The following is a 57671-nucleotide window of genomic DNA, read 5'->3' on the forward strand; positions in this document are numbered from 1 at the left end:
AAAACTGCTTTATCAGTTGAATCTGCGAGAGAAAAAATAGAGAAACGCTAAAATTATTTGAAACACGAAGTCAACTTTGACAAAGTTTAGACAATCGCATCGAAAGAAGATTATCCGAAATTCTTAAAATATTCTCTCGCAGATTTTGCAGATTTCACAGATTATACAAATTAAAAAAATCTGCTTTATCAGCTGAATCTGCGAGAGAAAAAATAGAGAAACGCTAAAATTGTTTAAACACGAAGCCAACTTTGTCAAAGTTCGAAACTTTGACAAAGTTTAGACAATTTAGAAAATCGCAACGAAAGAAATCATTCAAAATTCTTAAATAAAGCTGTAATTTTATTTGGTCAAAAATCTGTTTTTTGAGTCGAAATATGTCCAAATAAACTTAAAAAGTGCTTAAAACTGCCTTTTTTTATCATTTTTAGTTATAAAAGTTCTATCTTACAAAAAAGGCAAACTCCTGTTCTTTTGTCCTATATTCTAAAAACTACAAAAAATGAAACAATTATTACAGTGGACCATCATAATTCCGATTCTCTCATGGGCGCTCTTATTTAGCGGACTTATAGAAAACAGCACTATTTTTCAAATCGTTGCAAGTATTCTGCTTATTCTAAGTGTGATGTCGGCTGTACATCATTCAGAAATTATTGCCGAACGTGTTGGAGAACCTTACGGTACGATTATTTTGGCTATTTCGATCACTGTAATTGAAGTTTCTATTATTGTTTCTTTAATGCTTTCTGAAGGTTCAGAAGCCGCTTCTTTGGCCAGAGATACGGTTTATGCTGCAACTATGCTTATCTTAAATGGAATTATAGGTTTGTGTCTTCTTATTGGAAGTATCAAACATTATGAACAGAATTTCTCTCCTTCTTCGGTAACCATTGGTTTGGTTTCGCTTATTTCGATTATTGTATTTACTCTAGTTTTCCCCACTTTTACAGAAAGTGTTCATGGTTCTTATTATTCAACACCTCAATTAATCTTTGCTTCTATTGCCTGTCTGATTATTTACGGTTCTTTTTTGTTTGCACAAACCAAAGGATATCGCCAATATTTTCTAACCAATACTACAAACGAAGACGAATCTAAAACACATCCAATTGAAATTAATAATAAAACATTTTATACTAGCCTATTTTTTTTATTGGTTAGCTTAGGAATTGTGGTTTTACTGGCCAAAACCCTCTCGCCTACTATTGAAACCATTATTATAAGTCATAATCTTCCAAAATCTTTGGTTGGGGTTATAATCGCCATCATCATTTTATTGCCAGAAGCGATCGCAGCGATAATTGCAGCCAAAAAGAACAGATTGCAAACGAGTCTAAACCTAGCTTTAGGTTCTGCACTTGCCAGTATTGGTTTAACTATTCCAACTGTTGCGCTCGTTTGTATCTTATTGGGAATTCCCATTGTTTTAGGTCTTGACATTAAATCTATTGTCCTTTTGGCGCTGTCTGTTTTTACCGTAATGCTTTCTCTTAGCAAAGGAAAATCGAATATCGTTTATGGTGTTGTGCTTTTAGTCAATTTGTTTGCTTATATGTTTTTGATGATTTATCCTTAAAAAAATAAGATTTAAACACATAACTTAAAAAAGCCTGTAAAATCAATATTTACAGGCTTTTTTATCATTTTTTAAAACAGTGTCAATCCAAAACTCCATCCTATCCATCCGAGAATGTCTTTGCTATTATTGTTGATTATAGTATAGCGTTTGGTACGATCTTGAACGAATGTAGAAGTATTTACGTTTCCGTTTTTATCTTGTTTCTCAGACCAATAAAAATTTAAAGAAGGTCCTGCAGATATCGCTACGCCTTTACACAATTGAAAAGAAAAGGAAGAATCAAATTTAGATAAGGAATTATAAATGTCCCAATTTCCTAAATAAAGATACTGCGTGCTAAATTCGGGATTAAAAGTGAAGCGTTTCCCTAACGGAATGTTCTTTCCTAGTCCAATTCCGAAAGAAAACAGTTTTTCTTCATCGGTTCTATCGCTTCTTCCCGCCATTAAAATGGTGTACATTTTATGATCTCCTGTTTTTACGGCAAGATTTATATCTGAAATTTCGTTGCTCGTTATGCTGATTTTTTTATAACCGCCTTTTTTAAAATTTAATAAACCAAAACTATAACCAGAAGGTGAATCTGTAATATTGACTAATCCAAATTGGACTCCGTTTAATTCTTTGGCATAATTAAAAAGACCTGTAATTTGAGCGCCTCGCACGGTATCTTTTCCAATATTGTAAATTCCTGAAAGCTGTAATCCGTTTTGCGAACCCTTTACTGTATTACCAATTCCTGCAATTTGAAGCCCTTTAGAATCTTTATATACATTGTTATAAATACCGCCCATTTGCAAACCGACTTGCGAACCTTTCACACTATTATGAATACCACTTACTTGCAATCCTCTTAAATTGCCAAAAACATTATTATAGATTCCGGCTAACTGAACTCCGTTAACAGATCCTCCAACGGTATTAAATATTCCTGCTATTTGAAGCGCATCAACATTCATACGATTTATGTTGTAAAGTCCGGCCATTTCTAGCCCGCGAACTCCAGCATTGTAACCTCCTAATATATTTAGCGAAAAATTATTGACAATCTGCGTATTCAGCATTCCTCGAGTGCTGATACTCGGAATTAAAGAAGCCTGCAAAGGAACCTTAGAAATAAATCCTCCTAGATTGAGCGCTTGTATTTTTTGTTTGGAAGAAATAAAGAAACGGCCAATTCCTGATCTTTCAATTGCAGAGAAATCTCCATCAATATAATCTGTTTTATTTTTTTTGTCTCCCATCTGAATTTTAATTTCAGACAGAAATACCATCGTCACCGTTTTATAATTCTCCTTAACTGCTGTAAGTTCTATAGCTTGAGGTGCATTTTTTAATCGAAGTTCAAAAAAACCATCTTTATTGGTTAAGGTAGATACTAGTGCATTCTTCTCTAATACACTCACATTTTGAATACGATTATTGGTTTGTGTATCTACAATATAACCAATTACAATTTGCTGTCCGTCACTCATAACAGTGTTTTTTTCTAACACAAGAGCAAGTTCTAAAGGCGCATAACGAACAATAACAAATCCTGGCGATTCTTTAAATTCATATTTAGCACCTAGTAACTGATCCAGAACTCCTTTTATAGTAGTATTATCAGCATCAATGCTAACGATACTATCTTTTACCGCCAGTTTACCATAATAAGCAAATCTAAAACTTCCTTTTTCTTCCATTAAGTCCAAAACATTGCTTAATGGCTTCTTGTCTGCATGAACAGATATTTCGTTTTCTAATATTGACTGAGCATTTACCTTAAAAAAGACACTCGAAATGATCAAGAAAATGACTCTAAAAACAAGCTTTGTGTTACTTGGCATATAAAACGGGAACTAATAATTTATTGGATTAATTTTGGATTCAATGATTGGGTTTTCAAAAATACCTCAATTCCTATATTTTCAATAAACATTTTTATAATTTTTTATTCCTTTTTTCTTACTAACATGAAGCTGCTTCTAATATAAAGTGTCTGCAAATGACATTACCAGTATTACAACGATTTAGTTGGAAAACAGGAATAATAAGCGTAATTTTTACACATAAAAAGTATCACAATAAAGACCAAAAGTGAACTATTTTACACCTCCTTTTTCAGCATTTTTGCCTAACTTAGCGGTCTGCATTTTGAATGTAAAAAAATTAAAACAACCATTGTTTTTCTGCAAAACATTGAACTAAAAAACATTACTGTGCTTTTTTGTGCTTTATTCTGCAAAAAACAGCTTTCTAATAATTTAGTTAATTGAAAACTATGAACAAATTTGATTTTGGAATTGTAGGACTTGGTGTAATGGGCCGTAACCTACTTTTAAATATCGCTAGCCACAACTTCGCGGCTGCAGGTTTAGACTTAGACACCGAAAAAGTCAACTCACTTCAACAAGAAGCTGCTCCTGATCATACTATCGAAGCGACTACAGATGTAAAGCATTTTGTAGAACTTATTCAACAGCCAAGAGCGATTATGCTATTGGTTCCTGCGGGAAAACCAGTTGACAGCGCAATTGCTAGTTTACTTCCTCATTTAGATAAAGGAGATATCATCATCGACGGTGGAAACACTTATTTTACTGATACTGACAGAAGATTCATCGAATTGTCTGAAAAAGGAATCCACTTCTTCGGGATGGGAATTTCTGGCGGTGAAAAAGGCGCTCGTTTTGGTCCAGCTATGATGCCTGGTGGAGATCAAAAAGCATACGAAAGGCTTCGTCCTATTTTTGAAGCAATTGCAGCAAAAGTAGATGGCGAACCTTGCGTAGAATATTTAGGAAATGGTTCTGCTGGAAACTACGTGAAAATGGTTCACAACGGAATTGAGTACGGAATTATGCAATTAATCTCTGAGATTTATGACTTAATGAAAAGAGGTTATAACTTGGACGACGAAACGATTCAGAAAACTTTTGCTGAATGGAATCAAACTGATGATTTAAGATCGTATTTGATTGAAATTACTGGAAATATCTTAAAACAAAAAGATGAAGACGGAACGCAATTAATCAACAAAATCTCGGATTGGGCAAGATCTAAAGGAACAGGGAAATGGACATCGCAAAATGCAATGGACTTACAAGTTCCAGTTCCGACAATCGACGCGGCAGTGAACATGCGCGATATGTCTAAAACAAAACCAGAAAGAATTGAAGCGGCTAAGAAATTAGTTTGGAACGCTGATGAAACAAATGTTCCTCAAAACGAAGCAAATGCTTCTTTAAAATCGGCTTTATTCTTTTCTATCGTTGTGACTTATGCTCAAGGTTTAGCTCAGCTTCACACAGCTTCTAAAGAATATAACTACGGATTAAATTTAGAAACAGTTGCTAAAATCTGGCGTGGCGGATGTATCATTCGTGCAACAATTTTAGAAGATTTCAGAAAAGCATATGTTGCCAAAACAGATTTGCCAAATTTACTTTTAGATAGCGGAATTGCTTCAAAATTAGTAGAAAACCAATCTGGAATGAGAGCGATTATTCAATTCGCAGTTCAAAAAGGATTACCAGTTTCAGGATTAATGAATTCATTGGCTTATTTTGATGCTTACCGTTCTGCTAATCTTCCGACCAATTTAATTCAGGCACAACGTGATTATTTTGGAGCGCATACTTACGAGCGTATCGATAAAGAAGGCGTTTTCCATACTCAATGGGCTGAGTAAATAATTAAAGCAACACAACTACACCACACAATGACTAAAAATAAACTAAAGAATCCGACAATTATAGTAATTTTTGGAGGAACTGGAGATCTAGCGAAGAGAAAGCTATTCCCCGCTTTTCAAAATCTGTACCTTGACGGACGCATGTCTGAAAAGTTTCAGATTATTGCTCTTGGAAGAGCTGAAAAAACCAATGAAGATTTTCGCGCTTATGTAGCAGAAAATCTAAATCTATTCTCAAGAAGAAAAGGAATTGATGACCCAGAAACAGAAAAATTTCTTTCTCACATCACTTACCACAGTCTTGATATTGACAAAGAAGAATCGTATATCGGATTGAACGAAAAAATAAACAATTTTGACTTGGCTTTTGGCGAACGAGCTAATCGTCTTTTCTATCTTTCGATTACGCCTTCTTTCATTTCGACAATTTCGAGCAATATCAAGAAAATTGGTCTGGCGGCAAATCCAAAACAAGATCGTATTATAATTGAAAAACCTTTTGGTTACGATAAAGCTTCTGCAATTGAGTTGAATGAAATGCTTTCACAGACTTTCAAAGAAGAGCAGATTTACAGAATCGATCACTATTTAGGAAAAGAAACAGTTCAAAACATCTTGGCTTTCCGTTTTGGAAATTCAATGTTTGAGCCTTTATGGAGCCGTAATTTTATTGATTTCGTGCAAATTACCGTTGCAGAAGAAGTGGGCGTTGAAGAACGAGGCGGATTCTACGAAGGAGTTGGCGCACTTAAAGATATGATTCAAAACCACTTGCTTCAGATTTTATGTATGACAGCTATGGAAGCTCCTGCTTCTTTAAATGCTGATGACATTCGTAATCGTAAAGCAGATGTCTTAAAATCGATTCGCCGAATCAAACCAGACGAAGTTGATCATTATATCGTAAGAGGCCAATACGATGCTGGAGAAATAAAAGGTATTCCAGTTCCAGGTTACCGTCAAGACAAAGGCATTGCGCCAGATTCTAATACAGAGACTTATGTAGCAATGAAAATTTATTTGGACAACTGGAGATGGCAAGGAATTCCGTTCTATTTACGTTCAGGAAAAAGAATGGAAGAAAAACAATCTTCGATCATCATTCAGTTTAAACCCGTTCCGCATTCTTCATTTTCTTATGGAAAAGAAGGCATGACACCAAATAGACTGATTATCAATATTCAACCTTCAATGGACATTAAACTGCAATTTATGACCAAAAAACCAGGTTTATCAATGTCTTTAAGACCTGCTGAAATGGTTTTTGATTATTTTGCTTGCTCAACAATGTCGCCAGAAGCATACGAAACGTTGATTGCAGATGCATTACTAGGAGATCCTACTCTATTTATGCGCTGGGATCAAGTGGAAGAAGCTTGGGACGCAATTGATACGATTCAGCAAGTTTGGAAAACAACTGCTCCAAAAAATTTCCCAAATTACAAAGCGGGAAGTTGGGGACCTGAAGAAGCTGATGAATTGTTAGCACGCCAAGGCCACAAATGGATTCCGAATACACAAACAAAAGAAGAAGTTTTAAATGATACAGATTTATAATAACACAGAAGAAATTAATACTACAGCTGCAGATCTTTTTGTAGAATCGGCTCAGAAAGCAATTGCGGCAAAAGGCAAGTTTACAGCTGTACTTACAGGAGGTTCTTCTCCAGCAGGAATCTATAAATTATTAGCTTCTGATGCTTACAAAAACAAAATAGACTGGAACAAAGTTTATATTTTTTGGGGTGACGAAAGATGGGTTCCGCTTAATGATGATTTGAGTAATGCTAAAATGTCTTACTCTACTTTATTGAGCCACGTTCCTATTCCGCAAGAAAACATTTTTGAAATGTACAAAGATGGCGTTACACCAGAAGAATATGCAGCTGAATACGAAAAATCTATCAGAACTATTTTGGGCGAAGAAGGTAAATTTGACCTGATTCTTTTAGGAATGGGAGACGACGGACACACAGCTTCTCTTTTTCCAGGTGAAGCGGTTCTAGAAGAGCAAACCAAATGGGTTGACGCTTATTATTTAGCTCCACAAAAAATGTATAGAATTACGCTTACGGCTCCAATAATCAATAAAGCAGAAAAAATTGTAGTGGTAGCTTTTGGAGAAAAGAAAGTTCATGCTTTGAAAGAAGTTACAACTGGCGAATACAATCCAACATTATATCCAATGCAATTGATTAAACCAGTTTCTGGTGAATTATTGTTTTTGGTGGATAAAGTTGCTGCTGGAACAAACTAATAAATTATTTATTCCCATATAATTTAAGGTCTATGCTGAAAAGTGTAGACCTTATTTTTTATAGATATTTTTTCACGCAGATTTTGCAGATTTAGGCAGATCTAAACAGATCAATTAAAAAAAATCTGCGCGAATCTGCTTAAATCTGCAAAATCTGCGTGAAACCTAAAGCCCAGCCACACAATCACAAAACACTGAAAAACAAATATTTACACAAACCTATTTCTTTTTTATTTAATTTTGCTTAATACTCTCCGTTTCAATCTATTAGATTATAAGCATCATTTTTATTCTTCTCGAGCTTTTACACTGATTATATAATTTCAAATCCATTTTGCAATGAAATATAATTACTTTCTAATTGCTGTTTTTTTTCTTTTTATTTCCTGTAAAGAAAAAAACACCGAACCCAAATCAGTTAAAGTCAGCGCTTCGCAAGGATGTTATATTCCGAAGACGAACGATAAAGATTGGTACACTCAAAACCAAAAAGCGCCTAAGTTTAGAGGTCTTGATGGTGTGAATTTTAAAATTACAACCAATAATCCCGAAGCCCAGGAATACTTTAATCAGGGAATGATGTTGGCGTACGGATTCAATCATGCCGAAGCAGCAAGATCATTTTATGAAGCTTCGCGTTTAGATCCGAATTGCGCCATGGCATATTGGGGATTTGCGTATGTTTTAGGTCCGAATTACAATGCGGGAATGGAAGAAGATAATTTTCAAAGGGCATATGATGCAGCTCAAAAGGCTAAACAACTCTCTTCCAACTGTACACCTCAAGAAATTGCCTTAATCGATGCACTAACTGTTAGATACGCCGCCAAACCTCCAACAGACAGAAAACCGCTTGATATTGTTTATGCTGAAGCTATGAAAAAAGTATATGCTAAATTCTCTTCTTATCCCGATATTGGCGCGCTTTATGCCGAATCTCAAATGAATCTCCATCCGTGGGATCTATATGAAAAAGGTACTGGAATACCTAAAAAATGGACTCCAGAAATACTCGCTGTTTTAAACGAATTGATCAAAAAAAATCCGAAGCATCCTGGCGCTCATCATTTTTTGGTTCATGCGGTTGAAGCTTCTGCACATCCAGAAAACGGACTTAAAAGTGCCAAATTACTAGAAACTCTAGTTCCGGGATCGGGGCATTTGGTACACATGCCTTCTCATATTTACATTCGAACAGGAGATTACCACCAAGGTACACTTTCCAACATTGAAGCGGTTAAAATTGATAGTTTGTATACAACTGCCTGCCATGCACAAGGCGCTTATCCTCTCGCCTATTATCCACACAATTATCATTTTTTGGTGGCTACAGCGGCTTTAGAAGGAAATTCAAAATTGGCTTGGGAATCGGCACAAATATTACAGCAGCATATGTCTCCCAAAATCATGCGCGAAGCTGGTTGGGGAACTTTACAGCATTATTATAGCATTCCGTATTATATTGCTGTAAAATTTTCGATGTGGGATAAAATTATGGAGATTCCGCAACCTGAAAAAGATCTCGCATATCCAAATGCTATTTGGCATTATGCTCAAGGAATGGCTTATCTCGGAAAAAATGATATCGCCAATGCCGAAAAACAGCTTGCTTCTCTGAACCAATTAGCAAAAGATAAAACTTTAAAAGAGGTTACCATTTGGAATATCAATACCACTTATGACCTTGTTCAAATTGCTGCCAATGTGCTTTCAGCAGGAGTTGAAGCCAAAAAGAATAATTTGGATAAAGCAATTGTTCTTTTAAACCAAGCAATAACAATTGAAGACCAATTAAATTACAACGAACCACCAGATTGGTTTTTCTCCGTTAGACATTATTTAGGAACAGTTTTACTGAAAGCTGGAAAATACGCCGAAGCTGAAAAAGTCTACAAACAAGATTTACAAACGCTTCCAAAAAACGGCTTCGCCTTAATCGGACTTTATAATGCTTTAACCGCACAGAAGAAAGAAAAAGAGGCTTTAAAAATCAAAACCTCTTTTGATGATGCTTGGCAATATGCTGATTTTGACATTAAGGATTCTTCTAGTATTTTGGAGTGATTTTTATTTTTAATGTTTTTATCATGAAAAATCAGGTCACTAGGTTTATCATTTATAAGGCAAAAAAATTGCATAAAGTCAGAGATATTTGCGTAGCTCTTTAATTCAAGTTTGGAAGTCTTTTCAGAGCGCGGAAATAATTAATTCTCAACTAACTCAATATCCATCGTTTTAATCAATCCGTCTTGAAAAGTATAAATATGCTTTACAAATCCGTCAAACATCAAATTACCTTGAAGATCCTTTACAGTTTGGCGAACTTTTACTTCTAAACTTCCATTTTCTCTTTCATCAAAACCAACTGGCAAAACTTTCGGATTAATTTCTGTCCATTGTCTTGTCCAATATTCTCGAATTTCATCATGACCACTAATATAACCACCTTCCCAAGCTTTTGACCATTGTACATCATCTTGCATTGTAGATAAACAATTAGCTATATTTCTTTCGTTAAAAGCATTGTAAGCCTTTTCTATTATTGGTTCAAATTGATTTGACATATTTAATTGTTTTTTAATTAGTTCTATAAAAGTAGCACAGAAACAATAACTTTTTAATACAAATCTCAATAAATATCAAAACTCTAAAAACCAACTTCAAATATTATCAAATTTTTAATTTTCTCAGTTTTTAGAAAAAAATTAAGAAACCTTACTTTTCAAATTACTATATTTGGCGCACTTTAAACAAATATATTCCCTCCTTTTAAGGAACAAAATTATATAATCTGCTGTACTGTAAATGAAACCTGCAAAGTTCATATATGTCGTTTTACTATCGTTGCTTTCTTTTTTTAGAGGCACCGAAACGTATCAGCCGATTTTAAGCACTAGCAGTTGCATTACCTTAGACAGTGTTGCGGCAGACGACACGCAGATTTTTTCTTCTGACTTTTCTTCTTCTAAAAATCTAGAAGTTCATTATAAGCTCAAAAAGAAAATGAAATGCAGAGCGACTACTTTAGAACAAAGTACGATCAAAGCTCCTTATTTCAGTAATTTAGTCAACTTCAAGCTTTATAAAGAAAGCTTAATCTATGGTATCGCTTCAATATACCATATTGAAAGACATCCCCACTTACATTTGTACCAGTTATTCTAGACTGATGTATTTCGTTGTTTTTATATTCTAGTATTCTAGAAAAATACCTCATTTACATATGTGATTGAGCAGCTATTGCTATAAAAACACCTCTAAAAGGTACTTTTCCAACAGAGAAGCATCCGAATCCATTTTTATTTTCTGTTTCGATTTTTATCGAATACAAAATCCAAATTCAGACTCCCGATATTTTAGTATCAAGGGAGCACATCTATTTATTCAAAAATTTAAACCTAATGATGAGCATTTATAAAAATCCATTTCTTTTATGCACCTTGGCTTTATTCGTTTTAGTCTCGTGCGGAGATAAATCTAAAAAAGATTCCAACAACATAAAAACGTTTCCTGTTTATAAGGTTACTCTAAAAGACACCATAGTTTCGAGCAAATTTGTTGCCGATGTACATGCTAAAAACAATGTAGAAATTCACGTTCGTATTCCAGGTCTACTAGACAAAGTATATGTTAGCGAAGGACAAAAAGTAAAAAAAGGGCAAATCCTTTTCAAAATAAGCGATGTTGAACTTCAGATTCAATTGCTAAAAGCCGAAGCCGTTTACAAAAGCGCAAAAGCCGATTTAAGAATTGCAACTGTAGAACTGGAACAGGCGCAAACCCTTTTCAATAAAAAAGTAATTGCAGATAAAGAATTAGAATTATCTAAAGCAAAAAATGATGCCGCTTCTGCAAAATTGGCTCATGCTGCTGCAGAAAGAAAAGCAATCAACCAACAGATTAGCTTTACCACAATCCGCGCACCATTTGACGGAACAGTTGACCGTATTCCGTTTAAGGAAGGAAGTTTAGTAGAAAATGGTTCATTATTGACTACTGTTTCTCAATTAGACGATGTTTACGCCTATTTCTCAATTCCTGAGAATACGTATTTCCAAATGATGGAAGACAAAGCTTTAAACACGCAAGGCGATATTAGATTGGTGTTGCCAAACGGACAAATTTACGATCAAAAAGGAGAATTAAGAACTGCTGATGGAGATATCGACAGACAAACAGGTTCTATTCAATACAAAGCAAAATTTCACAATCCGCAAGGATTTATCAAGCATGGAACTTCTGGCAAACTGATTATTTCGGAGCCAAAAACCAATGCAATTTTAATTCCGCAGAAAGCTGTTTTTTCTATCCAAGACAAACAATACGTTTTCCGTGTGAACAAAGATGGAGTAGTTAAAATGACGAATGTTACCATTGAAACGACTCTAGATGATGTGTATATCTTAAATGATGGTCTAAAAAGCGACGACCTGATTGTACAAGAAGGCACACAATCATTAAGAGACGGTGATAAAATCAACATGAAACAAATGTAGATTATCGATCTGTAAAACAGTTATTTAATTATTTATCTAAAACATTTAAAATGATAGAGTTATTTATCAGGAGGAAAATATTGTCATTAATCATCTCGGTTATGATAGTCCTTCTGGGATTGCTGGCGTTGTTTCAGCTTCCTATTACCCAATTTCCAGACATTGTACCACCGTCTGTAACCGTTACAGCAAAATATACAGGAGCAAACGCAGAGGTTTCGGCCAATGCAGTCGCCCTTCCGTTAGAAAGAGCCATCAATGGTGTGCCTGGAATGACGTATATGTCAACCGTAACTTCCAACGATGGTTTAACTTTAATTCAGGTTTTCTTCGAAGTAGGAACCGATCCCGATTTGGCTGCTGTAAACGTGCAGAATAGGGTTACCACGATTTTGGATGAACTTCCAGAAGAGGTAATTCGTGCCGGAGTTACAACTGAAAAAGAGGTAAACAGTATGTTGATGTACTTGAACATTACGAGTACCGACAAAACTCAGGACGAGCAATTTATCTTCAACTTTACCGATATTAATATTCTACAGGAATTAAAACGTATTGATGGTGTCGGACGTGCCGAAATCATGGGTCAGAAAGAATATTCGATGCGTGTCTGGTTAGATCCAGAAAAGATGCTTTCGTATAATATTTCGGCAAATGAAGTTATTGCTTCACTTCAAAAACAAAACATTTCTGCCGCACCTGGTAAAGTAGGTGAAGGTTCAGGACAAATGAACAATCAATTACAATACGTAATTAAGTATGGCGGAAAGTTCTTCGAGCCAAAACAATATGAAGAAATTCCGTTAAGAGCCAATTCAGACGGAACTATTTTAAGATTGAAAGACATTTCAAAAATTGAATTTGGTGCGATGAGTTACGGAATGGTTTCTAAAACCGATGGAAAACCTTCGGCATCAATCATGTTGAAACAGCGTCCAGGTTCGAATGCTTCTGAAGTTATTGCTAGCGTAAAAGAAAAAATGACCGAATTAAAAGGTTCTTCTTTTCCTCCTGGAATGGAATTTAATATTGCTTATGATGTTTCGCGTTTCCTTGACGCTTCGATTCATGAAGTATTGAGAACTTTGGTTGAAGCCTTTCTTTTAGTGGCATTCGTCGTTTTCCTTTTCCTTCAAGATTGGAGATCAACTTTAATTCCGGTATTGGCTGTTCCTGTCGCGCTTATTGGTTCGTTTACCTTTATGTCGATGATGGGATTCTCGATCAACTTATTAACGCTTTTTGCTTTAGTTCTTTCTATCGGAATTGTGGTCGATAACGCGATTGTCGTCGTCGAAGCCGTTCACGTAAAAATCTCCGAAGAACATATGTCGCCAATGGAAGCTACCATTAGCGCCATGAAAGAAATTACAGGTGCCGTTATTGCAATTACGATTGTAATGGCTGCCGTATTTATTCCCGTTGCATTCTTGAGTGGTCCTGTTGGAGTTTTCTACAGGCAGTTCTCATTGACAATGGCCATTAGTATTGTGATTTCAGGTATTAATGCCCTTACCCTTACTCCTGCCCTTTGTGCTATTATGCTAAAAGCGCACGATCCGAACAAAGAGAAAAAATCGCTTTTAGATCGTTTCTTCCACAGATTCAACCACTGGTTTGATAATATTACTTCAAAATACATCAAAGTATTAGTAAAATTTGCTGATCGCAGCACTGTAACTATTGGATTATTAGTATTGTTCTGCATATTAACATGGGGAACAACGAAGTTTTTAGCATCTGGATTTATCCCAACTGAAGATCAGGGAATGGTTTACGTAAGTGTTACAACGCCACAAGGAGCTACCGTAGAACGTACTGAAAAAGCTTTGGACGAAGTAACTAAAATTGCTCAAGGAATTAAAGGTGTAGACAACGTAACGACTCTTGCGGGATACAGCATTGTAACCGAAATCGCTGGAGCTTCGTACGGAATGGGAATGATTAACCTAAAAGACTGGAGCGAACGTGATATTTCGGTAACCGAATTCATGGCTGAACTTACAGAAAAAACCAAAAACATTACCGACGCACAAATCGAAATTTTTGCACCGCCAACCGTTCCTGGTTTTGGTAACACGAGTGGTTTTGAGCTTCGTTTGCTGGATAAATCTGGTGGAAGCATTACCAATACTGACAAAGTAACTAAAGAGTTTATCAAAGAACTAAATGCTTCGCCAGAAATTCAAAACTCTTTTTCGAGTTTTGATGCCACTTTCCCGCAGTATTTAATTCATATTGATTATGATCTTGCTGCCAAAAAAGGAATTTCGGTAGACAATGCCATGTCGACTTTGCAAACCATGTTAGGTTCATTTTATGCAACCAATTTTATCCGTTTCTCTCAAATGTATAAAGTAATGGTTCAGGCAAGTCCACAATTCCGTCAAAATCCAGAAAGTATTTTGGATATGTATCTGAAAAATGAGGCTGGCGAAATGGTTCCGTTTTCTACTTTCATCAAATTAGAAAGAGTTTATGGTCCTGAGGTTTTAACGCGTTATAATATGTACATGTCAGCCATGATTAACGGTGAACCAGCTGAAGGTTACAGCTCTGGAGATGCCATTGCAGCTGTTGAAAAAATTGCTGCCGAAAAATTGCCAAGCCGTTTCGAATTGGAATGGTCTGGTATGACACGTGAAGAGATTTTATCAGGAAATCAAACCATATACATTTTTGCGCTTTGTATACTTTTTGTATACTTATTATTGGCTGCACAGTACGAAAGTTTATTGCTTCCGTTCCCAGTATTATTAAGCTTACCAGTTGGAGTTTTCGGTTCTTATATCGCACTTGTAATGGTCGGACTTGACAATAACATCTATGCCCAAGTAGCACTCGTCATGCTGATTGGTCTGCTCGCCAAGAACGCCATTCTGATTGTTGAGTTTGCGATGGCACAAAATAAACTCGGACGCGATATTGTCGAAGCGGCAATTGAAGGAGCAAGACTTCGTTTTAGACCTATTTTGATGACCTCTTTTGCTTTTATTTCAGGATTGATTCCGCTGTGTATCGCTTCTGGTGCGGGTGCAATTGGTAACCGTTCCATCGGTACAGCAGCTGCGGGAGGAATGTTAATCGGAACTGTATTTGGTCTTTTAATTATTCCGGGACTTTACATACTGTTTGCGAAATTGGAAAAACGAATGAGTAAGTCAAACAATTAATTCGTTGAGCAAAATAGATTAAATAAATCTAATTTGATCTGCAACAATCTTTTAAAATCTGCGTGAAATATTTTTTACCCATAGTTTTTTTCACGCAGATTAATACAGATTAAAGCAGATTTACACAGATTAATCTAAGCTAATGAATACGATTAAAAAATGCTTGGCAGATTGAACAAATAAAATTAAACAATGAAAGAGATATTAAATCAATATAAAAATGCTGATGTGCAGTTTCTAAGGACAACCAAAAGTGCCGTTGTAATAACCGGAATTTTACTTTTGACAGCTTGTTCTGCACCAAAAGTTAGCACTAAACTAGACGCGGCAAAGCTTCCAGAAAATTTTGATGCACAAAGAAAAGAAGCATCAAACGAGACTTTTATTCCATTAAAAACAGAAACCTTTTTTAAAGACCCAAAATTAGAAGCTTTATTAAAGAAAGCCATTGCCAAGAATCCTGATTACTTAATTATGCAGGAAAGAATCCTGATTGCCAATTCGCATTTAAAAGTGGCAAAACTGGCGCTTCTTCCCTCTTTAGATTTTGTTGCCGATGCTTCTGGAACACATTACGGAAAATATACAATGGATGGAGTTGGTAACTTTGATACTAACTTTTCTCAGAATATTAGCGAAAAACAAAGAATCAACGAAGATGTAACTCCGAACCTATTTTTAGGTGCGAAAGTTTCCTGGGAAGCTGATATCTGGGGAAAACTAAGCAATCGTAAAAAAGCAGCACAACAGCGATTTTTTGCTTCACAGCAAGGAATGCGATTGTTGCAAACTCGCCTTTTAAGCGATGTTGCCGACTTATATTTTAAGTTGATTGCATTAGACAAACAAAAGTCGATTTACGATAACAACTTAAAAACGCAAGAAAGAGCATTAGATATTGTTTCGGCACAAAGATCTGTTGGAAAAGCTACAGAATTGGCTGTACAGCAATTTAATGCGCAAAACAATAACATTCATGCCGAAGCTTCAGAACTGCATTTAAGCATTGATCAGACAGAGAAAGCTTTATTGACTCTTTTGGGGGAATATGGCGGAAAAATTGACCGAAGCAACGATTTCTTAGCTGGACATTTAGAAGTTTTAAACCAAAAAATAAGCGTAGATTCTATCATTCATAAAAGACCCGATGTTTCTGAAGCTTACTTCGAATTATTAGCAAGTAACGCAGATGCTAAATCGGCTCGCGCTGCCTTTTTCCCAACGGTAAATCTGGGCGGTTATGCAGGTTTCAACTCATTTTCATTCAACACTCTTTTTGATGCGGGTTCCTTTGCTTGGCAATTATTAGGAGGTTTGACAGCTCCTGTTTTCAATAAAGGACAAATCAAACAGGAATTTTATGTTTCCAACAGAAGACAGGAAATCTCATTCCTTCACTATCAAAATGCAGTGACGACAGCGTTCAACGAATTAAGCGCTTTACTGCATCGAAATGAAGCTTATGAAGATGTTTTAAAATATAAATTGAACGAAATTGATCATCTCGAAATTGCCGTAAATGTCTCAAACGATTTGTATTTGAGCGGTTATGCTAATTATTTGGAAATCATCAATGCACAAAAAAATAAATTGCAAGCCGAATTGGATTTTGTTGATATCCAACTTCGAAATGCAAACTCTCAAGTATTGCTGTACAAAGCTTTAGGCGGAGGAATAAATTAGTTTATATGTTGGTCAAAAATGGCTTCTGTTTATAATAGCTCATCGCAGAGGTTGTTTTTAAGTCCCGTTTCTATTTTGAAACGGGATTTTTTTTATAAAACCAACACTCATTTTACCGTTTACTTTTTACCTTTATTCCAAAATACTAAAATTCCGTTGATGGATATTTCCAAAATTCTCGATTACATACACGAACTTCCTGAGCAATCTAAGCTCGCTTTGCAAAACAATGTCACCGAAATTGCTTTTGCTAAAGGGCATATTTTGCTAAAAGCCAATAAAGTAGAATCTAATATTTATTTTATAAAGAAAGGATTGGTGCGAGCTTATGTAGAAAGAGATAATGAAGTCACTTTTTGGTTTGGAAAAGAAGGTGAAACCATTATTTCGATGAAAAGTTATGTGGAAGATCAGCCTGGTTATGAAACCATCGAACTTTTGGAAGACTGCGAATTGTACGAACTCAAAACAGAAAATCTAAGAAAACTCTTTAATGAAGATGTTCACATCGCCAATTGGGGAAGAAAATTTGCTGAAAAAGAATTGATTAAAACTGAAGAACGTTTGATCTCTAAACAATTCAAAAATGCGTCTGAACGTTATTTGGAATTAATGAAAGATCATCCTGAGCTTCTCCAAAGAGTGCAATTAGGACATATTGCCTCTTATTTGGGAATTACACAAGTCAGTTTAAGTAGAATACGTGCAGATTTAAAATAACTTCATTTTTTATCATTTGTTAATTTTTTTCTGATTTCCATAAAAGAACTTTGCATCACAAAATTTTAACTATATGAACTGGATTATTTTAATCATCGCGGGTCTATTTGAAGTAGCCTTCGCATCATGTCTTGGAAAAGCAAAAGCAACTACTGGAACTGAAATGTACTATTGGTATATTGGTTTCTTTATTTCGTTAACTGTAAGTATGCTTTTATTAATGAAAGCAACAGAAACCCTTCCGCTGGGAACCGCTTATGCTGTATGGACAGGAATTGGAGCTGTGGGAACTGTACTGGTCGGAATTTTTGTTTTTAAAGAACCTGCGGCGTTCTGGAGATTGTTTTTCTTGGCTACTTTAGTTGGTTCTATTGTTGGTTTAAAGGCAGTTTCTCACTAAAAATATATTACACGAATTGGATACAACTTTGTCAAAGTTTTAAAGCTTTGACAAAGTTTTTTTGTTTTTAAACGCATGGAAACGTACATTTCCCTCTCTCAAAAAAAGGTAATTAAAAGAAACTATTTTCTAACACATAGGATTTTCACGCAATCTTGTCATTCCGACGAAGGAGGAATCCCCGCAAGTAGCTCCGTTCAGAATAGTTGCCAATCTTTGTAGAGTTTCATGCGGAGATTCCTCGTTCCTCGGAATGACAAACTGTTGACGTAAACTGTTGCCTTAACTTTGACAAAGTTTCCACTTTCGTTTTGTGTTTTCGGCTTGGAATTTGGAATTTAAGATTTGGAATTTAAAACAACTAATGCAATTCCAGCATCACATGATAAAAAAATAGCATTTTTAATCATTATTCTCTCCTTTATCTTTGCCAAAAATTAAAGCCTAAAATAAAAAATGACATTCAGCCATTCCATTAAATCTTTTGACGAGTTAACCAATCACGAAATGTACAACATGCTTCGGTTAAGAAGTGACGTTTTTGTAGTCGAACAAAACTGCCCTTATCTCGATTTAGATAATAAAGACCAGAAAGGTTTTCATTTATTGTATTATGTCGATAACGAATTGGCAGGTGTGACGCGCTTACTTCCAAAAGGAATATCGTATGATGAAGTTTCAATTGGAAGAGTTGTAATTGCCAAATCGCATCGCGGATTAGGTTTAGGAGTAAAACTAATGGAAGCTTCGATTGCGGGTTGCGAAGAGAAATTCGGAAAAGGTCCAATTAGAATTAGTGCGCAATACCATTTATCCAAATTTTATCAATCTTTAGGATTTGCAGAACAAGGAGAAGTGTATGATGAAGACGGAATTCCGCATATCGGAATGCTAAGAGCTTAACGATTTACGGAATAATCAATTTCAAAACATTGGCCAGTACCGGATTATGATCTTCGGTTCTCCAATTGACATACAAATCGGTTTCTAGAGGCAATTTTATAAATCGGATTCCAGGGATTTCATGAAAGACATACGAATCGGGTAAAATCGCGATTCCAAGGCCTTTTCGAACCAAAGCAATTATCGAAGAACCAAATTCAGACTGAAGATAAGCTTCTGGCGCGTTATCCAAAGAATTGAATAATCTCTGAATAAGGTCGCTGTAACTGCTGCCTTCGTCATTAGTTGGTAAAATAAACTTTTGAGACGCAAGGGTTTCTTTAGTAAAATCCTCAGGCGTTTGATATGGATGATCTTCTGGAACAACAACTGCTAAGTGATCGGTATAGATTTTTTGAGATTGAATATCTTTTGAATTATTGATATCTCTGGTAATCGCCAGATCTATTTTATAATTTCGCAGAAAATCCTGCTGATTCTCGTACAGCACCTGAACCAGTTTGATTTTTAGTTTTGGAAAAGCTTCTGAAATACGCGACAAAATTTCGGGCATAAGAGAAGCCGAAATAGAATCGGGATGAGAAATGGTAATCGTACCGCTCTCGCCTAGCTGAATCTGACGGGCAGATTGATGAATAAACTCTAGTTTACTCAATTCAACTTCCCATTTTTCTTTTAAGAACTGGCCAGCTGCAGTAAGTTTAACATTGCGTTTGTTACGCTCAAACAGCTGCACGCCAAGCTGATTCTCAAGAGACTGAATCTGACGGCTAAGTGCCGATTGTGTAATATTCATTTTACCGGCGGTGTTCCAGAAATGAAGTTCGCGGGCCAAAGCCAAAAAATATTTAATCTGCTGTAAATCCATTGATGCAATTTACGCATTTATCAGAAACAAAAAACAGCTTTAAACGCATTAAAGAAACAAACATGAATACGTTAAAAATAACCAAAGCCACAACTGAAGATGCTTTAAAATTGCAATCAATTGGCAGACAAACTTTTTCTGAAACCTTCGCCGATGTCAACAGCGAAGAAAACATGAAAAAATATTTGGACGAAAGCTTCGCTACAGCAAAACTGACAGCAGAATTAAACAATCTTTCATCGTATTTCTATTTAGCTGTTTTAGATGAAAAAATAGTCGGTTACTTAAAATTGAATACAACTGATGCACAAACCGAAAAAGAAGATTTAAACGCCTTAGAAATAGAACGTATTTATGTGGCAAAGGAATTTCATGGCAAAAAAGTCGCCCAAGCACTATACGCTCAAGCAGAAGAAATTGCCCAAGAAATAAAAGCTACTTACATGTGGTTGGGTGTTTGGGAAAAGAATTTTAGAGCAGTAAGTTTCTACACTAAAAACGGTTTCGTACAATTTGACACCCATATTTTTAGATTAGGCAACGACGAGCAAACCGATTTAATGATGAAAAAAGTATTGATTTAAAATGGAAAGAAGACAGCTTTTATTGTTTTTATTAATTCTTGGCACTGCATTTTGGGGAGTATCTTACTCTGTTACGAAAATGGCAATTGGCTACTATTCGCTAAACGTATTTTTATTTTATCGTTTCCTACTGGCTGTTGTGGTATTGAGTATTATTTTTTGGAAATATGTCAAAGACATTAATCGAGAAGCCATTAAAACAGGCTTTTTGCTTGCTGTGCCGATGTTTTTAGGCATTCAGCTTCAAACTGTTGGACTTAAATATACAGATGCTTCACAATGCTCTTTTATTGCTGGATTAACCGTAATTATTATTCCGTTATTAAAACTAGCCATTTATAAAACCAACGCTTCACTAAAAATCTGGATTGCCGCTTTGACGGCTTTAACTGGGTTATTTATTATTGCCATTCAAGATAAATTTACCATAAACTTCGGGGATTTATTTACCATTGCAGGAGCCTTTGCTTTTGCAGTTTATTTAATTGCTGTTGAAAAACATTCGGCCACCAAAAATCTTTTGTATTCTATTGTGCCAATGTTTGCGTTCTGTGCGCTTTTCACTTTTTTTATAGCGATAACAGACAGTTCATCTCAATGGTTTCCTCAAAATAATACGTTTTGGATGGGCGTAATTTACTGTGCTTTGTTTTCTACGGCTTTTATGTATACGGTTTCAAACATTTCACAACGTTATTTATCGGCAGAACGTGTAGCGGTTATTTATTTGTTTGAGCCTGTTTTTGGCGCAATTGGAGCTTTTTTTATTTTGGGAGAAAACCTTTCATGGCGACTGCTTTTGGGCGGAACTTTAATTTTTTCTGCTACAATTATTTCTGAAGTCAATTTTAAAAGCGAAAAATTAAAGCTGTTGATTAGAAAAAACTAATATTTTAAAATATTTCACGCAGATTTAAAAAGATTTAAGCAGATCAACGCAGATTTTTATTTTAATAAATCTTTTTAAATCTGCTGAATCTGCGTGAAAAAATTTAAATCTTTTTTTAGGCTAATCAATCCTCAATCAAAGAAATCTCGAAAATCGTTTTGCCATTTTCGTTTTTATGCGAAATATAACCACCATGCGCTTCTATAATGTTCTTCGATAAAGTCAATCCAATTCCCGCTCCTTCTGTTCGGGTGGTGAAAAACGGAAGAAATATTTTGTCCTCAATTTCTTTTTCAATTCCTTTTCCAGAGTCCGAAACTTTTATAAAAATGCGATTGTTTTTGGCTTCAGCAGAAATCGAAATTTGCTTCGTATTGCTATTTTCTAAAGCATTAATCGAATTTGTCAATAAATTAATCACTACTTGTTCTATCTGCTGCGAATCTATATTTATTAGATAATTTTGAGTAACGGAATTGGTAACTTCAATATTATTTTTCCTAAACAACGGATTCATAACCTGAATACAGTTTTCAGTTATGTGTTGCAGTGAAGTTTTTTCTTTTTTAGGCGAAGGAAGCATTGCCAGTTTTCGATACCCTTCAACAAATTTCTGCAAATGATCGCTTCGTCTCAGCATTGTATGAACGCTATGTTTGATATCTTCTAAGTCTTCTGTCGAAAGTGAATCTTGTTCTACTAAATCTTCCAGATTTTGGCAAATCGAACGAATTGGCGTTATAGAATTTAGCAATTCATGCGAAATCACTTTCATCAAATTAATCCACGCATCTTTTTCTTTCTTTTCTACTACATTCTGAATGGAATCTAATAGAACAATAAAATAATCCTGCCCAAAAATTTCGGTTCGTGAAGCCTGCAAAACAAACGTCTGTTTACTTTGTTCGTTTATACTAAGTTCGATTGAAGTTTTAATTTCATGAAAATCATCTTCTTCGATAATTTCGCACAAAGAGGGCAGCTGATTTTTAAGATATTTCCATTTTGAAACTTTCGGAACATTAAAGTGACTCGAAAAATAATCGTTCATCAAAAAAATACTCCAATCACTTTCTTGTTTCTGTAAAATAATAACACCCGATTCTATATTGTTTAAAATCGAACGGTAGATAATATCTCTCGTGACCTGCTCATTTTGTTTACCTTTTAAAGTTTCATACAAGGTAAAGAGCTCATTGTAAGTGCTATTGAATTTATGTTTTGAGAAATCGGAACTAAAATCATCCTGCAATATCGAAGAAATGGTTTTATTGTAAATCAGAACTAAATTTCTAACATAAAAATACATTTCCCTCCCAAGCAGAAAAACCATGCAGAGACCAAAAACTCCCGTAAAAAGCAAACCAATTCTAAAGAAATACAGCGACAATTCGATTCCGATCACGATCAAAATTAATCGCAGAAAAAGGAGTTTATAAGTTTGTAAAGTCCTTAGCATAATTAGTCGATATTGATATTAAATTTCTCCAAACGTCGGTACAGCGCGCCTCTTGACAAACCCAATTCTTCGGCAGTTTTACTAATATTGTTGTTGTTTTTAAGCAGTGCTTTTTCAACTGTTGCCTTTTCAACCGAAGAAAGCTGAATATCATCTGAGTTTTCCTCGTAAGGCGTTATCGTTTCTAAATCCAGATCAGAAACCGTTATGGTGTTATTTTCACAAAGAATAACGGCACGTTCAATCTTATTTTCCATTTCACGGATATTTCCGTTCCAAGCATGTTTTTCAATCTGTTCTAAGACTTTTTTATCAAAAGTGATTTCGTCACGACCATATTTCTCAATCATTTTATCCAAAAGATATTCGGCAAGCGGAATCTTATCTTCGTGACGTTCTCTAAGCGGAGGCAAAACAATTTCCATCGTATTGATGCGATAATACAAGTCTTCACGGAAATTTTTATCGGCAACTTCCAATTTCAAATTCAAATTGGTTGCTGTAATAATTCTAACGTTTAAAGGTCTTGCTTTAGTTTCTCCTAATCTTGTTACGGTTTTGGTCTGAATAACTTGCAAAAGTTTTGATTGTAAATGAAGCGGTACATTTCCTATTTCATCCAAAAAAATGGTTCCGTTCTGCGCCATTTCAAAACGTCCCGCTGTATCGGTTTTGGCATCGGTAAAAGCACCTTTGGCATAACCAAACAATTCGCTTTCGAAAATATTAGAATTTAAAGAACCCAAATCAACAGCAATAAATGGCTGGCTTTTTCTTTCTGATTGCGTGTGAATATGATGCGCTAGAACAAATTTTCCTGTTCCGTTTTCACCCAAAATCAAAACATTGGCATCAGTTTTTGCGACTTTATCTGCTAAAGAATATGCCTTTTTTATAATCTCAGAACTGCCAACAAAGAATTCTTCTTTTACTTCTACTTCTTTGTTTTTCTTCTGTTCTTTTCGAGCTTTATCTACAGCTTGTTTTACCGATTCTAAAAGCTTTTTATTTTCCCAAGGTTTCAGAATATAATCAAAAGCACCCGATTTTAATCCTTCAACAGCGGTTTCTACTTTTCCGAAAGCCGTCATTAGAATTACCACCGTTTTAGGCGAAAGCGTTTTTATTTCTTTCAATAAATACAAACCTTCTCTTCCATCTTCAAAACCTAATCTGTAATTCATGTCTAACAGTACAACATCAATGGCATTTTTTGCCAATAATTCGACAATGTTTTTCGGGTTATTGAGTGTATAAATGTTTTCAAAATACTTTTTCAGGTAGACTTTTGATGCAAAAAGAATGTCTTCCTGATCGTCGATGATTAAAATAGATGCGTTGGTCTTTTTCATTATTGTTCAGTTTTGGACGAAAGGTGTCCACTTATGGACAGTTTAAATTTATTCAGAAAAATAATCCCTTAAAAACAAGGTATTTACAAGGTTTAATTTACTGGCACGAAAATCACATTAGAACTTGTAAATCATTAATAATTAACCTCTTTCGGAAGTACAAATAACAAAATAAATAGCGATAAATTAAAAATAATTTATCTTAATTTTCAGACTTGTTTCTGTCATTTCCAAAGAGCATAAAAATTTTAAAAGAAAATCAATCAAAAATTAAAACAGTCAAATTATGATTACCATTACAAAACTTTCAAAAGTATTTAGAACTGAGGAATTAGAAACCAAAGCATTAAGTGAAATTTCGTTAACCATCAATCAAGGCGATTTTGTCTCTATTATGGGACCGTCTGGAAGCGGAAAATCGACTTTGTTGAATATCATTGGACTTTTGGATAGCGCTTCTAGCGGAAGTTACCAGCTTTTGGATCAGGAAATGGTTGGCTTAAAAGAAAAGTCTAGAGCGCAAGCCAGAAAAGAAAACATCGGATTCATCTTTCAGAACTTCAATTTAATTGATGAATTATCTGTTTTTGATAATATCGAATTGCCTTTAATTTACAATAACGTTCCTTCTGCCGAAAGAAAATCACGCGTAAACGAAATGGCAAAAATTTTGGGAATCGCTCATAGATTGAAGCATTTTCCGCAACAGCTTTCAGGCGGACAGCAGCAGCGTGTAGCCGTAGCAAGAGCTTTAATCAATAATCCGAAAATTATTTTGGCCGATGAGCCAACAGGAAACCTAGACAGCAGAAACGGAAATGAAGTAATGGAATTGTTGACCGATCTTCATGCCAGCGGATCGACAATTTTGATGGTAACACACTCAGATTACGATGCTTCTTTCTCGCAAAGAACAATTTTAATGAAAGATGGCGAAATCCTTTCTGAAAAAGTAAATCATAGAAATGTTGATGTTTTAGTTAATTCTAACTGCTAAAGTCATGTTGAAGAATTGGACAAACATATTTGTTTATCATATAAAGAACAACAAATTCTTTACAGCCCTTAATATATTGGGCTTGAGTATAGGAATTGCAGGTTTAATCTTTGCAATTCTATACTGGAACGACGAACATTCTTACGATCAATGGAATCCTGAGAAAGATAAAATTTTCATTGCAATGAATGATTTTGGAGGTGGAAATATCTGGACAACAAATTCTCCAATTCCAGGCAGAATGCTTAATGCAACTACTTCATATTTGGATAAATACTGTTATTTCAGAGTAAACTATACCACGGAAACTATTCAGCATAACGGAAAAATCGAATTGGTTGACAAAATCTTTTCAGCCGAAAGGAGTTTCTTTTCTTTCTTCCCTTTTGAATTTATTCAAGGTAATGCTAAGACAGCTTTTAGCGACCGCAACAGCATGGTTCTTTCTAAAGAAACTGCTGCGCGCATTTTTAAGAATGAAAACCCAATGGGAAAACAGGTCAAATACGCAGATCGAATTTTTGTTGTTCGCGGTATATATAAAATGCCTGAAAAATCGTCAGTAATGCCTTCGGTAATTACTCCTGTTTTAGAAGAGGAATTAGAACAAAACAAAGATAACTGGGGTTTTAGTTACGGATTAATGCTAAAGCTCAAAAAGCCAAGCGACACCACAGCAGTTATTCAAAATTTAGACAAAATATTTCTTGAAGACAACTACAAAAAACAGGCAAAAGCTGAAGGCTTATCAATTGAACAATTTATTAAGCAATACGGCGAACCTATAAAAACAAGGCTTCTTCCGTTTACAAAAGCAAGGCTTCGTCAAGGAAATTATGCATTTCCTGAACAGAATGCCAATTTGCAATTTCTAAAAATTATAATGGGTTTATCTATCTTAATTTTAATACTTTCGATCGTAAACTACATTAATATGGCTACTGCAAATGCAGTAAAACGAGCCAAAGAAGTTGGAGTTCGCAAGATAGTCGGTGCTACTAAATCGCAAATTGTTACACAGTTTGTTTTTGAAACCACGCTTATTACTTTGTTTTCGGTTTTACTGGCAATGGTAATCGTAGAACTTTCGCTTCCTTTTTACAATGCTTTTTTAAACAAGAACTTAACATTAATTGGAACTCAATTTTACTTCCAACTTATTTTAATTTTCTTCTTTGTAATCCTTGTTTCGGGGGTTTTTCCTGCTGTTTACATTGCAAATTTTGAAACACTGAAAGTCTTAAAAGGCAATTTTTCGAGAAGTAAAAACGGTGTCTGGATTCGTAACGGAATGCTTGTTTTGCAGTTTTCTATTGCTACCCTTTTTATTATCGGGTCGTTTATTGTCTATAGACAGGTAAACTTTATGATGGCGAAAGATTTAGGTTTTAATGGATCTCAGGTTATGGATATTTCTTTTAAACCGCAAAAAGGAAAAAATCAATACGAAAGGTACAAAACCATTAAACAAGAACTAGAAAAAATTAAAGGTGTTGAAGGAGTTTCTGCAGGAATGTTTTCTATTGGAAGCAATGATAATTCTTGGCAAGAGCTTCATTATAAATCCAATAAAGCAGTCATAACACAGCAAATGCCAATGGACTTTGGACAATTAAATCTTTTAGGAATTCAGATTATCAAAGGAAAAGATTTGAATCCTGAATTGGCAACAGACAGCATTTCGAGTGCTTTATTGAATGAAACCGCCGCAAAAACGCTTCAAGTAAAGGATCCTGTAAATCAGGATATCACTTTTGGAGGGAAAAAATTTAAAGTTGTGGGTATTGTCAAAAATTTCCATTATGTCGGAATGGAATATAATATCGCTCCAATGATTTTCTTCCATATCAATGCTTTTGACTGGATTACAAATGATATGCACTATATTTCTGTTAAAATATCGCCAGATCAAATGCCAGAAACCATTGCTGCAATTAATAAATTCTGGAAATCTAAAGTCGATCAGGAATATCCTTTTGAGTATGATTTTGTAGATAAAAACTTTGCCCGAACCTATAAAAAATACGAGGATCAAAGAAACTTGTTTGCTCTGCTGAATGTGGTCGTAATATTAATTGCTGTTTTCGGATTATTTGCTTTGGCTTCTTTTTCTATGGAAAGAAGATTGCGCGAAATCGCCATTAGAAAAACACTCGGTGCGGAAACCAATATTCTATTAAAGGAATTATCAAAACAGTATGTAATTTTCTGCGTACTTGGTTTCTTAATCGGAATTGTTCCTGCTTATTTATTGATGCAAAAATGGCTAGAAAACTTTGCTTCTCGAATCGATATTCCGTTTTTGCCATTCTTCGTTGCTTTTATATCACTGTTGTTTTTAACGCTGACGATTGTTTTAGCAAAAGCCTACCAAGTGACCAAAGTAAATGTTTTAAAATATTTAAAATACGAGTAATTAGTTTTAAGTTTTTTATTTCACTCAGATTTTACAGATTTAAGCTGATTAGGCAGATTTCTTTTAGATTTAAAATACATCTGCCAAAATCTGTAAAATCTGCGTGAAACTAACCTCACAAAGTATAAGACATAACATAAACTTATGTTCTATATTATTTAAACCACCAACAAAATGCTAAAGAACTGGATCAATATATTTATCTATCAAATCAAACACAGTAAATTATTTACTGCCCTCAATATTCTCGGATTATCAATAGGAATTTCGGGTCTAATTTTCGCGCTTCTATATTGGAACGACGAACACAGCTACAATGCTTGGAATCCAGAAAAAGATAAAGTTTATCAGGTTTTAGCGCAATTAAGCGATATGCCAGTAACTGCAAATAATCCTGTACGTTTAAAACCTCATTTAGAAAATGATCCCAACGTAGAAGCTGTTGTATATGCAGATGAATGGTATCAAAAAGACAAAGTGATTTACAATGGACAAAAGGAATTTGTAGATAAAATCGTAAATGCCGAAAAAGATTTCTTTTCTCTTTTTCCGTTTGAATTTATTTATGGAAATGCCAAATCAGCTATAAAAGACGAAAACAGTATTGCCATTTCAGAGAAACTTGCAGAACGCTTTTTTGGAAATAAAAATCCAATAGGCAAACAAATCAAATGTTTGGATGCTACGTTTACAATTTCAGGTGTTTATCGCATTCCAGGAAACTCATCGATCGCACCAAACATAGTGATAAACCACATGAAAGACTTGGCAGATCCAGACAAAAACCCTGGCCTTTTTGTTTTAAAAGTATTAGTAAAACTAAAAGATCCATCAAAGGTAGAATCGACCAGAAAAATGCTTGATAAAGTATTTTATGACGAGGTTATTGTAAGAACTGCCAAACAAGCGGGTTTTACACCTGCCGAAATGGTCAAGAAAATGGGAAGTTTCAAAGTTTTGATGGAACCGCTTTCATCTGCTAGATTACATTCTGTTACTGATGGATATCCTGAAGGAAGAGGAAATTATCAGTTTCTGGTAATTATGGCTTGCTTATCGGTTTTAATTCTTATTCTGTCTATTGTCAATTATATCAATTTGGCAACAGCAAATTCGATTAAAAGAGCTAAAGAAGTTGGAGTTCGTAAAGTATTGGGCGCTTCCAAAAAACAGATTGTTTGGCAATTCATTTTTGAAACCGTTTTGATGACTGCTTTTTCGGTTTTATTAGCGTTAATGATTGTAGAAATTGCTCTTCCTTATTACAATTCTTTTTTAGAGAAAAATTTAAGGATAATCGAAAGTCAATTTTATCTTCAGTTGATACTAGTTTTTTTCATAACCATTGTGTTTGCAGGAATATTTCCAGCATTATATGTTGCTAATTTCGAGACTTTAAAAGTTTTAAGAGGCAATTACGCTCGAAGTAAAAGCGGTGTTTGGATTAGAAATGGAATGCTGATTTTTCAATTTGCCATTGCTTCCTTTTTTATTATTGGTTCTGTCGTTGTCTATCAGCAAATTAAATATCTAAACAATAAAGATCTTGGTTTTAAAGGCGATCAGGTTATGGCAATTTCGTTAAATCTTCCGTCTTCCTATTATCAGGGAGAAAATGTTGGAAAGAATATTTTTGAAAGATATAACACTATAAAACAGGAACTTTCAAAAATTAAAGGCGTTGAAAAAGTTTCAACTGGTCTTCTTTCTTTTGATGGAGAAGATGATTCACAATGGCCAATTTGGTATCGAGATGTGCTTTTCAAACAAAAAGCAATCGGACTTGATTATGACATGCTAAATCTGCTAAATATAAAAGTAATAAAAGGCAGAAATCTTAGTCCAAATATAGCTTCAGACACTATAAATTCTGTTTTAGTTAATGAAAAATCATTGGCTTTAATGCAGATAAAAGATCCTATTGGTAAAGAGATCAAAATTGGGAATCAGAAAATGAGGATTATTGGCGTGGTAAAAGATTTTAATCTTTTAAGTCCAGAAGTCGATGTTCCGCCGATTACTTTTTATCATATAAAATCTCTGGATATGGCTAATGAAATGAATCGAATTTATGTAAAATTAAAAGCAGATCAGATTCAAAGTAGTATTGCTGCAATTGAAAAATTCTGGAAAACAAAAGTCGATACCGAATATCCGTTTCAATATGATTTTGCCGATAAAGAATATGCGCGAACTTACGAGTCTTATGTAAAGCAGAAAAATTTGTTTTCTCTGCTCAATGTTATTGTAATTCTTATTGCGCTTTTTGGACTTTTTGCTCTCGCATCTTATTCCATTCAAAGAAGAATGAAAGAAATTGCGATTCGAAAAACTTTGGGCGCAGAGACCAATATTTTACTGAAAGAACTGTCTAAACAATATGTAGTTTATTGTGCAATAGGTTTTCTTATTGCCGTATTTCCTGCCTATGTTTTATTGCAGAAATGGCTGAATAATTTTGCCTTTAGAATCGAAATTCCGATGCTGCCGTTTCTACTTTCCTTTTTGCTTTTATTGTTTTTAACGCTATGTATTGTTTTAGCAAAAGCGTATCAAGCAACAAAAGTCGATGTGCTGAAATATTTAAAATATGAATAATTAGTTTTGAGTTTTTGTAAAAAGCTGTGCAAGTCTGAGCCCTTGCGCAGCTTTTTTTTATTTTTGATTAAGCGTAAAATCGTTTTAAAATTTTCTTTGCACTGTCTGAAGCGACAATCAATCCGCCGCTCATCATGATAATATCTTTGAGAACCAAACGGCCTCCTACAGAAAGATACGGAAAACCAAATTCTGGCGTTGGAAAATCTCCGCCCAGATTCGGCACATAAACTTCTGGCGTCGTGATTAAAAAAGATAAAGTAACAAACGCCATTCCGAATGTCAGAAGTCCACCCAAAAAGCCTATTTTAGGAAACCAGATTCCCAAAAGAACCAACAAACCAATTGTGACAATAACAGTTCCTAATCCGTAAGAAAAAATATAAGTTCCGTTGGCTTCGTGCCATTTGATGTTTTTCTCAACAGTTTTACCTTCAACGTTTTTGTAAAGCGTGTACGCTTTTACCGTTTTACCTTCATCATTCACAACTTGTTTATTGGCATCTTTATAAAAGAAACTCATAAACGGACTATTCGCAACCAGCGGAACAATTCCGTCAGCTTCATATTTAAAGGCTTTTAATCCGCCAATCCATGCCATTACAACAAATATGGCAATTCTTAAAAAGTGAATAAAGTTATTTTGTCCACCCGCAATAAATCGTATAAATTTTTCCATTTTGATTCTGTTTTTAATACATACCAAAATTACTTTATGCTTATCTGGATAAAAATGGACATAAAGGAGTTTTCATGGACTATTTTGCCACGATAGAAATGCCAACTTCTTTTCTGAATTCTTTAGGCGAAATGCCCACACTTTTCTTGAAATATCGGCTGAAGTAAAATTCGTCTTCAAAATTAAGATCGTCTGCAATTTCTTTTATTGTTTTGGTTGTCAAATGAAGCAGTTTCTTAGCTTCCAAAACAATGCGATCTTGAATAAGCTGAGAAGGCGATTTCCCGAAATGTTTTTTAATTCTTTTACTGAAAGTATTAACACTCAAATTGTATTTAGAGGCATAAAAAGAGACTTCTTTTGCTTCTGAAAAATGAGAATCCAACAAATGCTGAAACTTCAAAATATCAGCGTTTCCAATAGATTCCTGAATCTGTGGTGACATTTTGAGCTGTTTTTCTTTGCTACTTAAGGCTAGAATGACTTGTAAATAAGATTTTAAAATCGAATTATCATAATCCATTTCTGAGTCTTCTACTCTTTTCATTCTCTCCATAATGCTCGTGATTTCCTCGTAAATAAAATCGGAAACAGCTACAAAAGGTTCACTATAAATATCATTGAATAAAATTCCGTTGCAAGCCACTTCTTTTTTATGGTATTCAATACAGTAAAAATCTCCGTGAAAACTGAGAATATTTAGGAAAGGTGCTGTCGAATTTTTCCATTTCAATAACTGATACGGTGTTAAAAACAAAAGACATTTCCCTTTACATTCGTAATCGGTTAAATCAACAGAAAAAGCTGCTTCTCCGTCAAACATTAAAATATTGTAATACGGTTCGTTGATTGCCTTTTCAAGAAAAGAAGATTGTTTCAGTTCGATTTTCATTTTACTAAATTACAGATTTGTTTTTGTTTCACGCAGATTCTGCAGATTTGAGCAGATTAAAACTTCAAAACTTTGCGTCTTTGCGACTTTGCGAGATTATATTTTAAGCATTCTTTCCATCCTTTGAAAAATTGCTCGCAAAGTCACTAAGACGCAAAGTTATTTATATTCATTCTTAAACCGATTTTGACATTCGTCAATGTTTTTTTCCTTGATTAACTTTACTTTTGATAATGATTAATTTTTGAGAAATGATGAGTGAACTTGAGGCTTTAATTCAGAGTAGATTACAATTGGAAAATGATGAACTTAACACCATTTTATCCTGCTTTAAATTAATACAAGTAAAGAAGAATGAGCAGTTACTTAAAAGCGGAACCGTTGCCAATAAAATATTTTTTATAAAAAAAGGCTGTCTGCGATTGTATTACAGCACAGAAGATCATAATATAACTACACGTTTTATGGCTTTTGAAGGTACATTTCTAACTTCGATTGTCAGTTTTATTTCTAGAGAACCAAGCACCGAATACATTGAAGCGGTTGAGGCTTCAGAGCTTTTGGCTATTTCTTATGAAGATTTTTTTCATCTCCGAAACACCATTCCGCAATGGGATAAAATGTACATCTATATTCTCGAATATGGCCTTACGGTGATTACTTCTAAACTCAGCAGTTTATTGACACAAAATGCTGCCGAACGATATAGAAATCTTCTTAAAAACAACCCCGAACTCATTCAGAGATTGTCTAATGCCAATCTTGCGGCATACCTTAATATTTCGCCAGAAACATTAAGCAGAATAAAATCGCAGATTTAATTATAATCTGTTAACTATCAAAAAAAAACAAAAAACAACATTAAAAAACATTTTCTATCATGAGAAGTGATGAAGTAAAAAAAGGTGTTCAACGAACTCCTCACAGATCCTTATTGCGAGCTACGGGCTTGAAAAATGAAGATTTTAGCAAACCATTTATTGGAGTGGCAAATTCGTTTATCGAAATCATTCCAGGACATTTTTTCTTAAACAAAGTCTCTGAAATTATCAAAGAAGAAATTCGTGCCAATGGCTGTGTTCCTTTTGAGTTTAATACAATCGGAATTGATGACGGAATTGCAATGGGACATGACGGAATGTTATACTCGCTTCCGAGTCGTGAAATTATCGCCAACTCTATAGAAAGTGTCATGAATGCGCATAAACTGGATGCAATGATTGCGATTCCAAACTGCGATAAAATTGTTCCAGGAATGATCATGGGCGCTTTACGTGTAGATGTTCCAACCATTTTTGTAAGCGGAGGCCCAATGTCTAAGGGATATACCAAAAACGGAACAGCAATTGACTTAGCAACAGCTTTTGAAGCAGTCGGAAAACACGAAGCTGGAAAAATCTCTGACGAGGAATTGTACGATATTGAATGCAACGCTTGTCCAAGCGGTGGAAGCTGTTCTGGAATGTTTACCGCAAATTCTATGAATACTTTAATGGAAGCAATGGGAATTGCGCTTCCTGGAAACGGAACAATTTTGGCTCAAACTCCAGAACGTGAACAATTGTATCGCCAAGCAGCAAGAAGAATCTGTGATATTGCAAAAGATCAGCAGGCTATTGAAAAATTCAAATTAAAAAATATTTTGAACGAAAATGCCGTTCGCAATGCTTTTGCTGTCGATATGGCAATGGGCGGAAGTACAAATACTGTTCTTCATATGCTTGCAATCGCGAACGAAGCTAATGTTGATTTTAAATTAAAAGACATTAATACCATTTCGGGAAATGTGGCGCATATTGCTAAGATTTCACCAAGTTTAAGCACGGTTCATATGGAAGATATCAACAGAGCTGGTGGTGTAAATGCAGTTATGAAGGAAATAAACAAAAGAGGTTCAGGCGTTTTAATTGATAATCTAACAATCAGTGGTGAAACTTTATTGGAAAAAATTGCTAATGCCGAAATTAAAGACACAACTATTATTCATACCATCGATAATCCATACAGCAAAGTTGGCGGATTGGCCATTTTATACGGAAATCTTGCTGAACAAGGTGCAGTTATTAAAACTGCAGGATTAACTGGAGATCGCGTCTTTACTGGTAGTGCAGTCTGTTTTGACGGTCAAGCCGAAGCGATTGCAGGAATTATGATGGGAAAAGTGAAAGCAGGTAATGTAGTAGTTATACGCTACGAAGGCCCAAAAGGCGGACCTGGAATGCAAGAAATGCTTTCTCCTACGAGTTTAATTATGGGAATGGGACTTGGAAGTTCTGTTGCCTTAATTACAGACGGAAGATTTAGCGGTGCAACCAGAGGAGCTTCAATCGGCCACGTTTCTCCTGAAGCTGCTGAGGGCGGTATGATTGGTTTGGTAAAAGACGGAGACGAAATTCACATTGATGTAGATCAGTATATTTTGTCTGTTAATTTAAGCGATGAGGAAATTGCTGCAAGAAGAGCTACTTTCAAACCATTAAAAAAACCATTAAACTCAAAATGGCTTTCTCAATATAGAGCATTAGTTACTAATGCAAGTACTGGAGCTGTCTTAAAAACAGATTTAGATTAAAAAATTAAAAAAATCCCAAAAAGAAATGTCCCAGAAAGTTAGCTTTTCTGGAAACATTTCGGGGTTTGAACAATTCTAATTATTCAAAGCTGGTTTCGTAATATATTTTCTAATTCATGAAACAAGAATGCATTGGAAGTTGGTACAATTCTTCAAAATCGACCCCAGCAAGATTTAGGCTTTTAAAAAATGTTTTGGCTTTATTTTTTGCCTGTTTATTCAATCCTGTATAAAATATTTCATTGTCATTTTGCTTTTGATTTATCATAGAAAGCACTTCTGGATTCACTATATTAAGTACCCTAACAACATGAGCTTCTGGCAAAAGTGATGCAATTATTTCAGATGATGCCTTTGCATTTGGTTCCAGACATTCTAAACTAAAAATTGGATTGCTAGAATGTATTAACACTTTCTCATTCATGTCTGGCAAGTCTGTCAGGAATAATCCAACATCTTCGCGCGGAATAAATAATATCAAAATACTGGCTTTTGCTGCTTCGTATTTGCTTACCAATTTTACATTCTTCCCTGAGGTTTTAGCTATATCTTTAAACTGGCTATTTTCGCGAGTAGAACTCAATAATACTTGATGTCCTGCCTCGACCGCACGGCTCACAAAATCCATTGTAAAACTACATAAACCAATTACGCCTATCTTCATATTTCTAAACTTTGCCTTTAACCTTATAAGACAAATATAGTCTTATCGACTATTAGATAGCTTATCTTGTCTGTCTCAATAAATCTACAACGTTGTAGATTTAAAACTACAAACCATGATTTCTGATTTATGTTTGCTAAGTTTGTGCTATAATTTAGTCAGATGTCCAAAATAACGGCTTCTTTTTCATTTCGTTATTGTTGTTTTTTGCTATTGCTTATTACAACTAAAATGGCCTGCCAAGAAAACTACACGGCTAGATGGTACACTGCGGATAATAATGAACTGCAACAGAACAGTATAAAAGCAATTGTTCAGGGCAAACACAATTTTATATGGATGACTACCGAAAATGGTATTGTTCGTTATGACGGCAATAATTTTCTTGTTTTTAATTCATCCAATACCTCTTTAGAACATACTCGTTTTACTGACATTTTTGGAAGCATAGAAAAAGATAGTCTTACAAGTTACAACGAAAGCAAAAAAGAACTTGTCTTTATCAGAAATGCAAAAGTCCAAATTCTAAAAAAAAATGCTCCAAAATCTAGTTTGGTGCGCAACGGAAGACATTTCTTCTTTCATGACGGTCTTCCGTCCAACTATTCTATTAATCAGCACGAGCCTTATTATATCAGATTATCTAATGGAAATATATTCTTTATAGATAACCAAACCATTGAATTATGCGATTCTAAAATGAAAAGCATTTCTAAAACTCCTTTTAAAAATGATAATATTTTTAATTTTTTCGCACTTAATAATTCTCTTTTTTATCTAGAGGATAATGGTAATTATCATTGTTTTTCGGAAAAAGGAGAATCTTCAGGAAAACTGAATGCAATACCTACAAGAAATCGTAGGTTATTCTGGAACATCACAACAGGCCAGGTTTTTCTATCTGTAAAGAATAAAATTTATCAGTTAAAAAATCAAAATGACCAATTAACTGCTCAATTAATTGTCGAATACAAAGATTTTGAAACAAGCAATATAATCGCTGCTTATTTTGATCAAAAAAATAATAAATTGTACTTAGGGAGCGGTACAAACGGATTGTGCATTATTTCTTTTCCTCTTTTTAAAACCGTCAAAAAAAGCAACGAAAGAGCCGAAGTTTACTATGCTGCACAAGCTTTTAGCGATAGTACTGTAATCACTTCTGAAGGCTTAATTATTAATAATAAAAGAGTTATTGATAGTATTCCTTTTCCTAAAAGCGTTCTTTTGGATGAACGTATAAATATTGCTCTCGACGATGAGAAAAATATATGGATTAGTCGAGCCATGAAAGTGTTTTGTTATCTAAAAAAATCAGGATACAAAAAATATATCACCTACCCTTTTAATCAAAATCCGAAAACAATATTTAAAGATAATAGCAATACCATTTGGGTTTCTCTGGGAATAGATGAGTTTCATAAACCTAAATTGTATGCTATAAAAAAAGGAGTTGTAACACTTAAGGCGGTTTTTAAAAACAACATCAATTATATCGTTCAGCAAAACAGTATTTTGTATTTAGCTGGAGATAACGGACTGTTTTTGTATGACTTAAAAACTAAAAAACTGCATTTTGCAAAAAACACTGAAAAGATAAACATTCGAAGCGTTTTTATAGACAGCAAGCAGAAAATATGGCTTACCACATACGAAAAAGGCTTTTTTCTTTACGAAAATCAGACTCTACATTCTTTTCCAACAGACGAAGAGCATTATCTTAATTCTGCTCATTGCATCATTGAAGACAAAAACGAGTTTTTCTGGATATCAACCAATAAAGGACTTTTTCAGGTTTCTAGAAAAGCGCTGATGCAACATTATAAAAATAAAAATACGGTTATATATTACCATCAATACAATAAAGCAGATGGTTTCCTTATTAATGAATTTAACGGCGGCTGCCAACCTTGCGGGAATTTTCTAAAAAACAATGATATTGTTTTTCCGTCAATGAATGGTATCGTTTTTTTTAATCCGTATAAAATATCTCCTTTACTTCCTGGAAAAGATCTTTTTATTGACAGAGTTGTTCTCGATCAGAAAATGATTACTCCGAAAGATACTATTGTCTTAAAAAACAATTTTCAACGAGTAAGTTTTTTGGTTTCATATCCTTATTACGGTAATCCAAAAAATGTAGCCATCGAAGCAAAAATGGACAAAATTGGCAGTGATCGCTGGGAACGACTAAAAGCCGATAAATCAATTTCTTTTACAACATTGCCTCCAGGAACTTATACACTTACCTTTAGAAGTTTATCTGGTTTTAATGCCAATTATGCCTACAAAAAAGTAATTCTCGTTGTGCCTGCAAAATTTCATCAAACGATCTGGTTCACTATTCTCTGCTCTTTTCTTTTTGTTGGTTTTGTTATTTCAATCTGGTACATCAGATTATACTATCAAAAAATGAAAAGCTTACAGCTTCAAATTACAATTGCAAAAAAGACAAAAAAATTAGCTGCTACGGTTCAGAAACTTGAAATAACAGAAAACAACTTAAAACAGGAAATTAAACAGCACGAAATGCTTGTAAAGAGCATGAGCCATGATATCAAAAGTCCATTAAAATTCTTGTCTTCTTCTGTAAAACATCTTTTCGAAAACAGTACCATACAGCAAGATCCAAAGCTTAAACAGCAATTAGGCATGTTGCAAACATCAACATTACAATTGTATGAGTATGTCGAAAATCTTATCAAATACTCCTCTATTTTTATTGAAGGGAAAAAACTTGAAGGAGAAAGCTATTCTCTGAACAAATTAATAGAAGAAAGCATTCATATTTTTGAAAAAATTGCAGAAGCAGAAAATAATGCGATTATCAATAGTGTACCTAAGGATTTATTGGTAAAGACAAATAAAAAAGCGCTTTCTATTATTATTCATAATTTGATTGATAATGCCATAAAAAACACCAAAAACGGTAGAATTGAATTATTATGCACCACTCAAAGCAATATTCTAACTTTAAAAATTATTGATAATGGTAAAGGAATGAGTAAAGAACTTATTGATTACTATCACAATTTTTATAAAAATCCAATTTCGAAAAATTATCATTTGGGGCTTCATATGATTATTGAGCTTCTTATTCTTATTGAAGGAAACATCAATATTAAAAGCGGCATTGACAAAGGGACTACAATCGAAATAATGGTCGAATATAACTAGCCTTGAAAAGTTTTATACAAGTTAATGAGTTCTACCAGATTATTGACTTTTAGTTTTTCAAAAACCCTTGCTTTGTAAGTGCTCACAGTCGACATGTGAATATTGAGTTTGTTAGAAATTTCTAAATTACCATTTCCTTGAATCAATAAATCGGTTATTTGAAGCTCTCGTTTAGATAAGCCTTCAAAAGGATTTAAGTTCTTTTTACTAGTCTGGATGCTTACCAATTTACTAACCAATTCAGGAGAAACATAAGTTCCTGATTCAAAAATGGAAGTAATGGCAAACATGATTTTTTCTTCACTGCACAATTTATCGACATATCCATTGGCTCCGCTAGAAAGGTATTTCAAGGCGTATTGCTCTTCTTCGTGAGCCGAAAAAACCAGTATTTTTACTTCAGATTGAATAGCTCTAATGTCGGTTATCATGTCAGTATTCTTTCCTCCAGGAATATTAATGTCTAGAACTACTAAGTCAAAAAGAAGATTTTTTAAAAGTGTAATAGCCTCAAAGAAATTTTCAGCATGCGAGATTGCAACATCCTCAAATTGTCTTTCAAGAATCATTGCAACTCCATTTCGCACTACCAAATGATCATCGACAATTAAAATTTTCTTTGTCATATTCACTATTTCTTAGTAAATCCTTTTCTAGTCATTTCGCCCCAACCTTTCGTTCCCATAACTTTTTCTTTGTAACCAATCAAAGCGGCATAAACAGTAAGCGGGTGGAAATAAAAAGGTTCAATAAAAGCAGCCATTAAAAGCTTTAAAAAATCGGCTTGTTTTGGATATTTATGATAGGTTTTTTCTTCGCTATATAAAGCAATAACCGAAAATAAAACAGCAAACGAATATACAAAAAGAAGTAATAAGAAGAAAAAATGCCAGTTTAATAATCCCAATACAATAAACACGACTGTTATTACAAGTCCGATAAATTCAATTGCAGGAGCTAAAAATTCAAACAAAGTCCAATAAGGCACACTCAACATTCCCAAAAGCTTGTATTTTGGATTTAAGAACATTTTTTTGTGAAAACTCAATGTTTCTATAGTTCCGCGCATCCAACGCGAACGTTGTTTTTTGAATATATTGAAATCTTCAGGCGCTTCGGTCCAACAAAGCGGGTCTGGAATATAACTCACTGAGTACGGCAATTTATTATCTAGCATATAACGTCGCATTCTTACAATAAGTTCCATGTCTTCTCCAACCGTTTTGGTACTGTAACCGCCAGAAAGTATGGCAATTTCTTTATCAAAAGCTCCAAAAGCTCCGCTAATAAGCAATAAGCCGTCTAGTTTTCCCCAAGCCATTCTTCCTAAAAGAAATGCTCTTAAGTATTCTAAAACCTGAATTCTCGGCAACATAACATCTGGAATATTCACTTCGACCAAACGTCCGTTCTTGATCACACATTGATTAGCAATTCGAACCACTCCTCCAGTTGCAATAATGCGTTTTCCGTATGCCTCTAAAAACGGTTTTGCCAGTTTTAAAAGCGAATCTTTATCCAAAATACAATCGACATCAATACAAACCACATATGGATTCTGAGCAATGTTAAGTCCAACGTTTAATGCATCGGCTTTACCTCCATTTTCTTTGTCTACGACAATTAGCTTTTTGAAAGCGGCATTTTTAGAAGTGTAAATTCCTTTTATTTTTTTTGTTTCAATTTGCGGATGAAAATCCAAATTAGTCAAAACCAAATCGTAGGTTTTAGTCAAGATTTCCATCGAATTGTCCTTGCTTCCATCATTTACTACAATAACTTGATAATTATTATAATTAAGCGAAAGCAATGATTTTACATTTTCTTCGATCGTAAGACCTTCATTATAAGCAGGCGCAATAAGCGAAAGTTTTGGTGCAAACTCAGTACTTAACAGCACATCATAATCAACAAAGCTGTTACGTTTGAGGTAATTTCTAAGCTCTTTTGTCGAAATATAGGCCAGCATTAAATAAGACGACATGATCAGTATGGCGTAACCAAGTATTAGGAGTATATATACATCCAAAAACCATGTTATTTCAGGATTAAAAAAAGTCATTTTCTTATACTATTATGCTGTTAGTGTCTGCAAAATACTTTGCGCTTCGTATTTTATGATAGCATTTGTTGTTTGGGCAGCCAGTTGCGCTACTTGCGGAACTTTTTGCGATAATTTCAGTTCTTTTATAAGCTTTAAACCAAGTGTAATAACGGTTGTGTTTTGCGATTCAAGTAAATGCTCAATTCCTTCTGTATCGCCTATATCGTGTTTTTTAAAAGCGCCTATAATATTCAGTTGCATCCAATCGTCTATAGGATCAGAATGTTGCACCAAATACTGGATGCTTTGAGTTCCCTCAAGTTTTATGCAAGCATTTATGGCAACAATTTTTAATGTTTTATTTCTGGCTTTAGAACAAATAATAATTTGATCAAACGCTTCTTTAATATTAAATTCTGCCAATTCTGTAATTCCTTTACATTTTACTTCCCACCTTAAGCTTTTGAGCTTTTTAAACGAAGATTTTATCAATCCAGAATCCTCATAAAACCGTTCCAATTTCTCGGCATAAATACCTTCATAGTTTTTATGCAGATTGATTAGAGATTCTGTCAAAACTTCTCTAAAAAAAGACGTGTCAAAAAGCACTAGAAAATTCTTGTCTTCTTTAATTTTTGAAAAAGGAATATTGCCAAAAATAATATCCGACATTACTTTATCGATTACTGTACTGTATTCTTTAGTGAGTCGTTCCTTTTTTATTTTATTGTTTCTGCTTGCTACAATAATAAGATATAAGATAAATGATGCCGTTACAAACAAGTAAATGGAAAACGTGAGAAAAGGTACTTCCCAACCTCCGCTTTTATATAAATCCCAGATCTCTTCCATCTTAAAAACGTTTCGTTACAATTAACTGCACATTAAACTTATTTCGATATTCTCCTGGTGTATATTCTTCATATTCGTAAAGGAAAATCGGACGCACAAAAAACGAATCGCCAAAACGGTGCTGATATTGAATTCCTACTCTATACGCTTTTAGAGGCTGTGTAAAATTATTGTAGAGATACAAATACGGAACATTTCCGTATTGCAATTCCAGTCTTACAAGACGCTCTTTTTCTTCGTTTACACGCTGAACGCTTAAAACATGAGAAAATAATTCATTCGAAATATCGTAGTAAGGCCTGTAAGCAAAAGTATAAATCCCTGCATTATAAGCAACTTGACCAGTAAGCAATGTAATATTGTCTGTCTCAAAATGCATATATCTTCCTCCAAGCGAAAAATCGAACTTTTTCTGTGGCTTAAAATAGTATTCTAAACCTCCTTTGGCTACAGGAAATATGGTTTCTCCTGTAGAAACTCCTGCATTTGCATACAAATAACTTTTGTTTGAAAAGGTCTGATAAAAATCGGTTTCAAATAACATTTGAGTGTCGCCACTTATGTTTCCGATATTGGCTCTCCCAACAATTGCCGATTTGCTAAATTTATGCGAATACTCAACATATCCATAATGAAATGGCTGCTGTCCCGGATCTGAAGTCGAAATATTTAGGTAAGAAGCCGAAACTGTATTTTTTGCTTTACGTCCAATAAGTGTGCGTATTCCGCTAAAGGCTTGAGTACTATTATCTATATAAGATGCTTTATCTATTAAATCTAATGCTTCCTGATCGCGATTTAGTTTTTCTAAACAAGTCGCTTTAATCTTCAATACCTCTACCGATTTTGGGTCAATCTCTAAATACTTATCACAATACAAAATACATTTTTCATAATTTTCTGTCCAGAAATAAACATTTACAAGTGCTTGTAAAGCTTCAGGATTCGGATTATTTCTATCTGCCATTGGAGACAAAATCTTTATGGCAGTTTTATATTCTTTTTTCCAACTATAAATACGTCCTGTGTAGGTTTGTATATCTTCATTTTCAGGATATTTGGCACGCAAAGGTTCGATAAGCGATAATGCTTTATCAAAATTTTCTTTTTCGACTTCGCGTTTAACATTTGCCAAAGTCTCATCTATATTGATTTCTTGTGCGAATGCAACAGAAGAAATAAAAACCAGGAAAATAGAATAATATATAAACTTCATTAGATTCGGGTTTTTAGTAATTTATTAATCCTCACTAAAAGTACAGCTGGACTTACAGGCTTTGCAATAAATTCATTTGCTCCAATGTCAAAAGAATCAAGCTCTGTCTGCTCCACACCTGAAGAGGTTAATATAATTACGGGAATATCAGATTTAAGGTTTTCTCGCACGTGTTGCGTAATTTCCATTCCGCTAACACCCGGCATGTTTATATCAGTCAATATTAAATCATAGTTTTCTTTTTCGATCGCTTCAAGCGCTTCTTTTCCATCAGAAAACTGGTCAATGCTAAATCCTTTGGACTCTAAGAAAAAAGATAACGATTTGCGTAGGATATCATTATCTTCGGCTACAATAATTCTCATTTTTTATTTTTTTTATCTTGGGGACAATTTAAATTATAACGTCTTATATAGTAAAGCTATTGTATATTTCCTTTATATCATAGCTCTTTTAAAATTTTAACGACTTCTTCAATTCCGCAGTGAAAAATATTTACTTTATCTAATGTTTCTGCTGTAAATTCGCCAGATGACGCTTCTTCTTCGATAATCGACAAACAATTGCTTAAATCTTGCAGCATAAAAATATCCATGCTTGATTTCATATTATGTGCCAATTTTTTTACGCTGTCGTAATCTGTATTTTTAAAGGCTTCTTCTAACTGTGCCGACTGACTTGGAATCTTTTCAATAAAAAGATTAATCATATCTTTCCTAAATTCGGCATCGCCTCCAGACATTTCATCCAAAAAAGACATATCGATAATTCTTTTATGATGTGCATCGCTATCTGGTGTCATTACCGTTTTTATGGCTTTTAAAAGTATAGACTGTTTAAATGGTTTTGGCACATAAGCATTCATTCCCACTTTGTAGCATCGCTCCTGCTCTCCTACCAAAGAATGTGCTGTCATGGCAATAATTGGTATGCTTGAATTCATTTCATTCCTGATATATTCTGTGGTTTGGTAGCCATCTTTTACAGGCATTTGCAAATCCATTAAAACCAGATCATATTCATTTTGAGACAAAAGTTCGATGCCTTCTTCACCGTTTTGGGCAATATCCAAATCGAAACCAAAATTATTAATTACGCTTTTTGCAAGCTTTTGGTTTAGAACATTGTCTTCGCAAAGCAATATTTTAAGATTTCCTAAATCATTTTTAGAAACCGTTTTTACTGTTGTTTCTTCAAAGTTTGATTTTTTGTACGAAAGCGTAAAGAAAAACTCCGAACCGCGATTTAGAGTACTTTTTACGTGAACTTCTCCTTTTTGAAGTTCTACTAATTGTTTTACAATATTCAGTCCGAGTCCGGTACCGCCAAATGTTCTTGTTGTACTTTCTTCGCCTTGTGTAAAACGTTCAAAAATTGTTTCGAGTTTATCTTTTGGGATTCCGATTCCGGTATCTTTTATAGAAAACTTAAAGGAATAACTGTCTTCCGTTTCTTCTATTTTCTTTACCGAAACGGTTACTTCTCCTTCATTTGTAAACTTAAGCGCGTTGCCGATAAGGTTTACCAAGATCTGATTTAATCTGCCTTGATCGCCAACAACCAAATCTGGCAATTCGGCATCAAGAAAAAGATTAAACTCAACGTCTTTTTGTACTTTAACTTTCAGTAAACTATAAACATGTTTAAGCGTTTTCTTCAAATTAAAAGGCTCAGATTCTATAGGTAAATTTCCAGATTCAATTTTTGAAAGATCTAGAATATCATTTACAATCAGAAGCAGATTTTCGCCTGCAATCTGTACACTTCCAATATAATCGCGCTGTGTATCATCGAGTTCGGTCTGCGCAAGCAAATCTGTAAAACCAATAATCGCGTTTAAAGGCGTTCTAATTTCATGACTCATATTGGCCAAAAAACTATCTCTTGCCAAAACTGCACGTTCTGCAATTTTTCTCTGCGTGTATAATTGATGGTTTTTTGTACCTAATTCCAGCTGCGCCATTACGTGTTTTGCTACGATAGAAAGTGCATTGCGCTGATTTTCATTCAATTCCTTAACAACATGATCAACTGCGCACAAAGTTCCAATATTATAGCCATCTGGCGTGGTAAGTGGCACACCAGCATAAAAACGCACATTAAATCCGCCTGTTACATTTGGGTCGTCTTTGAATGTTTCATTAACATGAGTGTCGTTAATTTCTAGAATTTTTGTGTCTAAAATAGTGTAATTGCAAAAAGTGATTTCACGAGGAACTTCTGAAACTCCTATTCCTATTTCAGATTTAAACCATTGCCTGTTTTCATCAATAAAAGAAATATGGGCAATTGGCACACCGCAAATGTAAGCAACAAGCTTTGTAGCATCGTCAAAAGCATCATCTGGGAGCGTGTCGAGTATATTATAACGTTTTAGGGCAGCTAAACGTTGTAGTTCGTTATCTGGAATTGGATAATCTTTATTCATTTTTTCATAGAGGTAAAGGCATAAAGATAAAATAATTTAGACTAAAACCCCTGCCTTATCTCGACTTTCTTGTGAAAAATTGTTCGAGATGCCTAAATTTTTATCCGTCAAATCTTCCTTTTTTCATTTCATTACAAATTTTTTCTAGGTCATTACAAAATTGAATTGCGACTATTGGGCAGATGCTAATTTTGTTATAAAATTGCCCTGATTTTATCAACTAATCTCTTCAAAAAAGCCATTTTTCTATCTTTTTTACAAGAAAATCAAGTCATTGCGAAGAGCAAAAAATTAAAGTAAATGAAAAACTTAAGAAACAGTATTTTTTACGTTGGAGTTATCGGAGGATTTTCTCTTTTAATGTATTGGATTATTTTATTGGGAGTAAAACTAGAAACCGGCCGAAATCTTAAAATTCCAGCCTCAGATAAAACGCAATGGAGCGAATTTCTTGATTCTCTTATAAAAAACTTACATCATCCGTTAGCGCTTTTACTAGCACAAATTGTTACGATTATCTTTGTTGCCCGTATTTTTGGATGGATTTGCATTAAAATAAAACAGCCAGCCGTTATTGGAGAAATGATTGCCGGAATTGTAATGGGACCTTCTTTAATCGGAATGTATTTTCCTGAATTTTCTGCGGCTTTATTTCCAGCAGAATCTCTTGGAAATCTTCAATTCTTAAGTCAAATTGGCTTAATCCTTTTCATGTATATCGTAGGAATGGAGATCGATATGAAGATTCTTAGAAACAAAGCCCATGATGCTGTAGTTATAAGCCACGCAAGTATTATTATTCCTTTTGTTTTAGGAATGGGTCTAGCGTATTTTATATATGACGAGTTTGCCCCCGCAGATGTACAATTTACATCTTTTGGTTTGTTTGCAGGAATCGCGATGAGTATCACTGCTTTTCCGGTGCTTGCCAGAATTGTGCAAGAACGTGGCATACATAAAACAAAATTAGGGACAATTGTAATTACTTGTGCAGCAGCCGATGATATTACAGCATGGTGTATTCTAGCAGTTGTAATTGCGATTGTAAAAGCAGGTTCTTTTGGAAGCGCTTTATATACAGTTGTTTTAGCTTTAGGTTATGTTTTTTTAATGATAAAAGTAGTTCGTCCGTTCCTTAAACGAATTGGAGATCTATACGCTACAAACGAAAAATTAAGCAAACCAATTGTAGCCATTTTCTTTTTGACGCTGGTGGTTTCTTCTTATTTAACAGAAGTTATAGGAATCCACGCTTTGTTTGGAGCTTTCATTGCAGGTGCTATTATGCCTGAAAACATTAGATTTAGAAATCTCTTTATTGAGAAAGTTGAAGACGTTGCGCTTGTACTTTTATTGCCTCTATTCTTTGTTTTTACAGGTTTAAGAACCCAAATTGGTTTGTTGAATGAGCCTTATTTATGGAAAATTGCGGGATTAATTTTTGCAGTAGCCGTTGTGGGTAAATTTGTTAGCAGTATGCTTGCTGCCAAATTTGTGGGTCAAAGCTGGAAAGATAGTTTATCTATTGGAGCTCTAATGAATACAAGAGGTCTAACAGAATTGGTTGCCTTAAATATTGGTTACGATCTAGGAGTTTTAAGCCCAGAATTGTTTTCTATGTTTGTAATTATGGCGCTTGCCACAACATTTATGACAGGGCCGACATTAGATTTAATCAATTGGCTTTTTAAATCTAGTAAAGAAGAAAAAGAAGAAGATATTGCGCTAAAAAATAAGTACCGAATTTTATTGTCTTTTGACAGACCAGAATCTGGAAGAGCGTTACTTAAAGTGGCTGATGGATTAACTAACAAAAGAGCTGAAAGTTCTGAAATTACGGCAATGCACTTTCTTCCTACCGAAGAACTACATCACTACAACACAGATGTTTATGAAGACGAAAAATTTAAAGGCATTGTAGAAGAGTCTGTTGCATTAAACAGAAACATTACAACTATGTTTAAAGCTTCTTCTGATATAGACAATGAAATTGTAAATGTTGCCAATAAAAGCAAACATGATTTATTATTGGTTGGAATTGGACAATCTATTTACCAAGGAAGTTTACTAGGACGAGTGCTTGGATTTACAACCCGAATTATTAATCCTGAAAAGATATTAAATACCGTAACTGGAAAGGAAAACATTTTAGAATCTGCACCTTTTGACGATGGAACAAGACAAATTATCGCAAAATCGCATATTCCTGTTGGCGTTTTAATTGACAAGGATTTAACTGATATCAATACGATTTTCATTCCGCTATTTAACTTAAAAGATTGGGATTCTATTCAGAACTATGTTCAGAAATTCATTCAGAATATCAATGCGAGAATTGAAATTCTGGATATTGAAGGCAAAATTATGGCTGATCTGGACACAAAAGAAAAAATTAGGATGATAGAACAAGCGGCTCCAAACCAAATAACTTTGAGAAAAGAACAATCTATTGAAAAAGATTTTCTAGAACACCAAGATCTTATGCTAATTTCTATTGATGGATGGAAAAATTTGGTAGAGAATAAAAGCCCTTGGCTGGCTAATATTCCTTCTACTTTAATTCTTTCTGAAGATAAAAAATAGTGTTTGTTTTTTTGAATTTTATAGTAAAAGAACGCCCTCTAAAACAGGCGTTCTTTTTTTTGATTTAAAAAATATCTTATACTGTTATTTAAATGTCTTTTTGGGTAGCTAAGTAAAAAAATGGAAGGGCTAGTTTTAAAAATACTAACCCTAAAACCATTTATTATGAAAAAGTTTAAAAAAAACCTAACTCCTTTTTTAGTTTTTATTATTGTTATATTAATTGCCAGCTGCGGCAATGAAGAAATTGATGCAGGTCAATTAACAAGCCAAAATGCTAAAATTATTCAGGCTAAAGATTGGTTTGAAAGCTACAAATCAAATTCAGCAACCAGTAAATTGGAGGATGACGAAGTTAATAAGGCTTTCAGAAATCTCGACTACTACTGGGAAAATGCCAAAGTAATCAAACTGGGTAACAATGCTAATGGTATCACTGTACCCGTTAAAGACAATCCTGAAGACTCTGATTACAAAGGACAGAAAATGTTATATTTGTATGAATCTGACTCAAAATTCCAAGCTCTGATACAAGAGATATTTCCAGAATCAAAAGAAGACATTGATGATGAGCAAAAAAAAGAGGGCTTTCAGGATTTAACTTTTTTCAGCGGTTATATCATTACTTGGGACTTGAAAAAAGGCTTTTTAAAAGGAGCCAAATTAAAAGACGGTCTTGTCATTGCTGATGTAACAAATGTGATAATGTTTCTTGATAAAGATGGCGCGACATCTAAGATGATAGAAATGTTTGATGATAGTTCTAATTATGGTTCAGAACGTGATGACACATTACAAAAAGGTGGAGCAATTCAATTAAATAATGTTATTGTAACACAAAAAACACCCGCTCCAACTCCTAAAGATTTTAGCATTGTAGGTGCATTTGGCGGAGATGTAGGTTCAAATGGAAATTATGGAACCCCTACGGGTGGAGGAAATGCTTATGCTGGAGAAAGTGGCAGTACAAATATCGCAACCGCTCCACCTAGTTGTGAGAGTTTTAATTTTATAAAAGTTACCGGACTTTGGCAAGTAGCGATGGTTAAGAATATTAATTTTAGGGTATTAGGAATAAGTCCAAAAGGTGTTGAAATACTACATGTTGTTAGTTATCCGCAAGCAATTTACTTTGGTACTCCTACAAATGTAAAGATTGGTAACACAAATATAACAGCAAGGATTGCAGCAAATACCTCGGCACGAATTCTTCAAAAAACTATGCAAGAAGTTGTCGATAAATATGGTGGTATAGATGTCTCAGACTTGACACTTGATTTATATTTTAGAGAGAGATTAGAAAACAATTATCAACTCTCAATACCAGGAGCGAGAGTCAAATTTAATTCAACCGAAAACATACCTGCAACTAACTATAAAACAAACACATGGACTGCAGGAAACTGTAATTAAAATCGATTAATTATGATAGAAGAAGTTTTAAAAAATTTAGTATATCTTATTTATCCCAAAAATATATGTGCTTATACAGAAAAAGAAAAGTATTTCAGTTGTGAGGAATACAAAAGATTAAATAAAATCATAAGTGATTTTGAAATAGGTAATGGAAAGATTTTTAGAAAAGACATTCTCAAAGAATTTGAAGAGGACTATACCTTAAAAGCTTTTCAAGATCTTTCGTTATTAGACGGTGGCGATAGATGTATGACATTTAACATCACTATTATTGAAAATGGTGAGTTATATACAATTTCACTATTTATGAGCGTCATAATTCCTTATTATGTTGTCAAAGTGCAAAAGAACATAATTGAATTATGGTTTTCCAAAGAAAGAATTGCTGAATTAGAGGAAGAAAATATGGAAACAAGAAAATTGAAAGAACTAGTTTTCGAAATTGAAACCATAATCGAGAATAAGTTTCTATACAATAAATTTCCAGACAATTTTATAGATTTTGTTATTAGTGATATTAGTTTTGAGGATTCAATGTTTGGTCATTTTACTTTGTATAATGCCTTTTTTAATAATGTAACAATTAGAGCGAAAAATGAAAATTAATTTTTTAAGTTTTTTTACGATTGGTTCTTTACTCCTTATTTTCTTGTACTTTATGGACTACAATTTTAATTTTTGCATTGGTAATACATTTTATATTGTGAGTTATTTTATTCCTATATTTTTTCTCTTTTTAATAGGATGTCTTTTTTATTTGGTATTTTTCTTCAAAATGAAGAGCAAGGAATAATAATCTATAATGATTCTTTTAATAATGGAAATACTAAGTAGAAATTATTTATTTTTTACAATTGATTACAGAGAAAAACACTTTTTATAGTAAAGATAGCGTTTCTTTTAGAGGTGCTATTTTGTTTCTATTTCATTTGAAACTTACTGGTATTTTCAACCGCAGTGAACTTGGTTTAGAAACAGAACTTGAAAGCAACCCCGAGGTTTTCCTTTTGCTAAATGTAGAAAAAGAATATCGAGATTACATAACGGCTTACTTAGCAGAATACATAAAAAATACTTACGCTAAAGTTTAAGAATTTGATTGAGCTCAAGTTTTGTATTTCCTGATGGAAGTGCTTTTGGAGCTTTTACTAATTTTTCTGCTAGAAATGCTGTAGTGATTGGTTTTAGGTTTTTGAAAAGCCCGATGGCGTTAAAGAATTTTATCACTTTTATTGAAATTTTTTCTCCTAAACGATCTGTATTTTCGCGAATAAGCGGTCCTGGTCTAAAAATGATGTATTGTGAAAAATTTAGCTCTTGAAGATGATCTTCTAACTTTCCTTTCATCATCGAATAAAATACACTGCTTTTGGCTGAAGCTCCATACGAAGAAACCAAAACCAAAGATTGCACTTCATTTTTTCGTGCAGCAGAAGCGAAATCGGCTGGAATATCATAATCGATTTTCCATTGTTTTTCTTTTGATCCTGCGTCTTTTAAAGTTGTTCCCAAACATGAAAAAAGAACATCACCCGTAATTAATTCCTGAAACGAATTTACATCTGAAAAATCAACTATATGTTCTGTCAACTTTGAATGTGATTTTCCTGTTGAACGTCTCACAAAAATTGAAACTTCTGAATAATCAGCACTTTCCAAAAGCAGTTTGACCAATTCTTTTCCCGTTGCGCCTGTTACGCCAATTACCAATGCTTTCATAATAAAAGATTTTAAAAGTAAATATACTCATCTTTTTAATTGAAAAAACCTCTTTACAACTAAGCAAAGAGGTTTTCTTTAAATATTTTAAAACTTATTTTTTAATAAATTTATGAGTATAATTGGCTTTATCAGTTACAATATTAACGATGTAAAAACCTTTGGCAAAATTACTTACATCGATTTGATTATTGTTTAATCTGGCATTAATAGTTCTTCCTGTCGCATCATAAACAACAGTATCTACGATTTCATCTTCTGTACTGATATTTAGATAATCTGCAACTGGATTTGGATAAATAGACAATTGCACTTTCGTAAATTCGTCTCTTCCTAAAGTCGACGTATCAACCAAAATCGATTTTTCAATTACTTTTCCGTTAGAATTAAAACTAATCACAACCGTGGCAGTTCCTTTTTCCTTAGGAGTTAATATCAATTCTTCATTAGCATTAATTTCTGCCGAAACAATATTTTCATCACTATTAGATTTTATCGCTTTTACAATCGCTACTGATAAGTTGTCTTCGTCTGAAACCACCGTTTTTAAATCGATAAGAGTTGTACTAACCGTTGAAAGTTTTGAAGGTAAAATCGAATTTACAACTGGCTCTGCATTATCAGGAAATACAGCCATAGATGGAAACCAATAATAGTCGTTCAAAACTTTTGTGTCTATTAATTTTCCAGTATTATCAAAAGTGTGAATCCAGTTTTTCTGATAATGTGCTCCAAATCCGCTCTCTGTTGTATTTACAATTAAGTTGCCCGAAACTGGATCAATGCGTAATCCTGCACCATACACAATTTGCTTGTAAGTTCCTGTTTGCCCAGGAAGTGTCGCAAAATTTTCATTGAATATTTTGGTGTCAATATCAAATCTTACAATTTGAGCTCCTGCAACAAAACTGCTTACATTATTATTCCAATACAACGCATTTTCTTTATTGCTATAAGTAAAACTTCCTGCGTTCCAAGCTCCCCAAGAACCTAAATATTTAGTCGTAGGAATGGCATATTCAGTCGTGTCAAAAGTCAGCGGATCAATACTTATCAATTTCTGATTCTGAATTCCCCAAACACTTCCGTCTTTAGCCTGCGCAACTGAATGGAACACTCCAGAAATGGTCTTTATTATAGTATTGGTTTTAGGATCAATTACAAAAATTCCGGCATTTTGTTTTACAGCAAAAACATATTGAGAAGTACGAATCATGTTTCCTATTTGTCCAGCATACTGACTTCCTCCGCCAGTTCCATTGACCAAATTCCCTACTTTCATATTCACAATATCAAAAAGAAAAATACCATTAGAAGCACCTATGTAACCTGTTTTCTCATCAACACCAATAAAAGAGCGGCCATCTCCTCCTCCAATATCGTCAAATGCTGCAATTTTTTTCATGGTTAAAGCATCAGCAACAACCAACCTTCCGCCAGGCTTATATTGTGTATCTCCTGAATCTTGAGCCTGTTTAGAAACAAAATAAAACTTATCCCCGTAAATAGTTCCATATTGTGTAGTCGCTCCAAAAGTATTGTTATCATTCGCTTCGCTGTAAACGCGATAATTAATATTTCCGTTATTATCAATAAAATTTACAGATCCGTTTGTGTGTCCATACCAATCTTCATTTACCATAAAATAGCCTTTGGTAAAATCTATTGTTTTAGAATAAGGAGTAACTGGAGTAAAAGTTGCAGCAATATCAAACATTTCCATATTGGGATTAAAATTCCAAACATCCCAAGAACCGTTTTGCAATTCACGAGTAGAAGCTCCTACACCAGAATAGCCATAATCACTTTCTGTCGAATCTTTAACCCAATACGACCAATATCCTGTATACCATCCTGACTGCCAATGATCATCTGGATCGATGCCTGTATAAGAATCAAAATCATATTCTGTAGTATTTACTATACCGTCAAAAGGATACAAAGGATAAGTTTTATTTCCATCCTTATAAAGTCCGTTTGTTCCCGTTCCATTCAAATCGAAGCCAAATCCTGCAATTGCAGATCCGAATTGTGTTCCTTGATAAAGCAATGTAAAGAAACGGGGATCAGCCTTTGCAATAGCTTTAATCATGTCTTCTCCAGTTGCAGTTCCATCCCATTTAAAACCCCAAACCAAAGCATCAGAAGTTTTGCCATCGTTCCATTGCACAACAAATGCCGCTTGATTAGCGCCTGTTCCTACCCAAAATTGGATATCGTCAAAAGTGGTGGCATTGGCGCTTTTTGCTGTTACTTTTTTTTGCGCAACTGTTTTTAATTTAGCATCATTTCTAGGAACGCCTTGTACTGTTATTTGCGCATTGGTTATAAATGCAAAAAATAACAAGATTATTATAAAGTAGTTTTTCTTCATAATTTATTGGTTTTAAAATATAGTGTTAGTTAAGATGTAAGTCGTAAGCTCCCGAAACTTCTGTAGAAACTTCTCCAAGCCAACCCGCTTCCTGATTAATTGCTGTATAGACTTTTACAAAATCAATTCCTGGAAGTTTGACATATTTTCCGTTTTTATCTACCGCCCAAGAAATATCAATATTAGATGCTTCGTCATTATTTGGTGCATTATCTGCATATCCAAATTCAAACGATTTGCCAACCCAATACGAGCCTTCGCCACTCTGATCATAGAAATTGTCTGCTATTTTAGTTCCTTTTAAAGTATAAGAAGCATCTGTAATCCAAAGCGGATAATAACTTTGATCGTGAAATACATTTTGAACTTTATATCCAGATTTCCCTTCATTGTCCTGCCATTTAATGTATTCTGTATCAAATTGCCAAAACTCAGTTCCAGTAACTGGCGATTTAGCAGCATCTGGCTTAAAATAAGTGATCTCGTAATTTTTTATTGTCGTATTTTTAAAGTACTCGCTTCCTGCAATTTCGTACCATTCATCATCATCTGGTTTTCCATTTTTATTTTTGTCATAAGCGACCATAATAATTCCAGGTTCGCAAGATCCCGAGCGTGCTTCGTTGGCTTCATTTCCCCAAAAAGCATTTCCTAAAATCTTGAAATCACGGCCATCCATATTGGGAATCGTATGATCGAAACCAAAAACTACATAACCGCCAAAACCTCCCAGTGAAACCAATGAAGTATTCGAACCTACAATTGCTTTTTTCGCAGCTGCAATCATATTGGCTTGAGTATTTCCTGATGTATATTCTGGAATTCCGTTTGTGAACTGGCCAACTGCGGGACGAAAATCAAGGACATTAAAAATATATTTGCTATAAGTTCCCGTTTCTTTTACTACATTAATAGAAGAAGTATAGACTTTTACTTCTCCACTAATCTCTACTTTTAAAGTCAGCGGATAATTTTTCTGGAACGGACTAATAAAATCCAAATCTGTGTTTTCTGAAATAATCGAATCTTTAATACTCCAAGTCAGTTTTGCTCCGCTTGGTAGCGCTGTTGCAATATTTAACACTTTAAAACGATCAATTGTGTAGGATTCTTTGAGGACTTCGGCGGGAAGCAAATCTTCCTCTCGGTCGTCTTTATCGCAGGCCACAAATCCCAAAAAGAGAATTGAAAATAGAGCGATTTTAAAAAGGTTTCTGTTCATTTTTTTATATTTATTTTTTAGTTATAAAAGCAATGTGAGCGGGAATATTTCCTGCAGTAGTTTTCCATTTTAATTTTCCATCGGGCGTAAAACAGTAGATATAACCGGTTACTACATAATTTTGAGCATCGGTAATGTAGATTTCTTTGGTTTCTGGATTTACCTGAAGTCCATACGGAATCATGATCTTTTTATCCGTTCCATCGGTAATAATCTGGTCTGTAATTACTTTTTTAGTTTTAGTATCTAAAATTCCGTAACTCACTTTGTTTGTTCCTGTTAAATAGCTCCAAGAAACGCTGTAGTAATACAACAAATCATCAACCAGACAAGTTCCAGAAACAGGAATATCTAGCTGCATTTTCTTTTCGTCTGTCTGTGTATCAATTACAAAAAGATTAGATGGTGTGTTGTAGTAATCGCCTCGTGAACTGACATAAATATCACCGCGGCTGTCAATTTGCATGCTGTATAAATTTATTCCAACATCTATTTTTTTAATTTCTGTAAACGTTTCCAAATCAATTACAGAAACCGTTCTATCATAATTTGGAACTCTGTAACCGCCAGAATTGGCAACATACAACTTTCCATTATGAACCACCATTTGCTCTGGCTGATAGCCAACGGTTACTTTTCTTTTTATTTCTAGCGAAGTCGTATCAATCTCAGCAACAAAACCAATTTCTGCATTCGGATTTATGGCTACAGGTCCAGAATACGAACTCACATAAGCTTTGTCTTTGTAAAAAGCTACATAACGGCAATTTGGAATATCTATTTTTTTGATGCGTTTTGCCGTCCATTTTTCTAAAACTTCAACTTTGTTAGAACAATTGATGACCGCATAAACCTTATTTCCATAGATTTTAATATCGTTTCCAACATCTCCCAATTCTTTTACAACTGACGGATTTCGTTCTGAATAAACATCTGTAGTATAGTTTCCTGTTCTGTAATTAAAGACATCCAAACTCGCTCGGTTCATTCCCATATTACCTTCGTTTAGAAGATAAAAGCCTTCAATATTTCCATCACTTCTTGGTGCAGCAACGCTAACATCTGAAGAAAGAAATATCGTTTCGTCTTCTCGACAGGAAATCAAAGAAACGGCGATGCTTAAACCAAATACTATTTTTAAAATGCTCTTTTTCATAACTCAAAACTGATTATAAATTTGAATGTTCTTCCTGGCATTGGGTAATTGTAAATCACTTCATATTGCTGATTGAATGCATTATTCATTTCAATTGCTCCATTCAATTTGTAATTTCTGAATGCGAAAGATTTCTGAACGGCCAAATCGTGCGTGTACCAAGGCTGAACTTCATTTACTTTAATATTATTGACATTTCCGTTATAGCGTTTTCCGACATAAATAAAGCTATAGTTGAAGTTCCAAGATTTATAGCCCGCATTCAAAATTCCAGATCCGCTGTGCCAAGGCGTGTACGGAATCTGGTCGCCATAAGAGGACATTTCTAAACCAACAAACTTTGTAAAATCCTGGCTTTGAGAATACGTATAAGTCAGGTTTGCGGTGAGATTTACTTTATCAATATGAGTCGACATATTTAAGACCGTTTCGATTCCTTTTCCTTTAACTTGCCCAATATTGGTCATCATCCAACGAAATAGATTTCCTGTTGGAGCCGCAATAATTTTATCTTTTGTATTGGTGTAATAAGCATCTGCCTGAAAAGAAAATGTATCGAAAAAGCCTTCCCTTACGGGGAAATTATACGTAAAACCAACATCATACTGATTCATATATTCTGGCCTCAAAGTGCTTGAACCAACCATTGTATAATACAAATCATTGAATGTTGGCATTCTGAAAATTCGTTTTGCAAAAGCTCTTAAATTGAAATCGTATTTCTTAAATGGTGTGTAGCCTAAAAATATAGCAGGAGTAAATTCGGTTTTGTTTGGTGCTTTGGCATTGTATTTTACTTCTTCGATGACGCGGGTTGCAAGTACATTTCCTAAAACTTTAAAACCTTCATATCGATACGAAGTGGCAAGAGAAACTAAAGCGGTATAACGCTGCGGAAAAGAAAACTGTGTCTGAATACCTCTTCTAGTTGCATTTAATTTATTGTATTGAAAATCGGTCGACAGCGAAACATCCCAAGTTGGTAAAATGCTGTACATATTAACAGCCGAAAAATAAGCTTCCTGCTGATAATAACTATCATCAGATTGTGCGCCTTCGGTTACGGTTTCTCCTAAAACATTGGTTGTATCTCTAGCAATGTAATGCGTGTAATCGTAAGCAAATTTTCCTTTTAGCTGAAACTTATATTTTTCAGAAACGTCTTTAACCAAGGAAGCCTGAGAGAAAAAATTCTTGTCAAATTGACGAAAACCATCTCGAAACTTATTTTCTACAATAGCTCCTGGAGCGCCTCTTTCAGAATCGTAATAATACACTTTGGCGTCCCAAGCTCCTTTATTTAGTTTTCCAAAAAGACCAGATTCAAACCTAAAAGCTTCAATATCGCTATTCCATCGTGTTGCTGTAGTATCGTAGGCAGTGCTTCCGTCTTGATTTTTTCTTTTGTATCTAAATTTATATTGTCCATTCGACTTAATGTATTCAGAGCTTATACTCATACTGACTTTATCGCTCAGCTTTTGTTCCCATCTAAAAGATGGATCGTGATAATTTATAGACATTGTTTTGTAACGAACCAATAGATTTGTTTTCTTATTGCCCGAAAAAGATGGGCGTTTGGTTCGTAAATAAATGGCAGAAGCAGAAGCAAAATCTTTAGCCGATTGAAAAATTTCACTTTTCTGGCCATTATACATCGTCAACGATTCCATGTCGTCAAGCGAATACTTTCCTAAATCGGTTACACCATTTTGAGCATTTCCAAGCTGAATTCCGTCATAAAAAACACCAACATGATGCGTACCCATGTTTCGAACATCAACGGTTTTAAGTCCGCCGACTCCTCCATAATCTTTAATTTGAGTTCCGGCAAAATAACGAAGAGCATCTGCGACATTATGAGTCGCGAGATTTTCGAGCAGAACACCCGAAAGGCTTTGTACAGGAATTACTTCCTGATATGGTTTTCCTTTTAAAATGACTTCTTTTAAAACTCGCGAACTATCAGTCACCGCTTGAGAATGAAGCAAAAAAGGAACAAGTACTACAAAAACAGAAAATAAAGTTTTCTTCAAATTACACATCACGATTTTATTAAATAAACTTTGCGTGATGCAGTAATTACAAAAACATAGAAATAGGCCAACTATCCTAAATAGCAGGTCATTATCTTGTCATCAACTTCATACCACGAAAGTTTTAAACTATGTGATCGTGGCAGGTCTCCTGACTTATTCTATCTTTAAACGGCCTTCTCACCCCGCAAAGCGGGACAATGGCATTAGTAATGTTTAAAGACTTATTATAGAACTTACAGTAGCGGGTCTGTTCAGGATTTACACCTGATTCCCTTTTAACTGCTTTTTCTGAATTGAAAAAACAGACCAAAATCAGTCGCAAAGATATAACTCAACTATGGCGTCTGCAAGTTAGAAGTCGGTTTTTTAGTTTTTAATCATGATTTACCATTTGTCTAAAAAGCATTAACGTTCCTTTTTCGTTTCTTTTCCAGACGTTTATACTTTTTCCTTTAACGTTTCCATGATTAGTTCCGTCACGCCAATCGACATTATAAAATCCAAATTCTACAATGGCCTTTTTTGTGACAATAACTCCCGAAGTCTGAATGGAAATTTGTTCAATTTTTAAAGTTCCAGGTTTTT

General features: G+C 34.3%; 44 protein-coding genes and 1 riboswitch (1 of these 45 cut by a window edge). Of the genes, 24 read left to right on the forward strand and 20 right to left on the reverse strand.

Translation table 11 applies throughout. The annotated features are described in order from the left end of the window. The first annotated feature begins 502 nt into the window (after positions 1-502). Positions 503-1579, forward strand: coding sequence for a calcium:proton antiporter (locus tag JC605_RS09300; protein ID WP_177209807.1), 1077 nt, complete (start codon positions 503-505; stop codon positions 1577-1579). A gap of 71 nt (positions 1580-1650) precedes the next feature. On the opposite strand, the gene JC605_RS09305 is transcribed toward JC605_RS09300, so the two are convergent. Then, the gene (locus JC605_RS09305) at positions 1651-3411 is read right to left on the reverse strand and encodes a hypothetical protein (protein WP_198855905.1); all 1761 of its coding nucleotides are present in this window, start codon (positions 3409-3411) and stop codon (positions 1651-1653) included. A 434-nt stretch (positions 3412-3845) separates the two neighbouring features. Here JC605_RS09305 and gndA point away from each other — a divergent pair, with 434 nt between their 5' ends. The 4 genes from gndA to JC605_RS09325 all read left to right on the forward strand — a co-directional run bounded on the left by gndA (position 3846) and on the right by JC605_RS09325 (position 9579). After that, positions 3846-5255 (forward strand): NADP-dependent phosphogluconate dehydrogenase, encoded by a 1410-nt coding sequence (gene gndA, locus JC605_RS09310; RefSeq protein ID WP_198855906.1) that lies wholly within the window; start codon positions 3846-3848, stop codon positions 5253-5255. 30 nt (positions 5256-5285) lie between these two features. Then, positions 5286-6815 (forward strand): glucose-6-phosphate dehydrogenase, encoded by a 1530-nt coding sequence (gene zwf / locus JC605_RS09315; RefSeq protein WP_198855907.1) that lies wholly within the window; start codon positions 5286-5288, stop codon positions 6813-6815. Further along, on the forward strand, positions 6799-7515 hold the full coding sequence (pgl, locus tag JC605_RS09320) for a 6-phosphogluconolactonase (RefSeq protein WP_198855908.1): 717 nt from the start codon (positions 6799-6801) through the stop codon (positions 7513-7515). Before zwf ends, pgl begins: the two co-directional genes overlap by 17 nt. 339 nt (positions 7516-7854) lie before the next feature. Continuing rightward, positions 7855-9579 carry a hypothetical protein gene (locus JC605_RS09325; RefSeq protein WP_198855909.1) on the forward strand — a complete coding sequence of 575 codons (1725 nt, stop codon included), beginning with the start codon at positions 7855-7857 and terminating at the stop codon, positions 9577-9579. A 140-nt stretch (positions 9580-9719) separates the two neighbouring features. Here the strand turns inward: JC605_RS09325 and JC605_RS09330 are convergent, their stop codons facing one another. Next, positions 9720-10079, reverse strand: coding sequence for a nuclear transport factor 2 family protein (locus tag JC605_RS09330; protein ID WP_198855910.1), 360 nt, complete (start codon positions 10077-10079; stop codon positions 9720-9722). A gap of 241 nt (positions 10080-10320) precedes the next feature. Between JC605_RS09330 and JC605_RS09335 the strand changes: the two genes are divergently transcribed. The 7 genes from JC605_RS09335 to JC605_RS09365 all read left to right on the forward strand — a co-directional run bounded on the left by JC605_RS09335 (position 10321) and on the right by JC605_RS09365 (position 18890). Beyond that, positions 10321-10680, forward strand: coding sequence for a hypothetical protein (locus tag JC605_RS09335; RefSeq protein WP_198855911.1), 360 nt, complete (start codon positions 10321-10323; stop codon positions 10678-10680). 236 nt (positions 10681-10916) lie between these two features. Further along, positions 10917-12011: an efflux RND transporter periplasmic adaptor subunit gene (locus JC605_RS09340; protein WP_233074076.1), complete on the forward strand. Its 1095-nt coding sequence runs from the start codon at positions 10917-10919 to the stop codon at positions 12009-12011. Positions 12012-12061: 50 nt separating this feature from the next. Continuing rightward, complete coding sequence (locus tag JC605_RS09345) at positions 12062-15184, forward strand: efflux RND transporter permease subunit (RefSeq protein ID WP_198855912.1); 3123 nt, start codon at positions 12062-12064, stop codon at positions 15182-15184. Between the two features lie 192 nt (positions 15185-15376). Further along, positions 15377-16867 carry a TolC family protein gene (locus JC605_RS09350; protein WP_198855913.1) on the forward strand — a complete coding sequence of 497 codons (1491 nt, stop codon included), beginning with the start codon at positions 15377-15379 and terminating at the stop codon, positions 16865-16867. Between the two features lie 159 nt (positions 16868-17026). After that, complete coding sequence (locus JC605_RS09355) at positions 17027-17587, forward strand: Crp/Fnr family transcriptional regulator (RefSeq protein ID WP_198855914.1); 561 nt, start codon at positions 17027-17029, stop codon at positions 17585-17587. 73 nt (positions 17588-17660) lie between these two features. Beyond that, a complete protein-coding gene (locus tag JC605_RS09360; RefSeq protein WP_026728926.1) occupies positions 17661-17987 on the forward strand; it encodes a multidrug efflux SMR transporter in 327 nt (108 codons plus the stop codon). 456 nt (positions 17988-18443) lie between these two features. Continuing rightward, positions 18444-18890, forward strand: a complete 447-nt coding sequence (locus JC605_RS09365) for a GNAT family N-acetyltransferase (protein ID WP_198855915.1) — start codon at positions 18444-18446, stop codon at positions 18888-18890. A gap of 4 nt (positions 18891-18894) precedes the next feature. Here JC605_RS09365 and JC605_RS09370 read toward each other — a convergent pair whose 3' ends face one another. Then, positions 18895-19758 carry a LysR family transcriptional regulator gene (locus JC605_RS09370; protein WP_198855916.1) on the reverse strand — a complete coding sequence of 288 codons (864 nt, stop codon included), beginning with the start codon at positions 19756-19758 and terminating at the stop codon, positions 18895-18897. Between the two features lie 62 nt (positions 19759-19820). Between JC605_RS09370 and JC605_RS09375 the strand changes: the two genes are divergently transcribed. Beyond that, complete coding sequence (locus JC605_RS09375; protein ID WP_198855917.1) at positions 19821-20342, forward strand: GNAT family N-acetyltransferase; 522 nt, start codon at positions 19821-19823, stop codon at positions 20340-20342. A 1-nt stretch (position 20343) separates the two neighbouring features. Further along, positions 20344-21231, forward strand: coding sequence for a DMT family transporter (locus tag JC605_RS09380; protein ID WP_198855918.1), 888 nt, complete (start codon positions 20344-20346; stop codon positions 21229-21231). Positions 21232-21355: 124 nt separating this feature from the next. Here JC605_RS09380 and JC605_RS09385 read toward each other — a convergent pair whose 3' ends face one another. Beyond that, positions 21356-22690: a PAS domain-containing sensor histidine kinase gene (locus tag JC605_RS09385; protein WP_198855919.1), complete on the reverse strand. Its 1335-nt coding sequence runs from the start codon at positions 22688-22690 to the stop codon at positions 21356-21358. 2 nt (positions 22691-22692) lie between these two features. Beyond that, positions 22693-24042, reverse strand: coding sequence for a sigma-54 dependent transcriptional regulator (locus JC605_RS09390; protein WP_177209826.1), 1350 nt, complete (start codon positions 24040-24042; stop codon positions 22693-22695). Positions 24043-24328: 286 nt separating this feature from the next. Here JC605_RS09390 and JC605_RS09395 point away from each other — a divergent pair, with 286 nt between their 5' ends. The 3 genes from JC605_RS09395 to JC605_RS09405 all read left to right on the forward strand — a co-directional run bounded on the left by JC605_RS09395 (position 24329) and on the right by JC605_RS09405 (position 30053). Next, a complete protein-coding gene (locus JC605_RS09395) occupies positions 24329-25039 on the forward strand; it encodes an ABC transporter ATP-binding protein (RefSeq protein WP_198855920.1) in 711 nt (236 codons plus the stop codon). A gap of 4 nt (positions 25040-25043) precedes the next feature. Beyond that, entirely contained in the window at positions 25044-27455 is a 2412-nt protein-coding gene (locus JC605_RS09400; protein ID WP_198855921.1) for an ABC transporter permease, read from the forward strand. A gap of 174 nt (positions 27456-27629) precedes the next feature. Further along, a complete protein-coding gene (locus JC605_RS09405; protein WP_198855922.1) occupies positions 27630-30053 on the forward strand; it encodes an ABC transporter permease in 2424 nt (807 codons plus the stop codon). Positions 30054-30120: 67 nt separating this feature from the next. Here JC605_RS09405 and JC605_RS09410 read toward each other — a convergent pair whose 3' ends face one another. Both JC605_RS09410 and JC605_RS09415 read right to left on the reverse strand, forming a co-directional pair. Beyond that, positions 30121-30732: a DUF417 family protein gene (locus tag JC605_RS09410; RefSeq protein WP_198855923.1), complete on the reverse strand. Its 612-nt coding sequence runs from the start codon at positions 30730-30732 to the stop codon at positions 30121-30123. 79 nt (positions 30733-30811) lie between these two features. Continuing rightward, on the reverse strand, positions 30812-31624 hold the full coding sequence (locus tag JC605_RS09415) for an AraC family transcriptional regulator (RefSeq protein ID WP_198855924.1): 813 nt from the start codon (positions 31622-31624) through the stop codon (positions 30812-30814). Positions 31625-31875: 251 nt separating this feature from the next. Here JC605_RS09415 and JC605_RS09420 point away from each other — a divergent pair, with 251 nt between their 5' ends. Continuing rightward, entirely contained in the window at positions 31876-32445 is a 570-nt protein-coding gene (locus JC605_RS09420; RefSeq protein ID WP_177209832.1) for a Crp/Fnr family transcriptional regulator, read from the forward strand. 59 nt (positions 32446-32504) lie between these two features. Then, positions 32505-34196, forward strand: a complete 1692-nt coding sequence (gene ilvD, locus JC605_RS09425) for a dihydroxy-acid dehydratase (RefSeq protein WP_198855925.1) — start codon at positions 32505-32507, stop codon at positions 34194-34196. 109 nt (positions 34197-34305) lie between these two features. Here the strand turns inward: ilvD and JC605_RS09430 are convergent, their stop codons facing one another. Further along, complete coding sequence (locus JC605_RS09430; protein ID WP_198855926.1) at positions 34306-34860, reverse strand: NAD(P)-binding domain-containing protein; 555 nt, start codon at positions 34858-34860, stop codon at positions 34306-34308. Positions 34861-35091: 231 nt separating this feature from the next. Here JC605_RS09430 and JC605_RS09435 point away from each other — a divergent pair, with 231 nt between their 5' ends. Then, a complete protein-coding gene (locus JC605_RS09435; protein WP_198855927.1) occupies positions 35092-38037 on the forward strand; it encodes an ATP-binding protein in 2946 nt (981 codons plus the stop codon). On the opposite strand, the gene JC605_RS09440 is transcribed toward JC605_RS09435, so the two are convergent. The 6 genes from JC605_RS09440 to JC605_RS09465 all read right to left on the reverse strand — a co-directional run bounded on the left by JC605_RS09440 (position 38034) and on the right by JC605_RS09465 (position 44577). Next, positions 38034-38663: a response regulator transcription factor gene (locus JC605_RS09440; protein ID WP_198855928.1), complete on the reverse strand. Its 630-nt coding sequence runs from the start codon at positions 38661-38663 to the stop codon at positions 38034-38036. The genes JC605_RS09435 and JC605_RS09440 overlap by 4 nt on opposite strands. A 5-nt stretch (positions 38664-38668) precedes the next feature. Continuing rightward, on the reverse strand, positions 38669-40099 hold the full coding sequence (locus JC605_RS09445; protein ID WP_198855929.1) for a glycosyltransferase: 1431 nt from the start codon (positions 40097-40099) through the stop codon (positions 38669-38671). Positions 40100-40111: 12 nt separating this feature from the next. Continuing rightward, positions 40112-40933 (reverse strand): hypothetical protein, encoded by an 822-nt coding sequence (locus JC605_RS09450; RefSeq protein ID WP_198855930.1) that lies wholly within the window; start codon positions 40931-40933, stop codon positions 40112-40114. A gap of 1 nt (position 40934) precedes the next feature. Further along, positions 40935-42149 carry a YaiO family outer membrane beta-barrel protein gene (locus JC605_RS09455; protein WP_198855931.1) on the reverse strand — a complete coding sequence of 405 codons (1215 nt, stop codon included), beginning with the start codon at positions 42147-42149 and terminating at the stop codon, positions 40935-40937. Continuing rightward, on the reverse strand, positions 42149-42514 hold the full coding sequence (locus tag JC605_RS09460) for a response regulator transcription factor (RefSeq protein WP_111423610.1): 366 nt from the start codon (positions 42512-42514) through the stop codon (positions 42149-42151). Before JC605_RS09460 ends, JC605_RS09455 begins: the two co-directional genes overlap by 1 nt. Before the next feature lie 77 nt (positions 42515-42591). Then, positions 42592-44577 carry a GAF domain-containing hybrid sensor histidine kinase/response regulator gene (locus JC605_RS09465; protein WP_198855932.1) on the reverse strand — a complete coding sequence of 662 codons (1986 nt, stop codon included), beginning with the start codon at positions 44575-44577 and terminating at the stop codon, positions 42592-42594. A gap of 300 nt (positions 44578-44877) precedes the next feature. On the opposite strand from JC605_RS09465, the gene JC605_RS09470 reads away from it, so the two are divergent. From JC605_RS09470 to JC605_RS09485, 4 genes are all read left to right on the forward strand, one after another. After that, complete coding sequence (locus JC605_RS09470) at positions 44878-47160, forward strand: cation:proton antiporter (protein ID WP_198855933.1); 2283 nt, start codon at positions 44878-44880, stop codon at positions 47158-47160. A 120-nt stretch (positions 47161-47280) separates the two neighbouring features. After that, positions 47281-48573 carry a hypothetical protein gene (locus JC605_RS09475; protein WP_198855934.1) on the forward strand — a complete coding sequence of 431 codons (1293 nt, stop codon included), beginning with the start codon at positions 47281-47283 and terminating at the stop codon, positions 48571-48573. A gap of 12 nt (positions 48574-48585) precedes the next feature. Next, positions 48586-49182 carry a hypothetical protein gene (locus tag JC605_RS09480; RefSeq protein ID WP_198855935.1) on the forward strand — a complete coding sequence of 199 codons (597 nt, stop codon included), beginning with the start codon at positions 48586-48588 and terminating at the stop codon, positions 49180-49182. 248 nt (positions 49183-49430) lie between these two features. Beyond that, complete coding sequence (locus tag JC605_RS09485; RefSeq protein ID WP_198855936.1) at positions 49431-49667, forward strand: hypothetical protein; 237 nt, start codon at positions 49431-49433, stop codon at positions 49665-49667. Here the strand turns inward: JC605_RS09485 and JC605_RS09490 are convergent. The 6 genes from JC605_RS09490 to JC605_RS09515 all read right to left on the reverse strand — a co-directional run. Then, positions 49657-50295 carry an NAD(P)H-binding protein gene (locus tag JC605_RS09490; RefSeq protein ID WP_198855937.1) on the reverse strand — a complete coding sequence of 213 codons (639 nt, stop codon included), beginning with the start codon at positions 50293-50295 and terminating at the stop codon, positions 49657-49659. The genes JC605_RS09485 and JC605_RS09490 overlap by 11 nt on opposite strands. A gap of 94 nt (positions 50296-50389) precedes the next feature. Then, positions 50390-52669, reverse strand: coding sequence for a DUF5074 domain-containing protein (locus JC605_RS09495; RefSeq protein WP_198855938.1), 2280 nt, complete (start codon positions 52667-52669; stop codon positions 50390-50392). 25 nt (positions 52670-52694) lie between these two features. Continuing rightward, on the reverse strand, positions 52695-53891 hold the full coding sequence (locus tag JC605_RS09500) for a cell surface protein (protein ID WP_198855939.1): 1197 nt from the start codon (positions 53889-53891) through the stop codon (positions 52695-52697). A gap of 10 nt (positions 53892-53901) precedes the next feature. Then, a complete protein-coding gene (locus tag JC605_RS09505) occupies positions 53902-55047 on the reverse strand; it encodes a DUF5074 domain-containing protein (RefSeq protein WP_198855940.1) in 1146 nt (381 codons plus the stop codon). Further along, positions 55044-57092: a TonB-dependent receptor plug domain-containing protein gene (locus JC605_RS09510; RefSeq protein WP_198855941.1), complete on the reverse strand. Its 2049-nt coding sequence runs from the start codon at positions 57090-57092 to the stop codon at positions 55044-55046. The genes JC605_RS09505 and JC605_RS09510 overlap by 4 nt, the downstream gene beginning before the upstream one ends. Before the next feature lie 114 nt (positions 57093-57206). Further along, positions 57207-57412: riboswitch (cobalamin riboswitch) on the reverse strand. A 47-nt stretch (positions 57413-57459) separates the two neighbouring features. Continuing rightward, positions 57460-57671, reverse strand: the final stretch of a protein-coding gene (locus JC605_RS09515) for a DUF4440 domain-containing protein (protein WP_198855942.1). The gene runs 694 nt beyond the window's last position; 212 of the gene's 906 nt are visible here — the last part of the coding sequence; its start codon lies off the right edge, out of view — the gene reads right to left on this strand; it ends in the stop codon at positions 57460-57462.

The sequence above is a fragment of the Flavobacterium sp. IB48 genome (assembly GCF_016405855.1).
GTDB classification, from domain to species: Bacteria; Bacteroidota; Bacteroidia; order Flavobacteriales; family Flavobacteriaceae; genus Flavobacterium; species Flavobacterium ginsengisoli.

Excerpts from the sequence above, each read along its gene's own strand:
- JC605_RS09415 (WP_198855924.1), bottom strand. The coding sequence starts at position 31,624 with ATGAAAATCGAACTGAAACAATCTTCTTTTCTTGAAAAGGCAATCAAC.
- JC605_RS09465 (WP_198855932.1), bottom strand. The coding sequence starts at position 44,577 with ATGAATAAAGATTATCCAATTCCAGATAACGAACTACAACGTTTAGCT.
- JC605_RS09495 (WP_198855938.1), bottom strand. The coding sequence starts at position 52,669 with ATGAAGAAAAACTACTTTATAATAATCTTGTTATTTTTTGCATTTATA.
- JC605_RS09435 (WP_198855927.1), top strand. The coding sequence starts at position 35,092 with ATGGCCTGCCAAGAAAACTACACGGCTAGATGGTACACTGCGGATAAT.
- JC605_RS09335 (WP_198855911.1), top strand. The coding sequence starts at position 10,321 with ATGAAACCTGCAAAGTTCATATATGTCGTTTTACTATCGTTGCTTTCT.
- JC605_RS09405 (WP_198855922.1), top strand. The coding sequence starts at position 27,630 with ATGCTAAAGAACTGGATCAATATATTTATCTATCAAATCAAACACAGT.
- JC605_RS09355 (WP_198855914.1), top strand. The coding sequence starts at position 17,027 with ATGGATATTTCCAAAATTCTCGATTACATACACGAACTTCCTGAGCAA.
- JC605_RS09505 (WP_198855940.1), bottom strand. The coding sequence starts at position 55,047 with ATGAAAAAGAGCATTTTAAAAATAGTATTTGGTTTAAGCATCGCCGTT.
- ilvD (WP_198855925.1), top strand. The coding sequence starts at position 32,505 with ATGAGAAGTGATGAAGTAAAAAAAGGTGTTCAACGAACTCCTCACAGA.
- JC605_RS09345 (WP_198855912.1), top strand. The coding sequence starts at position 12,062 with ATGATAGAGTTATTTATCAGGAGGAAAATATTGTCATTAATCATCTCG.
- JC605_RS09325 (WP_198855909.1), top strand. The coding sequence starts at position 7,855 with ATGAAATATAATTACTTTCTAATTGCTGTTTTTTTTCTTTTTATTTCC.
- JC605_RS09510 (WP_198855941.1), bottom strand. The coding sequence starts at position 57,092 with ATGTGTAATTTGAAGAAAACTTTATTTTCTGTTTTTGTAGTACTTGTT.
- JC605_RS09430 (WP_198855926.1), bottom strand. The coding sequence starts at position 34,860 with ATGAAGATAGGCGTAATTGGTTTATGTAGTTTTACAATGGATTTTGTG.
- JC605_RS09305 (WP_198855905.1), bottom strand. The coding sequence starts at position 3,411 with ATGCCAAGTAACACAAAGCTTGTTTTTAGAGTCATTTTCTTGATCATT.
- JC605_RS09490 (WP_198855937.1), bottom strand. The coding sequence starts at position 50,295 with ATGAAAGCATTGGTAATTGGCGTAACAGGCGCAACGGGAAAAGAATTG.
- zwf (WP_198855907.1), top strand. The coding sequence starts at position 5,286 with ATGACTAAAAATAAACTAAAGAATCCGACAATTATAGTAATTTTTGGA.
- JC605_RS09460 (WP_111423610.1), bottom strand. The coding sequence starts at position 42,514 with ATGAGAATTATTGTAGCCGAAGATAATGATATCCTACGCAAATCGTTA.
- JC605_RS09350 (WP_198855913.1), top strand. The coding sequence starts at position 15,377 with ATGAAAGAGATATTAAATCAATATAAAAATGCTGATGTGCAGTTTCTA.
- JC605_RS09340 (WP_233074076.1), top strand. The coding sequence starts at position 10,917 with ATGATGAGCATTTATAAAAATCCATTTCTTTTATGCACCTTGGCTTTA.
- JC605_RS09445 (WP_198855929.1), bottom strand. The coding sequence starts at position 40,099 with ATGACTTTTTTTAATCCTGAAATAACATGGTTTTTGGATGTATATATA.
- JC605_RS09385 (WP_198855919.1), bottom strand. The coding sequence starts at position 22,690 with ATGCTAAGGACTTTACAAACTTATAAACTCCTTTTTCTGCGATTAATT.
- JC605_RS09480 (WP_198855935.1), top strand. The coding sequence starts at position 48,586 with ATGATAGAAGAAGTTTTAAAAAATTTAGTATATCTTATTTATCCCAAA.
- JC605_RS09375 (WP_198855917.1), top strand. The coding sequence starts at position 19,821 with ATGAATACGTTAAAAATAACCAAAGCCACAACTGAAGATGCTTTAAAA.
- JC605_RS09365 (WP_198855915.1), top strand. The coding sequence starts at position 18,444 with ATGACATTCAGCCATTCCATTAAATCTTTTGACGAGTTAACCAATCAC.
- JC605_RS09420 (WP_177209832.1), top strand. The coding sequence starts at position 31,876 with ATGATGAGTGAACTTGAGGCTTTAATTCAGAGTAGATTACAATTGGAA.
- JC605_RS09500 (WP_198855939.1), bottom strand. The coding sequence starts at position 53,891 with ATGAACAGAAACCTTTTTAAAATCGCTCTATTTTCAATTCTCTTTTTG.
- JC605_RS09390 (WP_177209826.1), bottom strand. The coding sequence starts at position 24,042 with ATGAAAAAGACCAACGCATCTATTTTAATCATCGACGATCAGGAAGAC.
- JC605_RS09400 (WP_198855921.1), top strand. The coding sequence starts at position 25,044 with ATGTTGAAGAATTGGACAAACATATTTGTTTATCATATAAAGAACAAC.
- JC605_RS09395 (WP_198855920.1), top strand. The coding sequence starts at position 24,329 with ATGATTACCATTACAAAACTTTCAAAAGTATTTAGAACTGAGGAATTA.
- JC605_RS09380 (WP_198855918.1), top strand. The coding sequence starts at position 20,344 with ATGGAAAGAAGACAGCTTTTATTGTTTTTATTAATTCTTGGCACTGCA.
- JC605_RS09300 (WP_177209807.1), top strand. The coding sequence starts at position 503 with ATGAAACAATTATTACAGTGGACCATCATAATTCCGATTCTCTCATGG.
- JC605_RS09370 (WP_198855916.1), bottom strand. The coding sequence starts at position 19,758 with ATGGATTTACAGCAGATTAAATATTTTTTGGCTTTGGCCCGCGAACTT.
- JC605_RS09360 (WP_026728926.1), top strand. The coding sequence starts at position 17,661 with ATGAACTGGATTATTTTAATCATCGCGGGTCTATTTGAAGTAGCCTTC.
- JC605_RS09470 (WP_198855933.1), top strand. The coding sequence starts at position 44,878 with ATGAAAAACTTAAGAAACAGTATTTTTTACGTTGGAGTTATCGGAGGA.
- pgl (WP_198855908.1), top strand. The coding sequence starts at position 6,799 with ATGATACAGATTTATAATAACACAGAAGAAATTAATACTACAGCTGCA.
- gndA (WP_198855906.1), top strand. The coding sequence starts at position 3,846 with ATGAACAAATTTGATTTTGGAATTGTAGGACTTGGTGTAATGGGCCGT.
- JC605_RS09455 (WP_198855931.1), bottom strand. The coding sequence starts at position 42,149 with ATGAAGTTTATATATTATTCTATTTTCCTGGTTTTTATTTCTTCTGTT.
- JC605_RS09440 (WP_198855928.1), bottom strand. The coding sequence starts at position 38,663 with ATGACAAAGAAAATTTTAATTGTCGATGATCATTTGGTAGTGCGAAAT.
- JC605_RS09475 (WP_198855934.1), top strand. The coding sequence starts at position 47,281 with ATGGAAGGGCTAGTTTTAAAAATACTAACCCTAAAACCATTTATTATG.
- JC605_RS09410 (WP_198855923.1), bottom strand. The coding sequence starts at position 30,732 with ATGGAAAAATTTATACGATTTATTGCGGGTGGACAAAATAACTTTATT.
- JC605_RS09330 (WP_198855910.1), bottom strand. The coding sequence starts at position 10,079 with ATGTCAAATCAATTTGAACCAATAATAGAAAAGGCTTACAATGCTTTT.
- JC605_RS09450 (WP_198855930.1), bottom strand. The coding sequence starts at position 40,933 with ATGGAAGAGATCTGGGATTTATATAAAAGCGGAGGTTGGGAAGTACCT.